Below are 46,053 nucleotides of genomic sequence, written 5' to 3' on the forward strand. Positions count from 1 at the left end.
CCGACCCGTCCCCTTCCTGATTTTTCCGGGGTGGCCACCCCGGAAAAATCAGTCCTTTGTCGCACGCAGCGACACGGAATGCATAAGACAAGCCTGTTTGAAAATGTGGGCCCTTGCGCGAGAGCGAAACGCAGTGAAGCGCCCGGCGTGTGTTTTTGAGCACCGAAGCGGAGCGGCCTTGTCGGCCGTGAGCATCGGAGCGCAGAAAACGCGCGTCGGATCGCCGCCAGCGCGCATTTTCAAACAGGCTCTGAGGGGCGCGGTATTCGCCGTGCACCCATGCATGCGACCGTGCCCTGGGGCCTTTATTCCATCGGCTGGATCTGTATGGTAATGGGCGTGGGAAGCCGTATACTGATTTTCAGTGGAATGTCGTGTCCTGTCTGTCGTGGTCACGAATGAAGGATTGGACCGATGGCCCTCAGCAGCATCTCTCCGGTAGCCGCGTATATCAGCGCCCAAAAGGATGAAGAGACCGCGGCCGCGAATTATGCGAAGGCCGACGCCACGACCAAAAACGAGGTGGCCGCGTTCGAGAAGGCTGCGCCCTCGATCACATCCGTCGATGGTCTTCTGAAGAACTATTCGGCGCTGCAGGTTGTACTCGGCGCCTATAATCTCAGCTCCATTTCCACAGAGACCGCGCTCATCAAGGACCTGCTGACGCAGGACCCGACATCGTCCACGTCGCTTGCCAAGAAATCCGCCAATGCGACATGGCTGGCCTTTGCCGACGCCTTCACGACGTGGGGCCAGAACGACGGGACGGCCAGCACGACGCCCTTTACGTCGGATACGATCAGTTCGATCGTCACGATGTTCCAGGAGCGCCAGTTCGAGAACAGCAGCAGCAATCAGGACAACGGGGTCGGCAACGCGCTCTATTTTACGCGCAAGATGAGCGGCGTCACCACACTGTCGCAGGTGATGTCGGACCCCACCCTGCTGAATGTCGTGGAGACGGTTTCCGGCTATAACCCCGATGAATTCGGGGCGCTGGACTATAGCCAGCAGGTCCGCCTGCTGCAGAACAAGGTTGATTTGAAGACTCTGTCGACCCCCCAGGAAATCCAGCAATATGCCGAGCGGTATCTCGCCATGCTGCAGATCAATCCTCAGACGCCGGACAAGCCGGCCAGCCTGATGGATCTGTTCGGAGGCGACACCAGCGACGAAGGGATCCTGGCGTTGTTCGACACGAGCAGTTCCTCGACATCGACGGGAAGCATCTACTCCGGGCTGTTCTAGGATACGGGTTGAGCGGGATGCCATGTACCGGCATGTCCGACCTGACGCCATGACCGCAGCATGTCATCCCCAACGATAAGCACGCAGGCCCCCCCGCCCTCGCCGTCCATCGGGGCCGCGTCCGCTCTGCCGGATATTCTGGCGGCGATCCGGCATGCCGTGGCCGAGCCGCGTCATGATGTCCCTGTCGGAATCCTTGAAGGGCGCGTGACCGGACTTTCCGGACTGTCCGTTTCCCTCAGCGGCCTGCGGGACTTCACCGGCGTGGGCGATCGCGTGACGATCTTCGGCCTGGACGGGCGTGAGACCGGGGCCGAGATTGTCGCCTTCCGCGACGACACGGCGATCGCCATGCCCTATGGCTCGCTGGAGGGCATCGGGTCGGGCTGCCGGGCCGTTTTCCATCTGTTCGACCAGACGCAGAGACGCCGCCGGGCCGGTGGAACGCTGAGCATCAACGGGTCCTGGCAGGGGCGCGTCGTCGATCCCATGGGCAGGCCCATGGACGGCAAAGGGCCATTGCCGCCCGACGGCACGCCGCAGAGGCTGCATGCGCCGCCGCCCGATGCGGCGCTCAGGGCGCGTCTTGGCCCGCGCATCGACCTGGGCGTGCGGGCGCTCAATCTGTTCACGACGTGCCGCGAGGGGCAGAGGCTTGGCCTGTTTGCCGGCTCCGGCGTCGGAAAATCCACCCTTCTGGGCATGCTCGCCCGCAATACGGACTGCGACGTGGCCGTGATTGCCCTGGTCGGAGAGCGAGGACGGGAGGTCAGGGAATTCGTCGAGGACGATCTGGGCCCCGAAGGGCTGGCCAAATCGGTCGTCGTCGTCGCCACATCCGACACGTCGCCGCTGATGCGCCGGGAAGCGGCCTACGCCGCCATGGCCGCCGCCGAATATTTCAGGGACCAGGGCAAGTCGGTCCTCATGCTCATGGACAGCGTCACCCGGTTCTGTCAGGCCCTGCGCGAGATTGGCCTGTCGTCCGGCGAGCCCCCCGCCACCCGCGGCTACCCGCCCAGCGTATTCGCCGAACTGCCCCGCCTGCTGGAGCGCGCCGGCCCGGGCCCCGTCGGCCCGAACGGCAAGGCCGGCCAGATCACGGCCATGTTCTCGGTCCTGGTCGAGGGCGATGACCACAACGAACCGATCGCCGATGCGGTGCGCGGCATTCTTGACGGACATGTCGTCCTGGAACGCCGGATCGCGGAGGCCGGCCGATACCCCGCCATCAATGTTCTGCGTTCCCTGTCGCGGACCGTTCCCGGGTGCAATTCCGCCGAGGAGAACATCCTCGTCCAGGAGGCGCGCGCCGACCTGGCAACGTGGGAGGAGATGCAGGACATGGTCCGCCTTGGGGCCTACCGATCTGGCAACGACCCGAAAGTCGACAAGGCGGTCCGTGTCGCACCGGCCATTGAAGACGTCCTGAAGCAGTCACGCGGCGAGAACGCCACGATTGCCGAAAGCTTTGATGCTCTGCGCGGCGTCCTCTCGTTGCATGAAACATCGTGACCGACAGCCGGACGCGAACGTTGCACGCCCTGATCCGCCTGCGGAAGACGGAAGTCGACCGCGCGCGCGCCGTGCTGGCCCAGGCGATGGCCGAGGAGCATGCGGCCGCGGCCGATGTGGCGCGGTGCCGCGCGGTGATAGAACGCGAGCAGCGCGAAGCATCCTGCGGACAGACGTCGCTGGATGATTTCCGCCTGTGGCTGCCCGCCGGCGAGGACGCCGTCAAACGCGCCGAGCAGGCCCTGCACGCCGCCCGTCAGGTATCCGACCAGGCACGCGAGACGCTGGTGCGGGCCAATGCGGTCCTGAAGGCGGCGCAGACGATCCTGGACAGGCGGCTGGAGGATGAAAGGGAGGCCCGCGGCCGCCGGGAGCAGGCCGAGATCGACGATCTGTCACGACGAAACAATATTGCCGCCGCATAGTCTTGCAACGGTCATTATTGATGCCGTCACCACGGATATCTATCTCTCGAAGACGGTCCGGCGGGTCCTGCTCACGTTTCGCCCTTGAGAAACTGGCATGCGCCCGCTATCGCTTTCTGGCAGGGGCGGAATGTGATCAGGCCGGATGCAACCCGATTATCCCTATGGCCATGAGCGATTAGGAAAGTGCATGCAACAGACACAGCAGCCGGATGCGAAGATATTTGTCGCCACGCCCTGCTTCGGTGGCGTGGTGACGCAGGAATATATGGAATCCGTCGTTGCGTGCGCGGGCGTGCTGCGGGTTCCCATGACGCTCTCGCTGCTCGGCGACGACGCGATGATAAGCCGGGCGCGTAATACCCTGCTGCACAAGTTCCTGACGTTGTCGGATGCCTCCCATATCCTTTTCATTGATGCCGACATCGGATTCCCGGCGGAAGCCCCCGCGCGGCTTCTGGCCGCCGGCAAGGATGTCATTGCGGGCATGTACCCGATCAAGGACCGGTTCTGGGACAAGACGACCCAGGAAAACGTGCTGCGCGGCGAAACGCAGGACAGCGCGTCCCTGCGCTATGTCGGGGAAACGGAGGCCATGCACCAGACATGGGAGAAAGGCCCCCTCATCAAGACCCATTTCGCAGGCACGGGGTTCATGATGATAAGCCGGCGGGCGATCGCCATGATGGCCAAGAGCTATCCCGAAACGGCGTATCGCCGGATTGACGCGGCAGGTGAGACGGGGGGCGAACATTACGCCCTGTTCGATGGAAGCATCGACCCCGACACCGGAACATTTCTGAGCGAGGATTTCACGTTCTGCCGCCGCTGGCGCGAAATCGGCGGCGAGGTCTGGCTGGACACGTCCATCTGCCTGACACATGCGGGACGTGCCACATTCCGCGGAAATCCGTCCTCTCGCGTCGGCACGGCACAATACAAGGGCGCGTGAGACCGCGGTAGCACCACATGGCGAAGAACGACAACCGCCCCATCATCATCCGGCGAGACGATACGGACACGGAAAGTCGCCACGGCGGAGCGTGGAAGATCGCCTATGGCGATTTCATGACGGCCCTGATGGCGTTCTTCCTTGTCATGTGGCTGCTCAACGCGACGACGGACGAGCAGCGCCAGGGCATCGCGCAGTTCTTCAACCCGATGGCCGAACAGGGCGCGCATCTGCAAGCGACGGACGCGATGCTTGACGCCCAGCCCTCGCCCTTGACGGGAGGGACGTCGGTCAGGCGTGTCCAGGACGGCGAGACGTCGGAAACGGAGCAGAACGAGAACCCCGAAGCGCAGGGTTTCCCCCGGATAGCGCCTCGGGGCGGATCTGCCGACGACATGGCGCCCGGCATCGCCACGGATCTCACGCCGTCGCCGCTGGCCATTGTTCCGATCGGCGGCCCCCAGAGCGGCGCGGCCAAGGGCGTGGGCTATATCGGTGCGAACAATACGACGGACGCGGCTGCGGAACAGGCAAGCATCGCGCAGATGGCCGCCGGCCTTCAGAAGGCGGTCGAACAGAGTCCTGTCCTCCGTGACGCGGCCTCCAACATGTCGGTCCGCGTCGAAAGGGACGACATCCGGATCGAGCTTCGGGACGCGAATAATTCTTCGATGTTCGACCCGGGGGCGGCCACGGCGAACCGTCTGGGCAACCAGATGCTGGCCGAGATAGGACGATGGCTGGCGCCCCTGCCCGAGCGCATATCCATTATCGGCTATACCGACGGGGCGCCCTATCGCACCGTCCAGAAAGGGAGCATGTCCAACTGGACCCTGTCCGCTCTCCGGGCCGATGACGCCAGGAAAATCCTCGTCCGGTCCGGCTACCCCGACCGCAATATCCTTGACGTTTCGGGCCACGCCGACAGGGATCTGGCCATTCCATCCGATCCGGCGGCGGCGGGGAACCGCAGGGTCGTGATTATCCTGCACAGGCGATATCCCAGCCCCACTGACCCCACCGCAGCCGCCCCGGCGGCGGCAGGCGCCGGCAGCGTCACGCCCGCCTCCCCCACTCCCTCCGATGGGACGGCCGGCCCTGGAACGCCAAAACAGATGGCGCCGAAACAGACAGCGCCGCATTAGACATGGACGGGCACGCAACGGCATGGATCATCCCGCGCGGCGCCGGATGATCTGGCGGGAAGGACCGAGAACTGCCGCAGATGGCGCTTTTGCTGCGCGGCACAAGTGGATGGAAGAGGAGACTGCTAAATGCTTTTCATCGGTGGGCTCGTCTTTGCGCTGCTCTGTGTCTTCGGCTCGTTCGTGGGCTCCGGGGGAGCTCTGGCGCCCCTGATCCGATCCATGCCCTTCGAACTGATCACGATCGTCGGGTCGGCGGTCGGGATATTCGTGATGGGGAATTCCAAGGAGGCGCTCAAGCAGACTCCCGGCTACCTGAGGCTGACGCTTACAGGCGCGCGCTATGACAAGGCCGCCTATTTCGAGCTGCTTGTCACGCTCTTCCGGTTCATGCGCCTTGCACAGGCCAAGGGCAACATGGCCCTTGAGGAACATATTGAGAACCCGAACGACAGCAGCATCTTCGCACTGGCCCCTGGCATCCGTGAAGATGCCGAGACCCGCAACATGATCTGCGACTACCTGCGGCTGGTCAGTCTCAATATGGGGGATGCCTATCAGCTGGACGAGGTGATGGCCCGTGAACTGAAGAAGAACCTTACGGAAAAACTGCACATCTCGGACTGTCTTCAGAGCATTGCGGATGCATTGCCCGCGCTGGGCATTGTGGCGGCCGTTCTTGGCGTCATCAAGACGATGGCCTCGATCAGCAAGCCCCCCGCGGTTCTGGGCGCGATGATCGGCGGAGCCCTTGTCGGTACGTTCCTTGGTGTGCTCTTGTCCTATGGCGTCGTGGCCCCTCTGGCGGGACGGATGCGTAATGTGGTAATACAGGACGGTCGTTATCAGGACATTATCAGAATTGTTCTGGTGGCGCATCTTCAGGGCAGTCCGCCCCAGGTCAGTGCGGAAATCGGGCGCAAGGATATCCCGCACGCTTTCATGCCGTCGTTTAGCGAGCTCGATGCCGCTCTGACAGAGTCATCGAACTCACCCGTGGGGGCCTGAACGGACGGCAGCCCGGCCAGGAGCTTGGAGTGTCTGATGGGTATTACGGTGGCGAGACCTTCGACCATTAAGAATCAGGCACCGACAACGCCGTTGTCGTCCCCGCTTCCTGCCGTGTCGCCGCAGAAGACTGCGGCGGCAACCCCCGCCTCGTCCGGCACCGCCCGGAAGCGGGGCGCCGGAGGCAGCGGAACCTTTGGCACGATCGTCAAGGACCTGACCGCGAAGCGGGACCATGAGGGACACGGCCGGGCAGCGTCCGCCGCGTCAAGCACGTCGGATCCCTCGGCGGCGGACAGCGCCGGCGCGCTGCCGGGCGCCGTGCCGTCGCAAGCCTCCCAGCAGACCGACACCATCTCCACCACATCGTCGGCACATGATGCGCGGAAGGTCGAGCAGCAGGCACGGAACACGCTGGCATGGCCGGCCATCGCCCTGATGCAGATGAGCCTGCCCGTGCAGGTCACGGCACCACAGGGACAGCCGCAGACGGGCAAAGCCGGCTCATCGGACGCTGGAAACCAGACGTCCGACACGACGTCAGGGGACACGCCGTCAAGCGCGTCCCTGTCCGGAACCGCCAGTTGGGGCGATATCGCAGCCGCCGCCGCTCTTTTTGTCTCACAACCATCCCCGGCCTTGCAGGGGAGCCAAGGCGAGGCATCGACGAATTCCGGCACTGGGAGAGCCGGCGCCGAGTTTTCCCAGGCCCCTGCCCCCTCCGCAGCCCTGCCACAGTTTCAGACGGCGTCGGCCTCGTTCGGTCCCATGGCGGTCAGCGCCGGGCCGGCGGCAGGCACTGCGGGCACGGGAACGGACACGCCGGGGTCGGCAACCAGGCCGGCTTCGTCCACCCCGCCACAGTTCCAGGCGGCGTCGGTCTCGTCCGGTCCCATGATTTCTTCAGGAAACGCCGCGGCATCCGGCGTCGGCGCAACATCCGACCAGGCGCCGCAGAATGCCGCCGGGGCCATGATCCCACCCGTTCAAGCGGTTGCGGGGCTGAGCACCGCATCGAATGGAGCTCAAACCATGCCGGCGGCAGCCGGCACGGTTTCTCCCCAGGTCCCGGCCCCCTCCAGAGCCACGCAGGCTGCGGGGCTGGTGGCCGACGCGGCAAGGGCAGGTACAGATGCGCGGCCGAGGGCGACCGGGCTGGCTTCGTCCCCGGCCCATTCCGGTTCCAGCGCATTTTCCGCCAGTGACCCATCCGGAGGCGCTGCGGCGTCCGTGTCGGCCTCTGACCCGGCGGGCGCCCAGACGACGCAGCAGGACATCGCCCAGGCCATGCCGCCCCAGCAGGATCAGGCGACCGCCGCCAGCAACGTCGCCATGGCGGCCTCCCGCCAGAGCGACAGGCCGACGTCGCTGGCCGCCTCTTCCGATCCGGCGGCGCCCTCGGGATACAGTGTCGCCCCGCCTCAGACAGGTGGGGTGGAGACTGTGGCGGCAACGAATCTCCAGAACGGGACGGCCGGAGATCCGAACGCCTCCGACCGTGGGCCGGAAGGCGACGGCCAGAAGGCAACGGCCGGGACCACGAACACGATCGGCCTTTCCATCGGGATACCCCAGCCCGGTTCGTTCTCCGTCGCACACGAGACGAAGGCCGCCGACGCGCATCCGGATCGGACCGGAAACCAAGGGGATGGCGACGTTGACATGGGGGGCGGCCAGGTTATCGCGTCCCCTTCCCTGTTACGCCAGGCCGGTGGCCCGACATCTGTTTCCATGACCGTTCTGACCGCCGATTCGACCCCCGTTCATGTTCGTCTTGAAGGGACGGACGGTGTCACGACGGGCGTTGTTCTTCAGAGTGCGGATGAAGCGACCGCCCGCCATCTGGCGAACAACAGGCATGAACTGGTCGCCGCACTGGACGCGACCGGCATGGAGACGCACAATCTGAAGATCGATGTCGTAAACGCCAGCAATAGTGGCGGAAATGCCAACGACCCAGGGGCGGGCGGGCAACCCGCCTATGACGGAAGTTTCTCCGGGGGGACGCTCGGCAATGGGGGCGGGCAGAATGGCAGACAACCGTCCGATGGCGGCCCCTGGCGCACCGGGGGGATTTCCGCAGGCCAGGGAAGCGGTGACATTGACGTAGGCGACGGGGCCAGAAGGCCTGGCCGGACATACGGCGGGCCTGGAATCAACATTACCGCATGACCTGGATGAAGGTCGTAGTGACAGGAAGGGAAAGAGGGAATGACCACGTCGGCCATCACCAATGAAAACGCGCTTCTCCGGGCGGCGGAGGCCTCTGCCAGGAGTTCGGCGAATTCATCCGTCAGCAGCAGTTCGAGCGCGGCGGCAAGCGGTTCGACGGCGGCGCTGACGTCGCTGGCCGACAACTACACCACCTTCCTGACCCTGCTGACGACGCAGCTGAAAAATCAGGACCCAAGCAGCCCCATGAGTTCCGACACCTTTACGCAGGAACTCGCGCAGTTTGCCGGGGTGGAGCAGCAGGTCCAGACAAACAAGAATCTCGCCTCCCTGATCTCGCTGAATGAGGGCAGCCAGCTGACGTCCGACGCCGGCCTTGTCGGCCAGACGGCAACCGCCAGCACGACGACGCTGCCCCTCCAGAATGGGTCCGCCTCGCTCAGCTTCAAAGGAAACTCGGGGCAAACGGTTGCCATCGCCGTGGCCAACTCGGCCGGCACGATCGTCAAGGACGTCGTTGCCTCGGCAAGCAACGGCACCAACACGTGGACCTGGGATGGAACGGACAATAACGGTAACCAGTTGTCGGATGGCGCCTACAGCGTCGCGGTCAAGACGATCAGCGGTTCCGGTACCACCTCCGATGTGCCGTTTACGATCAGCGGCACCATCACCGGTGTGGGGAAGGGTGCGTCCGACATGGAAGTGGAGATGGGCGACGCGCATATTCCGTTGTCCGACGTGACGAACGTCTCCAGCGCCAGCACCGGCGCCAGCTCAGGCAGCACGGGTTCATGACCGTTGCCCGCGCCGAGCCGCGCCGGGCCCCTTGTGATCGCTGAATGGCTAGGTTATGGACCCTTTGAATAATCGGCAGGAGTGCGCTTGCGGTCTCTCGGCTGACACCACCAGGGACAGGGTGCGGACACGATGATAAACGACATCACCACACGCGGTCTCGATGCAGTCAACGCCTACGGGTTGACGCAAAAGGCGATGCAGGCGTCCACCGACACGCAGGATACCGACGGGGGCACGCAATCCTCCGATGTCGTCTCCGGGTTCAGCGACGCCCTGCAGAACGCGCTCAAGGGTGCGATCACGCAGGGGAAGACAGCCGAGGCGCAGACCGCGGCCGGGCTGTCCGGCCAGGGCAACATGACGGACATCGCAACGTCGGTCGAAGAAGCCAAGCTGACCCTGCAAACCGTGACGACGATCAGGGACCGCATCGTTCAGGCCTATCAGGACGTCATGAGGATGTCGATCTAAGAGCGCCGACCGGACGTAGACAGGGCATTTCAGGAATTTGCGGGCGCTGCCCGAGGCTGCGGCCCGCGTACCACGCACCGGCGGGACAGTCGGGCTTTGCCCGACCCCACCCGTTCTCCATGATCGGGGGGGCCTGAGACTTGCGACCGAACAGCCATTCATTGCGCGGACTGGTATTATGCATCATTCGGTCGATATCCATGAGGTGCTGCGCCAGACCCTGATCGTGGCCGTGAAGATGGGGGCCCCGTCGCTGCTGGCGTCCCTGTGCGCCGGCGTGCTGGTCTCGGTGTTTCAGGCCATGACGCAGGTGAGCGAGGCGACGCTGTCCTTCGTGCCGAAGTTCGCCGCGGCCATGGCCGCCCTGCTGCTGACGGGGTCGTTCATGTATTCCACGCTGAATACGTATGCTCACCTCATTTTCGACCAGATGGTCATGGTTGGCGGCTCGTGAGCGCATGACGGGCCATCCGTCTGTCCTTGACGGATCGGTGGCCGTTCTCGCCGCCATGTTTCTGGTCGTCCTGTGTCGCGTCAGCGCCCTGGTCATGACGGCGCCCGGTCTGGGCGAGACCACGTCCCCGATGGTGGTCAGGGCCGGGATTGCCCTGTCCACCACCTTCGTTATCCTGCCGGTGGTGCAGGATCATCTCGCGGAGGTCTCCGGGGACGCCTTGCATATGCCGTCCCTGGCGGTGGCGATCGTCGCGGGCGAGCTTCTGTGCGGCGCATTCATCGGATGGCTGGCGCGGCTTATCGCGTTGGCGCTGAATATCGCCATGCAGATCATCGCCGTTTTCACCGGCCTGTCCAGCGTGCTCCAGCCGGATGCCGAACTGGGTGCGTCAAACACGGCGATCAGCAACATGGCGTCGTCGCTGATTCCGGTCATTTTTCTGTCGACCGGCCTTTATGTGCTGCCGCTGGCCGCCATCACGGGCTCGTACAGCCTGTTCCCGCCGGGGCATATGCCCATGGTCGGCGACATGGCGCGCAGTGTCACGGAGGCCACGTCGCAGGCTTTCGTCCTGGCGATGCAACTGGCCGCGCCGTTTGTCCTGGTCGGAACCTTATGGCCCGCGATGCTTGGCGTGCTGAACCGGCTTTTGCCGGCGATCCAGGTCTATTCCATCGCCATGCCGGCCCAGTTGCTGGGCGGGGTGCTGCTTCTGGCCATGCTCATCCAGGTGATGACAGGCGTCTGGCAGGAACGGGCGGGGGATCTTCTCGTCGGCCTGCCCGGGATAGGCGCCGGCACACCGCACCATTGAACGTCCGTTTGAAAACGGACTCTGAGGACCTGCGCGCATGGCTGACGAATCGACCGGCGAACGGAGCCAGGCCCCGACCGCCAAAAGGCTTCAGACCGCGCGTGAGGAAGGTAACGTCGCCCAGTCGCGCGAAGTGCAGATGCTTGTCGCGCTCGGCGCGTTCCTGCTCGTCTTCACCACCGTGACGGCCGTCACGTCGGGGCGCAGGTTCGTCGCGCATATGGGCGGCATCATGGGCCATTTCGACAGCATCCCACCGGATATGGCGTCGATTTATGGGGTGACCCTGCAAATGGGCCTTGAAGGAGCGTGGTTCGCGGCGCCGCTGGTGCTGGCCAGCATCGCCGCGACCATCATGTGCAGCCTGTTCCAGACGAGGCTTCTGTTCCGTCCGGAAGCTCTTATCCCCGATATCATGCGTCTGTCGCCCATAAAGGGTTTCCAACGCATCTTCAGCCTCAACAACATGATCGAGCTGCTCAAGAGCATCGTCAAATTCTCGGTGTTCGGCTTTCTTCTCTACGGCGTGGCGCAGGGAACGCTTGGCGTGGCGCCGGAGGCCGAGCGATGGACGATCACCCACCTCGCCTCGGAACTCGTGTCGTGGTTCGCCTATGCCACGCTGGTCGTCCTTGTCGTGCAGTGCGTCATCGCAGTTCTCGATACGCTGTGGACGCGCCACGACCGGATCCGCAAGCTGCGGATGAGCTTTCAGGACATCAAGGAAGAACATCGCCAGGCCGAGGGCGATCCAAAGGTGAAGGGACGGCTGCAGCAGATCCGCCGCAAGCGGTCGCGGCAACGCATGATCCAGGCCGCCAAGAGGGCTACGGTCATCGTCACCAACCCGACACATTATGCCGTGGCGCTGCTGTATGAGAACGGTTCGGGCGGCGCGCCACAGGTTGTCGCCAAAGGGGTCGACGAGCTGGCGGTACGCATCCGGCATGCCGCCGAGGACGCAAAGGTGCCCACGGTCTCGAACCCGCCCCTGGCTCGCGCCCTTTATACGCTTCCTCTGGATTCCGAGATCCCGCCCGAATATTTCCAGCCGGTCGCAGCCATCATCGCCTACGTGACGAAGCTCAAGACACCCGGCGCGCGCGCGCCGCAGCGGACATGACAGCCCGCCCCGGCACACTGCGCCCTTGCTGTCATGGGTTGGTATTACTCTGTTACATAGACAAATCATTGCCGCCCCACGAGGAATGCCTTGCATTTCATGGCGCGCATGCTAGTCAACAATAAAGTTAAGGCACAGGTGACGCGCTGGGGATGTTTCGGCCGCCATTCCATGCCCGTAAGGCCATCGGCTTATGTTCGCCTTCCCCTGAACGGTGAGGCAAGCGACATCGTGTGACGCATTGCGCCCATGATGGATGGTTTTTTCTGCCGGGTGGCGGACGGGCCAGACAGCAGCTCGCACGAGGCAGGGACGGCTTATGTCAGTTTTTAATGCCCTTTCCACGGCTGTCAGCGGCATCAACGCGCAGTCAACCGCGTTCACGAACCTCAGTAACAACATCGCCAACAGCCAGACGGTGGGTTACAAGGCCAACTCGACGGCGTTCCAGGACTTCGTGGCCGGATCGATGGCCGGTTCCTCGGCGTCTCAGGACGTTTCGGACTCGGTCAGCGCCGTCACCGTGCAGCATGTGAGCCAGCAGGGCACTGCCTCGGCCAGCACCGATGACCTGGCCATGGCGATCTCGGGCAGTGGTCTGTTCGACGTGTCGAAGGAGACCGGCGAGGCCACGTCCGGCACCACGCAGTTCGAAAACCGGCAGTACTACACACGAAACGGCGAGTTCTACGAGAACAAGGCCGGCTATCTGGTCAACACCAGCGGCTATTATCTTGATGGATACCAGGTCGACCCCACGACCGGCGCCCTTGGCACGTCCCTGACGCAGCTCAACATCGCCAACATCGCCTTCCGCCCGACGGAGACGACCACCCTGACGCTGTCAGCCGCCGTTGGAACATTGCCGAGCAGCACGTCCACGGGTCCCTACAGCCAGAGCTATACGACGGCGCCGGCCACGACGTATGACGCGAACGGCAATGCCTCCAAGGTTGCGCTGACCTGGACGCAGAGTTCAACAAACCCTCTGGTCTGGGACGTCAGCGCCTATGACGCGGAAGGCACCGGGAAGATTGCCTCGAACGATTTTCAGGTGACCTTCGACAGCAATGGCGCCCTGGCCTCGGTCACCGGCACCAGCGACGGCGCCCCCTACCAATCTTCGACCCTGAGCGGGGCATCCGTCGAGCCGACCATCACATCGACGAACTCCAACGGGATTTCGCAGAACATAACGCTCGACCTCGGCACGATCGGGGGGACCAGCGGCACCACGATGGCCGCCGCCACGGGCACCCCGAGCACGGCCCAGGCCTCGGGCCTGACGGCCGACACCACGGCCGACACGCTGACCATGGCGTCGACCGCCCTGGGGACCACGACCGGGTCGCAGCAGACGTACATGACGACGCCGACGGACGTGGGCGGAACACCCGTATCGGCCGTGTGGACCCAGACATCCGCCGCGCCTCCGACGTGGACGGTTCAGGCGGTCGATCCTTACGATACCTCCGCGACCTCGCCGGTCAGTTCCGCCCCTTACAGTGTCGTTTTCAACGCTGACGGCACGACAACCGTGACGGACATTTCGAACCCGGCATCGCCGGTAGCGGTTCCTGGTGGATTGGGCGCTCTGAGCGCCACCGTTAGCGGCACGACTTATGCCATGGATCTCAGCGGCGCTTCCCTGTCCGCGACCGCCCTGAGCACGGATTCCACGGCGCTGACCAGCGACAGCGTCGCCAGCGGCACATATCAGGGGGCCGAGATCCAGGATGACGGCTCGGTCATGGCCGTGTTCGACAATGGCGACACGCAGCTTATCGGCAAGGTCGCGCTCACCAACTTTGCCAACGTCGATGGGCTGAACGCCGTTGACGGCCAGGCCTATACGGCCACGGCGTCGTCCGGCACCGCGCGGACAGGTACCGTTGGCGAAAATGGGACGGGAAGCCTGTCGGTCGGCTATGTCGAATCCTCGACCACGGACCTGACCAGCGACCTGTCCGCGCTGATCGTCGCGCAGGAGGCTTATTCGGCCAATACAAAGGTCGTCACGACAGCCGATCAGTTGCTTCAGAGCACGATCGCGATGAAGCAATAATGATGATCCGGTCGGCCTGCCGATAGGGGCAGGCCGACCTTTTCGTATTCGACGGCGGGTTTCCTTCCCGAAGATTCGGGACCCGCGTGCGACGCGGCCGTTTTTCTCTGAACGATCATTCGGCGGACAATGCGGCCGCGAGGCGCCGCGCAACCTGCGTCAGACGCCTCTCCGCTTCGGTGGTTCCGCCTGCCGCTGCCTTAGAGATGGATGTCGGTGTCGAATTCCTGCTCACCGTCGCTCACAACCGCCTCCAGACCGGCGCGCACGTTTTCCGCGATCTCAATCAAGGGGGTGAGAGGCAAATCGGGCTCCAGCATGGCCTTGATCGCGTATCTCTGGGCCTGATTGGCCAGAGTGACGAACAGTTTGCGCTCATCGAGCGGGGTGACACCTGCATCCAGGGCATTCACCTTCATAATCATCGACCAGAGCCGCTGATGCCTCGCCAGAGCCTTCAGCCGGACAGTCGGATCGGTGCTCGCCGCGGCGGTCTCAAGTTCGTTGGCGAGCATTCTGAAACATGCTGCGTCGGCCTGCCTTCCTGTCAGGGAAGTGTCCGCGACGCTGCGGTAAGCCTTCATTGCGGGGTGAGTCATCATCGCACCGTCTGCCGTCCGTTACTCTTTACCGTCGGTTATGAAATTCTGGCATGTCACCACGAACCGTTTCTACACCTGCCCCGCGACCCTGACCATCCCGACCCGCCTTCGGCCGTCACTCCGGGATGCGTTCCCCCGTGACAAACCCGGCGCGGTTCATGGCTATTGCCGCGAAGGTTTCAAGGGCCCCTGCTCGGCCAGCCGCTGCGTGGGCGGGTTCCGCGACCACCAGGGCGATGCCCCGATATCGGCCGCCTGCTCCGCCTTGCCGTCGTCCGATGCATGGGTCGTGTGGAAACTCCGCACGCCAGCCAGGAATTGCGAAACCAGGTTCACACGTTCCGGCGTCATGTACCCCATGATGGCTGAAATCTTCCGGGGGCTCATCGTATTGGCGAGAGAGACCAGCACATGGATATCCATGATGTTGAAGACTGCAGCAGCCTCCTTGGCCGGCATATCCTCGTATATCCGCACCAGCCTGTCGGTCTCGGCCAGCATGATCTCGCGCTGCGCCGCCTGCTTTTCGGCAAGCTGCGCCATGGATGCGTCGAGATCACGCATTCTCTGATCCAGTGCGGCATTCGCCGCATTGAGGACCTGCCTCTGGTCCTCCAGGGTCTTCTGCGCGCTGTCGATGTCGGACCGGCGGGCCAGAATATCTTTGACAAGGTCCGCCTCGGCCTTGCTGACCTGGGGATTGGCATCCGGGCCGGCCGTTGCCGACGCCAATGTCGTTCCGGCGCAGGACATGCCCGGCTGGCACGCGCCTTCAGACGCAGGCGCCTTCCGCGCGGGCGCGGCGGGTGGGGTCGTCTTTACGGCTGCGCCGTTCTCATCGGATGTCAGGAGCGACATCCACCCCTGGGCATCGTTAAGGTTTTTGGTCGCTTCAGCGCCGACGGTCTGGATCGCGGAAGCCTGGCCGGACGGCTGGGTGGCGTCCGAACCCGTCCCGGCGGCCGGCCCTTCCGCTGCCTTGGCCTGAGGCATGATGGTTTGCTCGGTCGTGTCCGCGCCATCGTCCTTAAGATGGCCGGCAAGCGCGTGCATGTTCATCGCCAGCAGAAGCGTCATCAGGCTTGACGAGATAGGTACAAGTTTTCCGAATGACAGACGGGGTATTTGCATCACGACCTGGTCCACTCATGGTTTCCTGACGGCCGCCACAAGCAATGTCCCCGGCACGGGCCAAGGGCACGAATATTTATACAGTCCACAGGCTGCCCATCAGGCGTAGCCCTGCTGAACGCCGGTCCACGCTACTTATACCATCTGTGCCGGTTATGCCACCTGCCGCGGTCCGATGCCACAGCCTGCGGAACCCAGGGCACGACGTCATGTGCGCGTCGTCCATGAAGAACGGCTGGACAACCCCCGGCTGGTCCGGGCCAGCGGCCCCGCCGAACACATGATTGCCGCCCTTCATGCTGGTTCCCCTGGATTTTCCCTGCCTGACCATGCCCTTACCGGCTACCCGGCCTGGTCATTACCCCTGGATCGGCAACCTTCCCGTTACGTCCTGTATTGGTGGTCACTGCAAGCAGAAAATCGGACCTTGTGCAGAATACAGAATATTGATGGGGTGAAATGGTCGCGCGTGTCAAGCCGTGCGCGCGTTTTCGGGCTCTGGCTGAAGCTTCTCGCACCCGGCGCGCGTGAAGGTTTATTGCACCAGGTCCGCATTCCAATCATCGCCCGCATCGTTACGTTTCTTAAATATTTGGCCTATCGAAAGGACGCGGGACAGAGGCCAAAAAACACCTTGGCTAAGGCATGGTCATCCCATAATCTGCGGCGGTATAGTTCAGCCATGGCTTATGGCATGGCGGGCCTGACAGGGGTCGTAAAGCAGGAGGCCACGCTCTGGCGGTGCTTTCGCCGCCAGGTCCGTTTTGGCTTCTCCGCCGGGAAAATCCTTGCTTTTCCGGCTCTTTTTCTGACTTTGAAGGGCAATAAAAATGGCAGATACTTCGGCGGCCGCAGCGTTGGCGTCCAGCATGCGTGCAGCGACCACGAACATGACGCATGCGGCCTATCGCGCCGCGAAGCCGGAACATGCGGCAGCCGCCGGCATGAATATCGTGTCCAGGAATGGCGATGGCTCGACGTCGTCCACGCAGTTCGACGCGACGGGACAGATCGTTCCCTCGACGACGTCGCACAAGCAGAATTCCGCGACGGCGAGTTTCGTCAACCTGCTCGCCTGAGCGGCGCCAGCACGGGACATGCGCGGTTCTGTCGGAAGATTTCGCCGGAGCGCCAGGGCATTCCCCCTTCAGGATTGACGATACGTGCTTTTCAGCAGAGCCCCGCGCGTGAGACGTTGCGCCGCGCTTCCGGGCACCGCGCTTCCCGTTATGCTGCTGCTGTCATGCTCGGCCATTACTCCGGTCCTGGCCGGCAGGCGGCACCCTGCCCCCACGCCTGCCGCGGTCCCGGTCGCGGCACCGGTGCAGGGCGCGCCGCAGGATAACGATCCGACCGAAGCGGGACTGCCGAAAGGACTGCCGGCGTCGTGGAAGGCGACGGTTCTTGATGTTCCTGCCCCGCATTCGAAGGCGGGCACGGGGCCCGGCACCACCACCAACGGGAACGCCAAGGCCACGGCGGCGACCGGGCCACATCAGGCCGAACCCTCCAGCAATCGCGTTCTGATCCCATTGCCGCCGCACATGGGGATCGCAGGCTTCCAGAGTGGCGACAACTTCATCATCGTCGTCGACAATGCCGAGCCGATGGACACCAGCGCGTTGCGCGGCGACGGCATCTTCTCGACCCTCACCGTCAATACCCTGCCCGATGCCACCGTGATCCAGCTGCGTCTTCCGGACACCCGGCATCTCTACCTGTCGCAGCAGGCCGAAGGATGGGTGCTGGCAGACAAGCCCCCGCCCGAAGGCGACTACAACGACAGGCGCGTCATCAACCCGCGGCAGGGCGACAATGGTGGCATCCTCTACCCGATGCGCCGCCCCGGACGCGTGCTCTCGATCAACGACCCGACCTCTGGCGCGCGGCTTCTTGTGGGCACGTCGGCAAGTGACGACGGCGGTATCCTTTCGCTTCGAAACGGAGACGGGTACGACGTGTGGCCGACGACGGAAGGGGTTGTCGTCGCGGCCCGATCGCCGGACATCGGCCTGAAGGCGACGCCCGACGGCGCCCTTCTGACCTCGTCCGGCACATCGGTTCCCGACAGCGCGGCGGCGGTTTATGGCAGTGACGTCGACCTGAGCTGGCTGGGCCTGCGAAACCTTTCGGACAAGGCGCTTGCGGCGCGCTTCCATGATGCGGCCATCGCCGCCGCGGATTCGGAGCCGGCACAGCGCTTCGCGCGCCGCCTTGACGCCGCACGGGCCGCATTCGGCGCCGGAGCCTTCGTGGAAGCGCGCGGCATCCTGACCGTCGCCCTGCAGGATGACCCGGAAGAAGGGGCCCGGCCGGATGTCAGGTTCCTTCTCGCGGCGTCCGAATTTCTCAGCGGCGGCACCGAGGGCGCATCCCTGCTTGCCGGGCCATGGCCGGACGACCAGGCGCGTGCGACGCAGGTGTGGCGCGGTCTTTACCTTGCATCCGCCGGGGGGCACGACGCGGAGGCGGCATCCCTCCTCGCGCGGGATTTCGCGCGACTGAAGAACTATCCCGATACCGTGCGTAATACCGTTCTTCCGATCGCCGCCGAGGAGATCGGGCGCTACGGATCGCCGGAGGAGCTGTCCGCCCTGGATCGCATGCCGGCAGGCGCGCCCTACCTGCTGGCCTCCGCGTTCAGGGAATTACGGACGGGGAAGCACGACCGGGCGTATGCGGCGTTCCGGAAGCTGGTCGAGAATGCGAACCCGATCGTTTCCGAAAAGGCCCAGGAGCAGGTGACCTCGCTCGACCTTGCGGAGGGTCGCATAACCCCCGACGCGGCGGCCGAACAGTTCGGCTCCATGATTCCGGACGCGCGTCTGGCCGGCCGGGAAGCCGCCGTGCGTCTGCTGCAGGCCGATGCCTATGGGCGGATGGAAAAATGGAGCGACGCGCTGACCGCCATTGATCGGGCACGGGCCGCATCGTCCCTGGTATCCTCCGAAATGGTGGCGCCGCTTCTTTTCCAGACCCTGGCGGAGATTGCCGACGCAGGGGCAAAGGGAGTGGACCAGGGCAATTTGCTGCACGATGCGGCGCAGCTCAGGGCGCATCTGCCGGACCTGCCGCCCGGGCCGAAGAAGGGGGACATTCTGGTTCCCTATGGCAAGATGCTTCTTGCGCTCGGGCTGCCGGACGAAGCGGCACAGGCGTTCTCCGACGCGATCCCGATGCTTGATTCCCCGGTCGTCCGCGCGCTGGCGGGCGAGGAGCTTGCGAATGCCGATATCGCGCGGAATTTGCCGAAGGACGCGGTGGAGGCACTGGCAAGGACGAACGATCCCGGTCTTCCGGACGACCTGAAGGCCAACGAACGCAGGATATTGGCAAGGATCGCCCTGGCGACGGGCGATCAGACGGCCTCCCTTTCCCTGCTGCGGGGGGATACGAACATGGCCTCGCTGGACATGAGTGCGCGCATTCATGAAGGAAAGGACGAATGGGCCGCCGCGGTGCGCGATGTCCGCAGGATCGTGGAAGCCGAAATCCCGAAGAAAGGCCCGCTGACACAGGAACAGCAGGCTCTTGCGCTTCGTCTGGCGTCAGATGCCACGCAGGCGGGTGATCGGTCCACGCTGGACTGGATCGCCGGCCGGGTCGGGGACAGACAGATGGAACAGGGCAACGGGCGCGTATTCAGGCTGCTGACAAAGCGTCAGGAAATGACGTCCTCGATCATTTCGACTTCCCTGCCCGAATAAGGCCATCGCCGCCGGATTCGGCAGGCCTGGCCGGCCTATGGAATATAGGCGTTCGTCGGCGGGACCTTCTGGACCGGCATGTTCAGCCTGTTCGCGTTCTGGTCCTGCGTCAGGCCCGTCGGTCCCTGCGCGACCTCGCGGGCGACATTCGGCATCAGGTCGGGGCGGCTCCAGCAATCAACGCCATTCCAGCTCTGCGTGCAGTAGGGCTGCGGCGCCGGTGGCCTGGCCTGCGGCGCGCACCAGTCCTCGCCGGCCTGGATATAGCCGGCATTGCAGTCCAGTCCGGTCAGGCGGTGGGCGATATTGTCCGGGGCGCACCCGGTAACAGCCACGGCCAGGAGTAACGTAATCCTGCGCTTCATCATCATAGTTACCAGTTCGCGTCCTTCAGAGGCCTGGTTTGAACTGCGGCCTGCCGGGCGAAAGTGCCGCCGCGCGTCGGGTCGCCAACCGGGCGCGGTTCAAACCAGCCTCTCAGGATTTTGCACATGCGATGTCCGACAAGTCCAGCCGGCGGACACCCCCATGAACCGCGCCGGGCATGTCGGCCGTTATGCAACCGGATCAAGGAACGTCACGGTCGATGCGCCGCCTTCGACCAGTGTCCGGATCGCGTCGTTGAAGCGCCGGCCATGCGCCATGCCGATATGGGCCTCGAACGCGGCCGCATCGCGATAGGTCTCCTCGACATGAAAGAAAGCCGGGTCGCTTTCCAGGCGGTAGACGACGAAGCGCACGCAGCCGGGTTCGGCACGGACATCGCGCGCCAGGTCCCGCAGCAGGCCGGCAAGGTGCTCCGCCTGCCCCGGCAGCGCGCGCATGGTGGCATAGAGGGATTTCTGCATCCGGTTTCACTCCCCAGGTCATGAAGTTGGGCGTCCATGTTACCCTATCATGCCGCGGCACGTCTCAGGGCGCTGCTCCATTGGCACCAAGTTATATGGAAAAAGGAAGGTCGGGCGATGCCCGAACCCGGCAAGGGCCTCGGCCCTTGCATCCCATTCGTTTTATGAAGTCCTGGGTTTCCAAAGGGCGATGCCCTGAAACCAAGTCGTTTCATCCCTGATCGGGGTCCAGGGCCTCAGGCCCGTGTCATTGTTCGGGCAGGGCGCTGTTGTCGGTTTCCGGCGCGACCGTGAACAGCGCCAGCACCGCCAGCCCCAGTGCCGCGCCGGTGACGGCGAAGACCGGGGCCGTGCCACCGTGTTCGGCGATCAAACTGATGCCGAACGCACCGCCGATGGCCCCCAGGCGGCTGATCCCCGATGCCAGGCCCATCGCGGTCGCGCGGATGCGGGTGGGAAACAGTTCGGGCGTGTAGGCATACAGCCCCGCGACCGCCCCGTTCAGGCCGGCCGAAAGCCCCATGGCCCCCGCCAGCAGGCCGGCCACGCCATTCGCGCGGACCAGCAGCAGCGCCGACAGCGCGGCCAGCACCAGCGCGCCGATCATGACCCGCCGCCGTCCCAACGGGCCGTTCAGCCAAGCCGCGGCGAAATATCCGGGGATCTGCGCCGCGAAGATCAGCAGCGACAGGCCGAAACTGTCGGACAGGTTCAGCCCGCGTTTCAGCAACAGGCTCGGAATCCACGAAAAGAAACCGTAGAAGGAAAAGAACAGCCACGTCCACAGCCATACGCACAGCAGCACCCGCGAGCGCCACCGCGCCGACCACACGCCCGGACCGGCCGGCGGCGCCTCCTCCCCCACCCAGGACTGAGCCGGTGGAAGCGGATCCCGCCCCCCGCCACCGGCAAACGCCTGGATGACCAGACGCGCCTCGGCATGGCGGCCGCGGATTTCCAGCCAGCGCGGCGATTCCGGCAGCGCGCGCCGCCACCACAGCAGCAGCAGGATCGGCAGGCCCGTCATCACCGAGGCCATGCGCCAGCCCTGGGGCGCGGCCGAGACGATGAAGAAGCCCAGGCACGCGGCCAGGAAATAACCGAACGAGAAGAACCCGACCACCGCCCCGCACAATCGCCCGCGCAGGCGTGCCGGCAGGAATTCGGCGATATAAGGGATGATGACCACGGCCTCGGCCCCCGTGCCGATGCCACAGACCAGGCGCAGGGCGAAATAGGTCCGCCAGTCCTGGGCCAGGGCGCTGAGGCATGACGCCACGCAATACAGCGCCAGTGCCGACATCATGATGCGCCGGCGACCGATCCTGTCGGCCAGGAAGCCCGACAGGAACGAGCCGATCAGATAACCCTGCGACGTGCTGGAGGCGATCAGCCCTGCCTGTACCCCGGACAGATGCCAGGCCCCGCGCAGGACCGGCAGGAAAAACGCCAGGGACGATCCATCCAGACCGTCGAACAGATAGCCCAGCCCCCCGATCAGCAGCAGACGGACATGGGCGCGCGACAGGGGCAATGCATCGAGCATCGACGACATCCTCACCGGCATGTCGCCCCTGTCCGCCTGCCTGTCCATATCGTCCCCTGCCCGGTTGCCGCGTCGTTCGTCCGACCGAGTGTGGAACGATCCGTCGGCCTGATCCAGCGTTGCCGGATAGCGGCCCGGCGCGTGCCTTTACGACCGGGCCGGCGTCGGGGCGGCCAGCCGCCCCAGCGGCGCGAAGGTGACCAGATTGCCCAGCAGGATCAGGACCACACCGGTCGTCATGCCCGATGTCCATCGCGTGCCTTCATAGACGATGGAGATCGCCAGCGCGACGACGGGCGACAGGATGGTGGTATAGGCCGCGCGATCCGCGCCGATCCGATGCACCAGGTGCAGATAGGCCAGGAACGCCACCACCGATCCCGGAACCGCCAGGTACAGCAGCGCCCCGATCCATGCAGGGTCGGTCGAGCCGGCCAGCGACGACCCGCCCGCCAGGACCCGGACGGCCAGGAACAGGCATCCCCATACCATGCCGCGAAAGACCGCGTTCGGCAGGTCGACCCCCGACGCCACCGCCCGGCGGGACAGCATGTTGCCGCAGGAAAACAGGAACGTGCCCGTCAGCGCCAGGACCGTTCCGATGGGGGAAATACCGCCGACACCCGTCAGGCCGGTCAGGAACACGACGCCCAGGATCGCGATGCACCCGCCCAGCACGCTACGCAGGCCGGGGCGATGGCGGAAGAACACCCATTGGTTGAGCGTATTGAACAGGGTCGCCAGGCTGAAGATGACCGAGACGGTGCCGCTGGCCAGATAGGTCTCCGATCCGTAGATCGCCAGGAAATTACACGAAAACAGGCACGCCCCCATCGGCGCCAGCCAGCCATGAACCCGCAGCGGAACCCGCCGCCACCGCCCCGACAGGCGCAGCCACGCCCCCATCACCAGGGACGCCAGAAGAAAGCGCCAGAAAATGGCCGTCTGAGGCGTCGTCACGCCGACCTGGACATGGATGGCGAACCAGGTCGTGCCCCAGATCAGGACGACCGCGAAGAACAGCAAGGCAAGCATGACCGGACCTTTTCTGGACGGAACCTGATCCAGCCTGGCGGAAACGACCGGCCGGGGCCGGCGGGCGGCCTGTGCCTGATGCCCGCGACCTGACCCTTGCCTAATCGCGGCGGACATCCAGAAGCTGCCGCGCCTCGGCCGCCGGACAAGGGTAACTGAAGAAAAATCCCTGGATTTCGGAACAATTCACCTGTTTCAGGTAATCGAACTGCGCCTGCGTCTCCACCCCTTCGGCGGTCGCCACCACGCCCAGGCTGCCGCACAGGCCGGTGATCGCCCGGACGATCGCCCCGCCGTCGCCCATGCCGTTGCCCATGTCGCGAATGAAGCTGCGGTCGATCTTGATGCGCGTGAAAGGCAGGCTGTGCAGGAAACTGAGGGACGAATAGCCGGTCCCGAAATCGTCCAGCGCGATCTGTACGCCCATGTCGCGCAGCTGGTGCAGCACGCGGCCCGCATGGGGTACGTCGTCGATCATGGCGGTTTCGGTAATTTCCAGTTCCAGCCGCATCGCATCCAGCCCCGAACATGCCAGGGCCCGCTGCACGGTTTCGACCAGCCCGCCATGTCGGAACTGGGCCGCCGACACATTGACCGAGACGACCGTATCGCCCGGCCAGCCAACCGCCTCGCGACATGCGGCATCCAGCGTCCAGACGCCGATGTCGTACATCAGGCCCATGCTTTCCGCGGCCGGGATGAAATCACCGGGCGAGACCAGGCCACGCAGGGGATGCTGCCAGCGGATCAGGGCCTCGAAACCGACGATCCGGTTGGTCTTGAGATTCAGGAACGGTTGGTAATACAGGACGAATTCGTCCCGCTCCAGCGCAAGGCGCAGGTCGCGTTCCAGCTCCATGCGCCGGCGCCGCGCCTCGTCCATGTCCGGATCGTAGAAACGGATGCGGCTGGCGTCCCCATCCTTCGCGTGCTGGAGCGCAATGTCCGCGTTCCACAGCAGGGTGTCGCGATCGACGCCGTCGGCCGGGAAGCGCACGATGCCGATGCCGACGCCGACCGTGACCTCATGCCCCAGGACGGCAATCGGCCGCGTCAGGGCGGTTCGCAGGCGGCGCGCCAGGGCGTCGATGCCCGCATCGTCCTGTTCCGAATGCACGACGATCGCGAATTTGTTGCCGCGGAGATGCGCGCCCAGGTCGGACGATCCCAGGATCGCCCGGATGCGACCGGCGGCGATCCGCAGCAATTCGTCCCCGGCCGCGTGCCCCATCGTGTTGTTGACACGCTTGAACCCGAAAAGATCGAAATAGAAGACGGAAAACCGATTGTCCGGCCGCGCGCAATGGATCTGCAGATGCCGCTGCAAACCGTACAGGTTCGCAAGAGCCGTCACGGGATCATGCTGTTCGAGGTACGTCGCCCGGCTTTCCGCCTGCCGTCGGGCGGTCATGTCGTCGCAGGTCACGACGCGGCGGCCATCGGGCAGCACGAAGCATGACAGAAGGATCGAACGATCCTGGCGTCGGGTCTCGATCGTCCAGTCGCGCTGCCCCTCCAGCCCCTGCATGTCGGTCTGGTGCAGGACGATCGCGTCCCCCCCGTCGCCGGGGACGCCCACCAGTTCGGACAGCAACTGGTCGGACGACGTGCCGTATCGAAGATGGTCCTCCGACAGGCCGAGAACGGCGCCGAAGCGGGCATTGCAATAGACCAGCCCATGGTCGGCGCCGAACAGCGCAACCCCTTCGGATATTTTCCGCAGAATGATGTCCAGCGCCGTATCCGCCGGGCAGTGCAATCCGGTCGGCAGGTTCCGGATCGTCAGATCGCGGATGAAGGCCACGGCCCCGGCCGTCGGCCGGCCCTGGTCGTCGGTAAAGGCATGGACGACGACCTGCGCGCGGAAACGGCTGCCATCCTTGCGCCCGGCCGTGCCGGTTCGTTCGCCCCGTCCCCAGTCCCGCGCGGCCTCCAGCGCCTGCGACGGCACGCCTGTCCCGCCCTGGTCGGACGGAAAGAGATCGGAAAACGGCCGACCCAGGATATCGGCTGCCCGATAGCCCGAGATCCGCTCGGCGTCGGCGCTCCAGCCCGTGACGTGACCGGCATGATCGAGAAGACAGACGAAATAGTCAGGCAGGATGGGCCCCGCGGCAAGGCCGATCGGCACCGGGCAGAGGAACAGCGATGAATCCGTCAGGAACGCCATGTCCATCCACTCGATCCAGATTCTGGCCGCTTCGCCGCGAAGACATGCATGCCGACGAAAGAAACCAATAGTGTGCTTGCAGGATCGGAAACAGATCCGTCCTTACGAATCAGGACCGGGCCGTCACTTGCCCGCCACGCGCATGATGTCCCCCCAGGACGTCCGGACATATCCACCCCGTCATCGAAATTCCGCCGGGATGTCCGCATGCGACAGAAATACTCCGTAAACATTAAGGACAGCAGATCAACCAAGTCAATATGACATCGAAATATATGCCGCTCGCTGAAGCAGGCGGCAGGTCACGCGCGGGGATGCGACGACGGACGGCGATGCCGGACGATGATTCATGTCGGACAATCCATGACGAGGCGGCCCAGAAGACACAGGAGCGTTACAATAGGCGCAAGTGTCGGAAATTCAAGGCCTTCTATCCGATGCGACGCCCACCTGCTATGCGTCCGACCGTCCGACCCGCGCCGCTTTCCACGCGGCCTCCAGCGCATCGGGCATGGTGTCGTGAAACGCGCTCCATTGCGGTACGGCGTCGGGCAGGCCGACGGCGGCGCGCCAGCGCAGCACCGCGCCGGCATCCGCCACCTTTTCGATCCGGATGGCCCAGTCGGCTGGTATCCGCCCCAGCAGGCGGGCCAGACGTCTTTCGGGTGTCAGCGGCATCGCATAGTTATGGGACAAAGCACGGCCCTCCTGCACCGGTAGACTGGCCGATCCAGGAAACCGGAACAAGACGGCGCTGCCATGGCCGGTTGCGCCGCACGCTCGGATTGGCTTCAACGCTGTAACCGACGACCAACCCGAAGGCGCCCCATCTTGTCTCCCTTTCCCGCCCTGCTGCCCGACGAACCCGTCGACAGCGTCGCCCATCTGATCCAGACCGCGCTGACCCCGGTCTTCATGCTGTCGGGCATCGGCACGCTGCTGAACCTGTTCAACACGCGCCTGGCCCGCGTGTCCGACCATATCGAGAAAACGACCGAAAGCCTGGACGAAGCCAACAGCGCCACACAGCGCCGCCGCCTGCGCCAGCACCTGACGCACCTGCACCGCCGCACCCTGCTGCTGGACGCCGCCATCCTGCTGGGCGCGATCGGCGGGGCATCGGCCTGCGGCGCCGCGTTCGTCCTGTTCCTGGGCAGCCTGCGGGATTCCGCGGTCGCCTGGTGGCTGGTCCTGATGTTCGGTGTCGCGCTGACCTGCACGGTGGGCGCGCTGGGCATGTTCCTGTGCGACAGCCTGGCGGCCTGGCACGGATTGCGTATGACGACGTCCTGGACGCGGATGCCCAAGCCGAAAAGCTGACCGGCCCGCCGGCTTGCCCCACTAAAGGGCCAAGCCGAAACGAACCCGGTGAGGGCCGCCCTTGCCGGGTTCGGGCGGAGCCCGATCTTCCGCCACCCGTCCCGCCGACAAATGGGACGTTTTTGATCACATCAGCGTATGATTAAAAATAAATCACTATGATTAAAATATAATCATACTATGGGACCGCTCCTGATCCCGTGCCGGTGATCGCCCAAAATCGCATCACGATTCCCGGTGATATATTCCGCCGAGGAACCTCAGTAAACGACTGACTGTTCAGAGAATGAACAGAATATTCATGTGCCATTTACTATGCAATTTTCAGTCATCAGACCCTATGTTCTTTCCTGTTGCACAGGTCCGGGATTCGGTGTTGGTTCCCGCCCCAACACCAATCCATAGGATTTTAGATAATGCTTATTCATGAAATCGGTAATCTGGTCGCCAACTCGATGGGCGTCGCGTCGTTCCTGCCGCTGGTTGCCTTCCTGCCGATCGTCGCCGCCCTGGTGGTCGCCACCGCCGTGTCCGACCGCGTCGCCTGACACCGCGCCGGCCATCAGGCCCAGCCGCCCCGAGGGCACGCCCTACGGCGTGCCGTCCGCCGGATCGACGGCGTAGGCCGACAGCGCCAGGTCCCGCCGCACCACGCCCCGCTCGCGCAGGAAGGCCATGAACGTCCGGTAGCGCCGGCCGTTCAGCACGGACGGCTGCTTGCATACGCGCGGCAGGATCGCCGCCCACGCCGCGCGATTCAACGGCGTGTCCAGTTCCGGATGGTCGTGGACCGCCTGCGCCAGGATCGTGTCGGGGTGGTTCAGCAGGGTGTTCGTCCCCTCCTCCAGCGCCGCCATGAACCGGACGATCCGCGCGTCGTGCGCGTGGTCGCGCGCGGCGACGAAGATCAGTTCGTCATTCAGCGGCACCCCGTGCTCCTCGGGGTAGAAGGCGACCGGCGAGACGCCCTTCTGCTGCAGGTCGATCAGTTCGTAGGTCCGCGTCGCGCCGATCACGGCATCGACCGAATGCGACATCAGCGCCTGTTCGAGCTGGAAATTCACGTTGACCTGCCGCACGTCGGACAGCGACAGCCCCACCGACGCCAGCATCGTCGCCAGCACGGCGTCGTCCACCCCCGCCATCGAAATCCCGATCGTCCGCCCCTTCAGGTCGGCCAGCGAACGGATCCCCGGCGCCGCGATCAGGGTGTCGAGCGGCGTGTCGATCAGCGTGCCGACCCGCAGCAGCGGAATCCCCTGCTCCGCCAGCATACCCAGTTGCGTCTGGTAGGAAATCGCCAGATCCGCCTGTCCCGCCGCCACCAGCCGCGCCGGCGATCCGGGGTCGGCCGGGGCGATCAGCTTGACCTGCAGCCCGTGGCGACGGAATGCGCCACTGTACTCCGCCGCCAGCAGGGCCGCGTGATCGGCGTTGAGAAACCAGTCGAGGATGATCGTCACGGTTTCCGGCGCGCTGCCCGGCGCCTCCGCGCGTGCCGGCCCGGCCAGGACGATGGACAGCAGTGGCGCGATCGCAAGGCCTGCCAGCAGGCGCAGCAGCTTTTTCATCATGTCGGCTCCGGTCGGTGGAGAGGTCAGAACGCGCTGGAACCGGTCAGCATCACCGCAAAGCCGCCGCCGACATAATAGGTCGGGGCCTCGCCCGCGATCGTCGTGCCGTACCGGCCGGTGGTGTCGCGCGCATTGAAGGTCGGGTTGGCGACGCCGGACAGATAGTGGCTGTCGGTGATGTTGATGAAGTTCAGGCGGAATTCCGGATGACGCGCCACGCCGATCGACGACATCCGGTAGCCCAGCGTCAGGTTTCCAGTCGTATGGTCGGGCATGCGTTCGTCGTTCATGAAGGTCGCATATTGGTGGCCGACATATTTGACGCTGGCCATGCCGAAGAACGTGCCGTCGTCATAGGTCAGGCCGATCGCGGCCTGCAGCGACGGGCTGCGTACGGCCGTCCTGCCCTGGGTGGGCAGCACGTCGCCATCCACCGTCATGTCGTTGTCGATGGTGGCATGCAGGTATTCGCCGGACACGTACGGACTGAAATGATGCCAGGGCCGCAACCCGGCCTCGACATCGATGCCGCGCGAAGTCTGGCCGCCGGCATTGACGGTCGATCCGATCAGCGACCCGTTATGCGACACCACCGTCTGGATCTGCCGGTTGGTGAAATTGTAATTGAAGAAGGTGACGCTGCCGATCACCCGCTGGCCGGCATAACGGTAGCCGATTTCCTCGGAAATCGAATATTCGTTACGCAAATCATTATTGGCCGCATTGACCAGCGCCCCGCTGGTGGGGTCGTACGCGTCGTACAGCGACGATTCCGCCGGGGCGCGAAAATTCGTGCTGACGCTGGCGAAGATCTGATGCTGCGGATTGATCTGGAACCGCGCCCCCAGCCGAGGCAGCGGTTCGGCCACGTTCATGGTCGAGCGGTATTGCGGGCCCGGCAAATTGTTGGTGCCGTCGCGCGACAGCATGACCTCCTTGAACCCGGCCTCGACCGTCAGGCGCTGGTTCAGGAACGACATCGTGTCGCCCACGAACAGGGCGCTGACCTGCGAGATGGTGTGGTTGTCCCCGCCCAGAAGCTGCCGCCCGTCGGGCAGCAGGATCGTGCCATCGGCCGAATCCGCCCAGATATTTCCCGGATGGCCGTTGGCCGGCAGCGGCGAGAAGGGCTGGGTTTCGGTGTCGTCGGAATAATCGTACCAGTACCCCATCGTCAGGCGATGACGCCCCAGCCGCCAGTCCAGCGCCGAGGTGAAGCCGGCGCGATAGCTGGATTGGGTATAATCCGCCATCACCGTCGCCATGCCGCCCTGCGCGCCGGGAATGGACACGGCATACGGCAATGGCTCGGTTCCCTGCCAGTTGCCGGTGGTGGACAGCACGGCGCCGCCGGGGGCGTTGCCGTACCCCCACTGGGCATAGGGCGTCACCGACAGGTGCAGCGCGCGCGTCAGCGTGAAGCGTGAGGGCGCCGCGGCATAGAACAGGCGATACGGGTCCTGGTACAGCCGCCAGTAATCCGTGCCGGCGGCCGCGTTTCCGGGGTCGTAGGTGCTGGCGTAATTGTTCGGGCCGGAAACGCCATAGGCATGCCAGTCGGCCATGCCGATCTGGGGATAGTTGCTGGTCACGGCGTCGTTCCAGGTGCCCAGCACCGACACGCGGTTGCCGTCCCCCCACTCCTTCACCGCCTTGAAGTCGATATGCTGGCGCCGGTCGCGTCCCGAGCCGCGCCAGTTGCTGGTCTCGCCATGGGAATAGGACACGAAGGCGCGGATGCCGCTGTGCCCGATCTCGCCGGTGTCGATCCGGGCGAATTCCCGGTCGGTGTGATACGACCCGTAGGAGGCGTCGACCATCCCGCCGGCGTCGTGCGACGGGTCGCGGAACCGCAGGGACATCAGCCCGCCGGACGCATTCAGGACCGGGCTGTCCAGGTCGGCCGATCCCTGGGCCAGGGCGATTTCGTCATAATTCTCGTTATCGGCGAACTGGCCCGGATAGCCGGAATAATAGGCGATGTCGTTCAGCGGCATCCCTTCCAGCACATAGCCGATCGAGTCGCCGGACAGGCCGCGCACGTTCAGGTTGGTCTGGGCCGCGAACCCCAGCGGGTCGGAGGAACTGACATTCGCCCCCGGCAGCAGGGCCACCATGTCGAACGCGCTGGCGCTCGGCGCCTGCCGGGCGATGGCGTCCGCCGACAGGGTGCTGACCGACCGTGTCGCGGTTTCCGGCCGGATCAGCCCGCCGCCGGGCTGGTTGCCGATCCGCCCGTTCGCGGTGGCGAAGGTGCCGTCACCCGTCACCACGATCCGTTCGCCGGCCGGATGGCGGACCGGCGCGCCCGCCGGCGTAGCGGGGGCCGGGGTGGACGCCGCCACGGCCAGGGCCGGAATTTGGGACAGGACAAGCACGCCCGAGAGCGTGCGCGCATGTCTGTGCATGCGTTTCATGATCTTCTCCCTACGCTGGCATGACCCAGGTCAGGTACAACGGGTTTGATCTCAGCCCGCGTTTGCGGACACCCCGGTTTGTTGCGATAGATGATGGAAAGGCGCACGCCGCGTCAAGTTGCGGCGTCCGGACCTACGGCGGGACTTTCTTTTTGCGTGAGCCTCCGGATGCCGCCTTCAAACAGGCCGGCGGCCCCCCATATCCTGGCGATCGGGAGGCACTTTCCTCCCGGCGGGAGGGTCCCATGTTCAGGGGATTGAGCCGTTACGGGCACGGCGGCACATATCGCGCCCGGTCTTTCAGTATCTGGGATTTTGTCGGCATCCTGGCCCTCGCGGTCGCCTTCGGACTGTCGACCGCACTGATTTTCTTCAGTGGATGATTGTAGGTCGGGCTTTGCCCGAACCCACCAGGACCTGAGGCCCTGGACCCCATCATGGATAGAAACGACTGGGTTTCCAAAGGGCTAAGCCCTTGTCGAAGCAGCATCAGGGGGATGAAGGCGCGAACAGCCCGATATCAAGCCGCTTGCCGGTCGAATAGTTCAGGCCCGCCACGCGGCCGAATTCGACGGCGTCCAGCCCGTTCTGGCGCAGGCGGGCGCGAAAGGCGGGTTCGTCCCTGCGGTCCACCAGCGCCAGGCCGCAGGCCCGGTTGTCACGCAGCAGGTCGGCCGCCGCGACCGGGCCGACAAGGGCAGTGTTCTGGCCCACCAGGAACACCAGGCTGGGTTCCGAGAACGAGGGCGAGGCCACCACCGTGTCCGGACAGGGACGGTAATCGTCCACCAGCGCCGCCAGCCGCGGACTGAGCCAGATCGTCTGCAGTTTCGGGATCACGGTCAGGAACAGGCCGACATGGATGATGACGGCGGCGGCGATCGCGCTCATGACCGCGCGCAGCGCCTCGCCCCGCAACAGCAGCCACAGCGCCACCCCCATCAGCGGCAGGGCGCCGGCCGGCACGATCAGCGCCGCCGGGTCGATGACGTGCTCCAGCCGCCACAGCAGGGCCGGCCCCGCCAGGCAGAGCACCACCCCGACCGCGAACCAGAGGGTTCCGTAGGCCGCAAGCACGCCGCGTCCCCATCGGCTGGCCGGCCAGGACCAGCGATCCGGCATGGTCATGATCGCGGCGGCGGTCAGCAGGGCGATCGCCGGATAGGTCGGCAGGACGTAGTGCGGCAGCTTGGTCGCGATCGCCTCGAACACCAGCCAGTGCGGCACGATCCAGCACAGCAGGAACCGCACCGACGGCAGGCGTCGGCGGGTCCAGACGAACGGCAGCGCCATCGCCGCGAAAATCGAACCCGGCCAGAATGCGATGGCGAACACCGCCAGATGATAGCCCGGCGGCAGCCCGTGCGCCTGCTGGCCGCTGGCGACCTTGCCCAGGAAATTGGTCCCCACCGCGCGGGAAAAGAAATCGCCATGGCTGACGATGCCGATGGCGATGCACCAGGGCAGGACGATCGCCAGCATCAGCGCCCATCCCCAGGACGGCCGCAGCCGGCGCCACCACTCCGTCCGCCGCTCCACCAGCGCCAGCGCCAGCGGCGTGCCGAAGCCCGGAATCAGCACCACCGGCCCCTTGAGCATCAGCCCGGCCCCCAGCGCCGTCCAGTACAGCAGGGCGGCGGACAGCGGGGTCGGCCGGTCGCGTTCCCGGTCCAGATAGGCGCGCAGCAGCCCGGTTTCGGCCAGCAGGACCACCAGCAGCAAGGTGGTGTCGATCGTGGCCATCCGCCCTTCGGCCGTCATCAGGACCGAGACCGCCAGCAGCCCCGCCGCCAGCAGTCCGCTGGCCGGCCCGAACAACATGGCCCCGATCCATGCCGTCAGCACGACCGCGCCCGTCACCGCCAGCAGCGAGGGAATGCGATAGGCCCATGCCGCCTTCTGCCGCAGCGTGCCGGTGGCGGCGACCGATGCGGCCTCCAGCCAGTAGATCCCGGCGGGTTGCAGGTAGCGCGGCCGGTCCTGGAAGCGGACGTCGATGAAATTGCCGCTACGCAGCATCTGCGCGCTGGCTTCCATATAGCGGGGTTCGTCACGGTCCAGCGGCGGCAGGGTCGCCCGGCCGGGCAGGAAGATCAGGAACGCGCACAGCGCGAGCAGCACATAATGGCGCAAGGTCAGCCGCGTCATCCGGCACGCCTCCTCAGCGTTCGATGACGCGATGGGGCAGCCTCGTGCGGTTGTTCAGCCACATCACGCCCAGAAGGTCCCGGATGCCGACCAGCGCCCGGTTCAGGTTCGTGTATTTGGAATGCCCGTGCAGGCGGTTGCGATGCCGCACCGGCTGGCACACCAGGGGCACGCCATATCGTCCCATCAGCGAGGGCAGGAAGCGGTGCAGGCCCTCGAACTGCGGCAGACGCAGGAAATCGTCGCGCAGGAACAGCTTTATCGGTGCGCCGGTATCGGGGCAGCCGTCGCGCAGCAGGCGCCGGCGCAGGCCGTTGGCAAATCGCGTCGCCATCCGGCGCGACAGCGTGTCCCGGCGGCGCAGCCGTACGCCGACCACCAGGGGCGGCCGCCCGGTCGCGGCCATGGCCAGGGCCAGCATGCCGGCGATTTCGGTGGGGTCGTCCTGGCCGTCGCCGTCGATGGTGGCGATCCAGCGGCCGCGCGCGGCCTCGATGCCGGTACGCAGGGCCGCCGACTTGCCCAGGCGGCGATCATGGCACAGCACCCGCAGGCCGGTCAGGATGCCCTGCTGCCGGACCGCCAGCAGGGCGTCGACGGTCCCGTCGGTACTGCCGTCATCGACGAAGATGAATTCGCAATCCGGCAGGGCCTTGCTGGCCTCGGCCATTTCGACACAGACGGGATGGATATTGTCCGCCTCGTTCAGGACCGCCGCCACGATGGTGACGACGGGGGCCGGACGGGCCGAAGACGCGGGCGCGGTCAGAAACTGCGCCCCGTCAGGCGGCGTGACGGGTCAGGGCCGACGGCAGGTCGGCAATGGCCCGGTCAATGATCGCCTCGCCGGCCGCGGCGGGCAGGGCGACGGCCAGGGCGTCGCGCGTCGCCTGCATGGCAACGTCGATCGCCGCCAGCCGGACCTCGCGCACCGCGCTGCGTTCGGAGGCCGTGATGCGGTCGCGGGCCATCTGCTCGCGCCGGCGGGCGACGGCGTCGGCTTCCTTGCGGGCTTCCTCGGCGATGCGCGCCGCCTCGGCCAGCGAATGCTCAACCAGGGCACGGGCCTCGGCCAGGGCGAGCTCACGCTCGCGCGTGGCGTCCTCGAGCATCTGCTCGGCCTCGCGGCGCAGGCGCGCGGCTTCGTCCAGATCGGCGCGGATACGCGCCGCCCGGCCGTCCAGCGCAGTGACCAGCGGCGCCCAGACCTTCTTCCCGAACAGGACGAAGAACAGAACGAATGCGACGGCCGACCAGAAACGGGGTTCGTGCAGCATGGTCTTGGACCTGTTCCTAATACGCCCCGGTCAGAAACCGTGGGCCGTCGCGGCGTCGTTCACCCGGCCGGCGAGCACGTCGCCCGGAACCGAGATGCCCGACACCTGATGAACCAGAACCTGCGCCGTCTCGTCGGCGATCTGACGCAGGGATCCCAGGGCCTGGGCGCGGGCGGCGGCGACGCGCGCCTCGGCCTGGCGGATATCCTCCGCCAGACGGGCGTTCATCTCCTGCGTCTGGCGCAGGGCGGCCAGACGGGCGTCCTCGACCACCTTCTCGACATTGGCCTGCGCCTCGGCCATCGCCGAGCGGCGGGCCTGGTGCAGGTCATTGACCGCGGTGTCGGCATGGGCCTTGGCGCGGTGGGCGATATCCAGATCGTTCTCGATCGTCAGGCGACGGGTGGCGAGAACCTTCTCGACCTTCGGCAGGGCCGAACGACTGAGAAGCAGATACAGCACCAGAAAGATGACGCCACCCCAGATCACCTGACCGGTGACCAGGGGATTGGCGAAGTCAAGCTGCGGCATGCCCACGGCGCGCGCGCCCGGCGCGACCATGGCCATCAGCGGCAGGGCCAGCGCGGACGACATCGCAAGCGACGCCGCCTTTCGGGTGATCGACACCGCGGAACGTGCCACGTCGGCCTCCGATACTCAGACGAACAGGATCAGGAAGGCGATCAGCAGGGCATACAGGGCCACGGCTTCCGTCAGGGCGAAGCCCAGCATGCCCAGGCCGAACACGTGCGGACGCGCGGCGGGGTTGCGGGCAATGCTGCTGACCAGCGTGGAGAAGATGTTACCCAGGCCGATGCCGACGCCGGCGAGGGCGATAACGGCGATACCGGCACCAATTTCCCGGGCTGCAGCGATGTCCATAGCGAGGCTTTCCTTGTTTGTTCAGGCGTTCAGGTGAGGCTGGGGATAGGCCGCGATCAGTGTGCGACCGCCTCCCGCAGGTAGATGCAGGTGAGGATCGCGAACACATAGGCCTGGAGCGCACCCACCAGCAATTCGAGCGCCATCAGCGCGATATTGATGACCACCGGTCCGACGGCGAGCACATCGCCGACCAGCCCGAGCCCGGCCAGCATGATCGTGAAGGCGGCGAACATCTCCAGCATCACATGGCCTGCCACCATGTTGGCGAACAGTCGGATCGACAGGCTGACGGGACGGGAGAGGAACGAGAGGATCTCGATCGGCACCAGCAGCGGCGCCAGGGCGACCGGCGCGCCGGCGGGCATGAAATGCGCGAAGAACTTCGCGCCCTGCGCCTTGAGCGAGACGATGACCGAGAGGACGAACACCAGCAGCGCAAGCGCGAGCGTGACGGCGACATGGCTGGTGAACGCGAAGGAAAAGGGCAGCAGGCCGAGATAGTTGCCGGCCAGGATGAAGAAGAACAGGGTAAAGACGAACGGGAAGAAGGCGCGGCCTTCCGGGCCGATCGTGTCCACGGCCATGTTGTAGATGAAATCGTAGCAGATTTCCGCCGCGGCCTGCAGGCGGCCCGGCACGACGGCGGCGGGACGCATGCCGACATACAGGAACGCCAGCACCAGGATGGATGCGACGATCATCATGACCGGCGACTGGCTGAAGTGCAGGGACTGCCCAAGCCCACCCAGCATGGGGTGGAGTTCGAACTGACCGAGTGCGTCGATGGTGGATCCGGCCGCCAACTTCGTCTTCCCTATACCGTTCCGGCCCCTGTCACGGGCCCGGCTTGTCCCCCGGCGTGTCGTCGGGCCTGACCAGACGCCAGACATTCAGCACGCCCGCAGCGCCGCCCAGGAACGTGAACAGGATCAGGAACGCCGGGCGCGTGCCCAGCCACCGGTCCAATCCCCACCCGAGCGCGACACCGACCACCAGGGCCGATACCATTTCGGTGCCGGCCCGGAGGACAACCCCCAGGTCGGACATGTCGCCCCCCGCCGCCTTCGGCTGCGTCGCCCGGTCCGGCCTTTGCCGGTCCATGGCCTGTCGCAACCTGCGGTCGAAGGACTCCCGGGAGTCGTCCGGATCCTTACCCAATTTTCACACCTCCAGACGGGTGCAGGCGCTAGCTAACGAGGTGGCAATAAGCTGTCAAGCGAACGCTGGCGTTTCCTGCCGAGGAAAACAGCCATCTTTTCCAATGAGCCGTCCGTGCCGTCGGCGTTGGCATGGATCGGACAACCGGCCGGCCAGCCGATCCGCGCCTGCGGTCCGCCGCCGGCCATGCAGACATTACAGATCTGACACGCAGAACGCGCATATAATATCATCTGCGGCGGCAATGCCATAGCCGGCAGGACAGGCCGGGCGTTGCCCGAGCCCCGATCACGGCCGGGATGTGGCGCCCGGGATCTCGTCATAGGCGGCGCTGCCGGGAAAGGCGCCCGCCGCCGGCGCGTCGGACGGCGCGACGCGGATGGTCTGGCCGGGCGCGGGGCCGATGTCACGCGCGTCGATCGCCCGCCCCAGCGCGCCGGTGCTGCCATTGCCTACGGCATGCAGCGGGCGTCCCGGCTGAAGCCACGCCGCCAGGCGGGTGGCCTCGGCCGGCGTCAGATATATGACGCTGTAATCCTGCATCACCGCGCCGGTCAGCTGGCCATGCAGGGAATAAAGCGGCGTCCGCACGGTGCCGCTCACCACGATGTCCGGCCCGCTGGTCGGCGTGGGCAGCCTGACCGAGGTCGCGCCCGCGTCCTCGACCCGCCGGCCGCGCGGACTGGTCACCGCATAGGCGCGGACGATCGGCAGGTCGCGGCCCTTCAGCCCGCTGACGGAAATCCGCTCGCCCGGCTTCACGATGCTGGCGATGGCGAGGCCGAGTTCGTGCGAGCACAGGACCTGGGTCCCATCGGTCAGCATCAGCCCGTCGACATCGCCCGCCGGGGTCGGCAGGTACTGGGCGACGACGCCCGTCGTCACCGGCAGCGGCGCGAAATCATAGGCCGACACCGGATGGCTTTCCTGCACCGCCATCGGCGCCACCGGCGCGGCCGTGCGGGCGGATGCCCCGGCGGACACGAACAGCCCGGTGGCCGCCAGCAGGCAGGAGGCCGGAAGGAAGGGAAAACGCCGGAAAATACCCATGCCAGTGCTCGTCTGTCTGTCGTCTTGCGTCCGTCCCGGCGGGGAACGCGGCCGGACGGGCCAGTGAAATGGATCCCGCCCCGCGCCACAATCCCCGCCGCCGGGGGATCAGTGCCGGAAGTGACGCATACCTGTGAACACCATGGCGATGCCCGCGCGGTCGGCGGCGGCGATGACCTCGTCATCGCGGATCGATCCGCCGGGCTGGATCACCGCCGTGGCGCCGGCCGCGATCGCGGCTTCCAGCCCGTCGGCGAAGGGGAAGAACGCATCGGACGCCACCACGCTGCCGGTCGTCAGCGGCTGGTCCAGGCCGGCGGCCTTCGCGGCCTCGGCCCCCTTGACCGCCGCGATCCGGGCGGAGTCCACGCGGCTCATCTGCCCGGCGCCGATCCCGGCGGTGGCCTGCCCCTTGGCGTAGACGATGGCGTTCGACTTCACATGCTTGCCGACGCGGAAGGCGAAGATCAGGTCCGCCATCTCGGCCGCGGTCGGCGCGCGCGCCGTCACGATCTTCAGGTCGGCGGGCGCGATCCGCCCGTTGTCGCGCGTCTGGGCCAGGAAGCCGCCGGCGACCGAACGGATGGTGACGCCGCCCGCGGCCGGGTCGGGCATCGCGCCCGTCAGCAGCAGGCGCAGGTTCTTCTTCTTCGCCAGGATGGCGCAGGCCTCGTCGGTCGCGTCGGGGGCCACGATGACCTCGGTGAAGATCGCGGCGATGCGCGACGCGGCCTCGGCATCCAGGGTGCGGTTCAGCGCCACGATCCCGCCGAAGGCCGAAACCGGGTCGCAGCGCAGCGCCAGGTCCCATGCCGCCGCCAGCGTGTCGGCCGTGGCGACGCCGCAGGGGTTGGCGTGCTTGACGATGACAACCGCCGGCCCGTCGAATTCGGCCACAGCCTCGAACGCCGCGTCGGTGTCGTTCAGGTTGTTGTAGGACAGGGACTTGCCCTGCACCTGGCGGGCGGTGGCGACGCCGGGGCGCGTGCTGCCGTCGGCATAGAAGGCGGCGTGCTGATGCGGGTTCTCGCCATAGCGCAGGCTCTCGCGCCGCAGGCCGGCCACGCTCAGGCGGTCGGGCAGGATGTCGCCGCGCTGGGCCGCGAACCAGGCCGCGATGGCGGAATCATACGCGGCGGTACGGGCGTAGGCCGCACCCGCCAGCGCGCGCCGCGCCACCAGCGTGGTGCCGCCGGCGGCCAGGGCGTCGATGATCGCGCCATATTGCGCCGGGTCGGTCAGCACCACGACATGGTCGTGGTTCTTGGCCGCCGCGCGGATCAGGGCCGGCCCGCCGATATCGATGTTCTCGATGCAGTCCTCTTCCCCCGCGCCGGAGGCCACCGTGGCCTCGAACGGGTAGAGGTTCACCGCGACCAGGTCGATCGGCGCGATCTTGTGCTGGTCCATCTGTTCCAGGTGGGCCGGCAGGTCGCGGCGGCCGAGGATGCCGCCATGGATCTGCGGCACCAGGGTCTTGACCCGGCCGTCGAGGATTTCGGGGAAGCCGGTATGGTCCGAGACCTCGGTCACCGGCAGGCCGGCATCGCGCAGCGCCTTGGCCGACCCGCCGGTCGACAGGATCTCCGCCCCATGGGCGATCAGGGCGCGGGCGAGGTCGAGCAACCCCGTCTTGTCGGAGACGGAAATCAGGGCGCGCCGGACCGGCACGGGCGTCTGGGTCATCGGGGGGCGACCTTTCACGGGTGGATGGACAGGAAAGCCCGCGTCCTTATCCAACCCTGGCCAAGGGGGCAACAATCCTGTGCGCCGGAATGGTCGGCCCTGTCCCGAGAACAAGGGCGGTCAAGGCGGCCGAAGCCGGAACCGCCGGATATCGGTTGCGCGCGTTCCGCGGTGGGCCGTGCGACAGGACTGAAGGGGCCGATACGCCGGGCATTCCTACGCATACACGCAGGCCCGAATGGCGTCCGCCATCCCCGCCATGCGCGCCAGGGCCACGCCGTCCAGCGAGGCGACCTCGCGCACCGACAGGCTGCTGGTCAGGAATACGCCCTCGGCGTGGCGCAGGTCGTCCAGGTCCAGCGGCGCCTCGTCCAGCATCCCCGCCGCCAGCAGGACCGCGCGCGCGATGCCCGGCAGCGCACCCTCGGCCACCGGCGGTGTCACCAGACGCCCCTGCCGATGGATGACGATGGTGCTGGCCGAGGCCTCGGCCACGCGTCCGGCCAGGTTCAGCATCAGGGCTTCGTCGCCGCCCTGCCGTGCGGCCTCCAGCCGTGCGAGGACATTCGGGAGGTAATTCAGGCTCTTGATCCGCGAGAGCGGCGAGGCCTCATCCCGCCGGACCTGCGTGCTGACGATCATGTTCGCGGGCGGCAGCGGGGCGGAAGGGGGCGGGGCGGCCGTGACCAGCAGGGTCGGCGACGGCTGGACCGGCGGCATGACCCCGCGCGGGCCGCAGCCGCGCGTGAGCGTCAGGCGCAGCGATCCGTCCATCATGTCGTTGTGGCGCACCACCCGGCGCAGCACGTCCTCGATCCGGTCCAGGTCCGGCTGGGGGAACATCAGGATCTCGGCCCCCTGGCGCAGCCGATCCAGATGCCGGGCAAGGTGGCCGATGCGACCCTGCGCCACGCGCATCGTCTCGAACACGCCGTCGCCCAGGGTCAGGCCCCGATCACCTGGGGCGATGCACGCCGCGTCGGCCGAAACCAGCCCATCATTCAGCCACAGCCACGTCATGATCCGGCTGTCCCGTCGAACAAAGACAACAGCGGTGCGATCTTGAGGCACATTTCCGCATATTCCCGATCCGGATCGGACAGGATGGTGATCCCGCCCCCCGCCGCGGCCTCGATCCCGTCCGGGGTCGTCGCCAGGGCGCGGATGATGACCGAACTGTCCATCGCGCCGTCGGTTCCGATGCGAAAGACCGCGCCACAATAGGCGTGCCGGGCCGAGGCTTCCAGCGCGTCGATGATCCGCATCGCCTGGTGCTTGGGCGCGCCGGTGACCGAGCCCGGCGGCAGGGTGGCGCGCAGCACATCGAAGGCATCCCGCCCGGGGGCCAGCACCGCCCGCACCTCGGACACCAGATGGTGGACATGGGCGAACCGTTCGACCGTCAGCAATTCGGGGACATGGACGCTGCCGATCCGCGCCACCCGGCCCAGATCGTTTCGCATCAGGTCCACGATCATCACGTTTTCGGCCCGTTCCTTGTCGTCCGCCGCCAGTTCGGCGCACAGGGCCGCGTCCTCCCCGGCGGTGGCGCCGCGTGGCCGGGTGCCCTTGATCGGCCGCGTCCGCAGGGCGCCGTCCGCCCCCAGATGCACGAACCGTTCGGGCGACGCCGACAGCAGGCCGAAATGCGGCCCGCAGGCCAGCCACGCCCCGAACGGCGCGGGCGAGGCCCGGCGCAGCGCGCGATAGATGTCGATGTCCGCCAGGCCCCCGGGACGGGCGGCGCGCATCCGCCCGGTGATATTGACCTGGAAGATGTCGCCGGCGGCGATCCGTTCCACCGCCAGGGCCACCGCCGCGACGTAATGGTCGGGCGTCTGGTCGGGGACGAAGCGCAGGTACGGCAGGGGCGCCGGCGGCGGCGCGGCCGCGATCGCCCGCCACTCCGCCGTGGCACGGGCGAACAGGGGGGCGGGTTCGGCGCGGATGGTCGCCAGATGAACCCGCCGCGCCATGCGGTCGAACAGCAGGGCGTGATCGTAATAGCCCGCCGCCAGGTCCGGACAGGCCGGATCGGGGGCATGGCGGGTCGCCACCCCTTCCAGGCGCTGCCCCACCGCATAGCCCGCGAAGCCGATCAGCCCGCCCGCGAACGGCCAGTCGCCGGCCGGGATGTGCGGCGGCAGCAGGCCGCGCAGGACCGCCAGCGGGTCGATGTCCTCCCTCGCCCCCCGACCTGCGACCGGCACGCCGTCCAGGCGACAGACCCCGCCGCGCCATTCGACCACATGGATCGGCCGGCGGCACAGGATGGTCCAGCGCGCGCGCGGGCCGACCTCCCCGCCGCTGTCCAGGCAGGCCAGCCACGGTTCGTCCCGCCAGGACCACAGCACATCGTCCGGGTCGCGCCAGGGCAGTTCGACCGCGCGAACCCCCGACATCACACGCCGGCGGCGAAGGCGTCGATCAGGGCGGTCACTTCCTCGACACCCGATACCTGCATCACGCAGTGGGCCAGGCGCCGGCAATCCTCGAAGGACAGGGCGCGCACCACCCGCTTGACGCGCGGCACCGCCGACGCGGTCATCGAGAACGACCGCAGGCCCAGCCCGACCAGCAGCGGCACCACCCGCGGATCGCCCGCGATCTCGCCACAGACCGAAATCGGCCGATATTGCCGCAGCGCGGCCTCGGTCACCGTCTGGATCAGGCGCAGCACGGCGGGATGCAGCGGGTGATACAGCGATGCGACCTCGGCCGAGGCCCGGTCCGCCGCCAGGGTGTACATCGTCAGGTCGTTGGTGCCGATGGCCAGGAATTCGGCCTCCTGCGCCAGGGAATCGCCCATGATCGCAGCGGCGGGCGTTTCCGCCATGATCCCCAGCGGCGGCAGGGTATCGCCCAGCTTCACGCCCCGGCGGCGCAGGCGGCGGGCGACGCGATGATAGATTTCGCGCGCCTCGCGGATCTCGTGCACCGAGGTCACCATCGGCAGCATGACGCGGACCGGGCCGGCCACCGAGGCCTTCAGGATGGCGGCGAACTGCGTCTCGAGGATCGCGGGGTGGCGCAGCAGCAGGCGCAGCCCCCTTACCCCCAGCGCGGGGTTGAGATTGTCGCCCATGTCCGACAGGCCGGCGCGGGTCAGGGCCTCGCTCTGCTTCTCGCCCCCCCAGTCGACGACGCGGATGGTGGTGGTGTCGCCGGCCATCGCCGCGATCACCTCGGCATAGACCGCTTCCTGTCCGTCCTCGTCGGGCATCGTCTCGGCGTTGATGAACAGGAATTCGGTCCGCAGCAGCCCGATGCCCGACGCGCCGGATTGTGCGATCAGCGGCAGTTCGGCGGGCAGTTCCAGGTTGGCCTGCAACTGCAGCTTCTCGCCGCTGGACAATTTCGCGGGCAGGCGCCGCAGGCGGCCCAGCGCCTGGCGTTCGCGCGCGTAATCGGCCACGCCGCGACGGGCGGCCGCCAGCGTGTCCTCGCCGGGGTCGATCACCACCGTGCCGGCACTGCCATCGACCACCATCGTGGCGCCGTCGCGCACCCGCGCCATCAGCCCGTGGGCGGCCAGCACGGCGGGGATGCCCAGCGCCCGCAGCATGATGGCGGTATGGTCGGTCGACCCGCCTTCCTCGGTCACCACCGCGACGATGCGCGACGGGTCGATCAGGGCGGCGTCGGCGGGACGGAGCTGTTCGGTCACCAGCACCGCGCCCACGGGCAGCGCGTTGAAGGACCGGAAGGGCATATGGCCCAGATTGCGGACCAGCCGGCGCCCGATCTCGCGGAACTCGCCGGCGCGGCGCTGGGCGGCGGCGGCGTCATCGCCAGCCGGGGCCGGGTCGCCGGGGTCGCCCAGCATGGCCCGCGCCAGGGCCTCGGTCTCCTGCCGGACGGCGGCCTCGGCCAGCAGCCCGTCCCGGGCGATGCGCTGGCGGATGCCGCGTTGCAGCCGCGACGGCCCCAGCATCCGGCGATAGACCTCCAGCAGCGATCCGATTTCGATCTGGCTGTCCTCGGGCAGCAGGGCCAGCCGGTCGCGCAGGCGTTCGACCTGCCGGACCGAGCGTTCGATCGCGTCGGTCAGGCGGGCCAGTTCGTGGTCGGGGTCGTCGGCGCGCGCGGCCTCGTCGATATCGGGCGCGGGGCCTTCGACGGCCATCGCCGCCGGGCCGATGGCCACGCCGTGAGAGGTCGCGTCCCCCCCCAGCCGGTATTCCGCCGGCGCTCCGGCCCCACGGTCGGCGGCACGCGCGCGCCGGCCGCGCCCTTCGGCGGGGGCGCCGGGAACGCCGGCGGGACTGCCGTCAGTCGTCTTCATGGAAGCCGGCCTCGACCAGGGCCACAAGGGCCTCGACCGCCGCGTGGGCATCCCATCCCGTGGCCAGCAGCATGATCGACTCCCCCCGGCCCGCGCCCAGCATCATCAGCCCCATGATCGAACGGGCCGAGACGCTCTGGTCGGCGCGCGCGACCTCGACATTCGCGTCGAACTGCTCGGCCACCGTGACCAGCTTCGCCGCCGCGCGCGCATGCAGGCCACGGCGGTTGACCATGGTCACGGTGACGGACAGAACTTCGGGGTCCTGGGGATCGAGCCCGGCCGTGGACATGCCCCGATCAGCCGGCGGCGACCCGCCGCGGCGCGGCACGGTACGCGGCCTGGGGCGGCACCTCCGCCGGGCGGTCGCCGTACAGGCAGCTACGTGCGCCGCCCAGGCATTGCGGCGGCAGGTGCGAGGCGGTGGAGATGTATTTGCGCCCAGCGCCCTCGGCCAGGTCGGCGCATTCGGCCAGCGTATGGCCGTTGCGGATCTGCGCCAGCTTCACCAGCATCGGCACGTTGACGCCGGCCAGGACCTCGACCCGCCCGTCTTCCAGGGTGGAAATCGCCAGGTTGGACGGCGTGCTGCCGAACATGTCGGTCAGCAGCAGGACACCGTCGCCGGTATCGACGCCGGCGATCGCCGCCTGCAGATCCCCGCGACGCAGCACCGGGTCGTCCTCGGCCTCGATATTCAGGGTGGACATCTGGCGCTGCGGCCCCACCACATGTTCCATCGCGCGTCTCAGGGTCTCCCCCAGCTCGCCATGGGTGACGAGAACCATACCGATCATGAAGAATATCGTCCTTCCACGACGTCCGTCGCGTGTTCCTTCGGCCGGCTGGCCCATCGCCAGCTGCAGCGTCCCTGTCGGGCGAGCTCGCGGTGCATGACGATGACCGGCCATGCTCCCCGTTCATCCGCCATAGCCGATTGCACATCGGGCGGGCCAGAGGCCTTTTCAATATGGGGAGCAGATTCCCGCCGGTCACGCTCGGCAAGCCGTCCGGCCAGGGCTTCGACCAGGGTCACCGACCGGTGCCGCCCGCCCGAGCAGCCGATGGCGATGGTGGCGTATTTCTTCCCCTCGCGCACGAAGCGCGGCAGCACCAGGTCCAGCATCCTGTCGATCTGGTCCAGGAAGCGGGGATAATCGGGATCGGCCTCGACATAGGCCGCGACCGGGGCGTCCAGACCCGTCATGCTGGACAGGGCGGGGTCGTAGTACGGATTACGCAGGAAGCGGGCGTCGAAGACCATGTCGGCCTCGCGCGGCAGGCCGGCGGGAAAGGCGAAGGACATCAGGGCGACGGTCAGCCCCTCGGCCATGCGGCCGCCCCACTGGCCGAAGCGCGTTTCGACGATCTGGCGCAGTTCCGGCGGCGGCAGGTCTGAAGTGTCGATCACCACGTCCGCCGCCGCCCGCAGCCGGGCGGTCAGCGCGATCTCGGCCTCGATGCCTTCCTTGACCGTGCCGCGCATCGCCAGCGGATGGCGGCGGCGCGTCGCGGTGTAGCGGCGCAGCAGGACGCTTTCCTCGGCGGTCGCATAGATCAGTTCGGCCTGCAGTTCCGGATTGACGCGCAGCCGCGCCAGCGCCGCCAGCACCGCCGCGGCGTCGAACCCCCGGGTGCGGGAGTCCACGCCGATCGCCACCGGCTGTTCGGCGCGGGTCACGATCTCGTCCAGCATGCCCAGCGGCGGGTTGTCGATCACCTCGTGCCCCAGATCCTCGAGGATACGCAGAATCGAGGATTTGCCTGCCCCGGACAGGCCGGTGACCAGCAGGATGCGACGTGGCGCCGGTACTCCGTCATGTGAAGAATCCGTCACGGGAAATCCTGGCTGGACAACGGGCCGAACCGTTCGGAAACCGAAAACGGTCGTCGCGCCGCACATGGATAGGCAGTCGACGCCCCTGCATCTGACACCGAACGGGCGGGCATGGAAAGAACCGCACGCATCACATCTGTTGAGACGTTAACATTTTGCAACGCCCATCCAGGCAGTCAAGGGCCAGATTGACCCGCGCCACGGCCGACGGCAAGGCGGGATCGATCCGGATTTCGGGCAGGCCCGTCGCCGCGTCCCGCCCCGGCGCCGGCAGGCGGTCGGGCCATTGCCCCGGCCCGACCAGGCGCACCACCAGCACGGCGCGGGCACGGGCCAGGAACGGCATCCGCGCGATCCCCATGCCGCGGACTTCGATCAGTCCCGCCAGGCGCGCCGGGGCCGAGGCCCATCCATCCACCATGTCCACCCGGTCGTCGGCGACCAGGTCGTAGCCCGCATCCACCAGCCGCAGCAGCAGGTCGGACTTCCCCGCCCCCGACGGCCCCGTCAGCAGGACACCATCCCCATCCCGCGCGGCGCAGCTTGCATGAAGCTGCATCCCGCCCAGACCGCCCCGATTCATTTTCACCCTCCCCGCTTGTCCCGCCCTGGCGACGACCGACATGATCGTTGCCGATATGGCCGCAGGGGCACACGCTGGGCCGGAAGGGCATTTCACCGTTTGAAATTCATCGGAAACGGAATATGACGATTCCGTTATTTTTGCGATAGGCAAAGGAGCGTCCGCACGACATGACGGGACAGGACATCCATGTTCACCATCTGACGGGGATCGGCCGGGCAACCGGCCAGGGCAGCCCCGGCCTGGTCGAGCAATGCCGCCTGGCCCTGGATCACGGTGCGGCGGTCCTGGCGCGCAGCGGCCATGCGATGGAGGACGTGACGCGCGTTGTCTTCCTGCTGAGCAACACCGACGGCTTCGCCGCATGCTTTCCGCACCTGCGCGAGGCGTTCGGATCGGGCCGCCCGGCCACGACCCTGCGTCTGGTCCCCGGTTTCGACGACCCGGAAGTCCTGATCGAGATCGAACTGGTGGTGGGCCAGCCCGACGCCTGAGAGTATCCGTTGTGATCAAGCGGCTTTTGGCGTCCAGAGGCGGTTGTCCCGCAACAGCGCGTTGGCGAGAACGATGAGTTTTCGCATGATGGCGGTAATGGCGA

Annotated in this window: 45 protein-coding genes and 1 riboswitch; of the genes, 18 read left to right on the forward strand and 27 right to left on the reverse strand. The window is 66.4% G+C overall.

Features of this window, described 5'->3' with window-relative positions:
• Positions 1-414 precede the first annotated feature (414 nt).
• The 13 genes from HLH21_RS15415 to HLH21_RS15475 all read left to right on the forward strand — a co-directional run bounded on the left by HLH21_RS15415 (position 415) and on the right by HLH21_RS15475 (position 14,196).
• The gene (locus HLH21_RS15415) at positions 415-1,248 is read left to right on the forward strand and encodes a DUF1217 domain-containing protein (protein WP_182944646.1); all 834 of its coding nucleotides are present in this window, start codon (positions 415-417) and stop codon (positions 1,246-1,248) included.
• Positions 1,249-1,395: 147 nt separating this feature from the next.
• Positions 1,396-2,763: a flagellar protein export ATPase FliI gene (fliI, locus tag HLH21_RS15420; protein ID WP_264811709.1), complete on the forward strand. Its 1,368-nt coding sequence runs from the start codon at positions 1,396-1,398 to the stop codon at positions 2,761-2,763.
• Positions 2,760-3,188, forward strand: a complete 429-nt coding sequence (locus HLH21_RS15425; RefSeq protein ID WP_182944648.1) for a flagellar FliJ family protein — start codon at positions 2,760-2,762, stop codon at positions 3,186-3,188. The genes fliI and HLH21_RS15425 overlap by 4 nt, the downstream gene beginning before the upstream one ends.
• A gap of 190 nt (positions 3,189-3,378) precedes the next feature.
• Positions 3,379-4,140, forward strand: a complete 762-nt coding sequence (locus HLH21_RS15430) for a hypothetical protein (protein ID WP_182944649.1) — start codon at positions 3,379-3,381, stop codon at positions 4,138-4,140.
• A gap of 17 nt (positions 4,141-4,157) precedes the next feature.
• Complete coding sequence (locus HLH21_RS15435) at positions 4,158-5,285, forward strand: flagellar motor protein MotB (protein ID WP_182944650.1); 1,128 nt, start codon at positions 4,158-4,160, stop codon at positions 5,283-5,285.
• A 129-nt stretch (positions 5,286-5,414) separates the two neighbouring features.
• Entirely contained in the window at positions 5,415-6,293 is an 879-nt protein-coding gene (gene motA, locus HLH21_RS15440; RefSeq protein ID WP_182944651.1) for a flagellar motor stator protein MotA, read from the forward strand.
• Between the two features lie 36 nt (positions 6,294-6,329).
• On the forward strand, positions 6,330-8,465 hold the full coding sequence (locus tag HLH21_RS15445) for a hypothetical protein (protein WP_182944652.1): 2,136 nt from the start codon (positions 6,330-6,332) through the stop codon (positions 8,463-8,465).
• Between the two features lie 39 nt (positions 8,466-8,504).
• Entirely contained in the window at positions 8,505-9,263 is a 759-nt protein-coding gene (locus tag HLH21_RS15450; protein ID WP_182944653.1) for a flagellar hook assembly protein FlgD, read from the forward strand.
• Between the two features lie 132 nt (positions 9,264-9,395).
• The gene (locus tag HLH21_RS15455; protein ID WP_182944654.1) at positions 9,396-9,737 is read left to right on the forward strand and encodes a flagellar hook-basal body complex protein FliE; all 342 of its coding nucleotides are present in this window, start codon (positions 9,396-9,398) and stop codon (positions 9,735-9,737) included.
• A 178-nt stretch (positions 9,738-9,915) separates the two neighbouring features.
• A complete protein-coding gene (locus tag HLH21_RS15460) occupies positions 9,916-10,191 on the forward strand; it encodes a flagellar biosynthetic protein FliQ (RefSeq protein WP_182944655.1) in 276 nt (91 codons plus the stop codon).
• A gap of 4 nt (positions 10,192-10,195) precedes the next feature.
• Complete coding sequence (locus tag HLH21_RS15465) at positions 10,196-11,008, forward strand: flagellar biosynthetic protein FliR (RefSeq protein WP_182944656.1); 813 nt, start codon at positions 10,196-10,198, stop codon at positions 11,006-11,008.
• Positions 11,009-11,045: 37 nt separating this feature from the next.
• Complete coding sequence (locus tag HLH21_RS15470; RefSeq protein WP_182944657.1) at positions 11,046-12,131, forward strand: EscU/YscU/HrcU family type III secretion system export apparatus switch protein; 1,086 nt, start codon at positions 11,046-11,048, stop codon at positions 12,129-12,131.
• 319 nt (positions 12,132-12,450) lie between these two features.
• The gene (locus HLH21_RS15475; RefSeq protein WP_182944658.1) at positions 12,451-14,196 is read left to right on the forward strand and encodes a flagellar hook-basal body complex protein; all 1,746 of its coding nucleotides are present in this window, start codon (positions 12,451-12,453) and stop codon (positions 14,194-14,196) included.
• A gap of 200 nt (positions 14,197-14,396) precedes the next feature.
• Here the strand turns inward: HLH21_RS15475 and HLH21_RS15480 are convergent, their stop codons facing one another.
• The 3 genes from HLH21_RS15480 to HLH21_RS15490 form a co-directional block, all read right to left on the reverse strand.
• Positions 14,397-14,798 carry a flagellar biosynthesis regulator FlaF gene (locus HLH21_RS15480; protein ID WP_182944659.1) on the reverse strand — a complete coding sequence of 134 codons (402 nt, stop codon included), beginning with the start codon at positions 14,796-14,798 and terminating at the stop codon, positions 14,397-14,399.
• Positions 14,799-14,960: 162 nt separating this feature from the next.
• A complete protein-coding gene (locus tag HLH21_RS15485; RefSeq protein WP_264811706.1) occupies positions 14,961-15,944 on the reverse strand; it encodes a MotE family protein in 984 nt (327 codons plus the stop codon).
• 661 nt (positions 15,945-16,605) lie between these two features.
• Positions 16,606-16,800 (reverse strand): hypothetical protein, encoded by a 195-nt coding sequence (locus HLH21_RS15490; RefSeq protein ID WP_182944660.1) that lies wholly within the window; start codon positions 16,798-16,800, stop codon positions 16,606-16,608.
• Here HLH21_RS15490 and HLH21_RS15495 point away from each other — a divergent pair.
• A complete protein-coding gene (locus HLH21_RS15495; protein WP_182944661.1) occupies positions 16,799-17,008 on the forward strand; it encodes a hypothetical protein in 210 nt (69 codons plus the stop codon). The two genes, HLH21_RS15490 and HLH21_RS15495, sit on opposite strands and share 2 nt — an antisense overlap.
• Before the next feature lie 84 nt (positions 17,009-17,092).
• A complete protein-coding gene (locus HLH21_RS15500) occupies positions 17,093-19,636 on the forward strand; it encodes a tetratricopeptide repeat protein (protein ID WP_264811707.1) in 2,544 nt (847 codons plus the stop codon).
• Positions 19,637-19,671: 35 nt separating this feature from the next.
• Here HLH21_RS15500 and HLH21_RS15505 read toward each other — a convergent pair whose 3' ends face one another.
• From HLH21_RS15505 to HLH21_RS15530, 6 genes are all read right to left on the reverse strand, one after another.
• On the reverse strand, positions 19,672-20,001 hold the full coding sequence (locus tag HLH21_RS15505; RefSeq protein ID WP_246379859.1) for a hypothetical protein: 330 nt from the start codon (positions 19,999-20,001) through the stop codon (positions 19,672-19,674).
• Between the two features lie 189 nt (positions 20,002-20,190).
• On the reverse strand, positions 20,191-20,484 hold the full coding sequence (locus HLH21_RS15510; RefSeq protein WP_182944663.1) for a putative quinol monooxygenase: 294 nt from the start codon (positions 20,482-20,484) through the stop codon (positions 20,191-20,193).
• Positions 20,485-20,731: 247 nt separating this feature from the next.
• Entirely contained in the window at positions 20,732-22,051 is a 1,320-nt protein-coding gene (locus HLH21_RS15515) for an MFS transporter (protein ID WP_182944664.1), read from the reverse strand.
• A 126-nt stretch (positions 22,052-22,177) separates the two neighbouring features.
• Entirely contained in the window at positions 22,178-23,065 is an 888-nt protein-coding gene (locus HLH21_RS15520) for a DMT family transporter (protein WP_182944665.1), read from the reverse strand.
• A gap of 100 nt (positions 23,066-23,165) precedes the next feature.
• Complete coding sequence (locus HLH21_RS15525) at positions 23,166-25,241, reverse strand: putative bifunctional diguanylate cyclase/phosphodiesterase (protein ID WP_246379860.1); 2,076 nt, start codon at positions 25,239-25,241, stop codon at positions 23,166-23,168.
• Positions 25,242-25,688: 447 nt separating this feature from the next.
• A complete protein-coding gene (locus tag HLH21_RS15530) occupies positions 25,689-25,931 on the reverse strand; it encodes a hypothetical protein (RefSeq protein ID WP_182944666.1) in 243 nt (80 codons plus the stop codon).
• Between the two features lie 135 nt (positions 25,932-26,066).
• Between HLH21_RS15530 and HLH21_RS15535 the strand changes: the two genes are divergently transcribed.
• Complete coding sequence (locus HLH21_RS15535; protein ID WP_246379861.1) at positions 26,067-26,555, forward strand: DUF2721 domain-containing protein; 489 nt, start codon at positions 26,067-26,069, stop codon at positions 26,553-26,555.
• 416 nt (positions 26,556-26,971) lie between these two features.
• A complete protein-coding gene (locus tag HLH21_RS17205; protein ID WP_264811643.1) occupies positions 26,972-27,103 on the forward strand; it encodes a hypothetical protein in 132 nt (43 codons plus the stop codon).
• Positions 27,104-27,145: 42 nt separating this feature from the next.
• On the opposite strand, the gene HLH21_RS15540 is transcribed toward HLH21_RS17205, so the two are convergent.
• The 18 genes from HLH21_RS15540 to HLH21_RS15625 form a co-directional block, all read right to left on the reverse strand.
• Positions 27,146-28,126 (reverse strand): ABC transporter substrate-binding protein, encoded by a 981-nt coding sequence (locus HLH21_RS15540; protein ID WP_182944686.1) that lies wholly within the window; start codon positions 28,124-28,126, stop codon positions 27,146-27,148.
• Positions 28,127-28,152: 26 nt separating this feature from the next.
• The gene (locus tag HLH21_RS15545; protein ID WP_182944668.1) at positions 28,153-30,546 is read right to left on the reverse strand and encodes a TonB-dependent receptor; all 2,394 of its coding nucleotides are present in this window, start codon (positions 30,544-30,546) and stop codon (positions 28,153-28,155) included.
• Positions 30,537-30,632, reverse strand: a riboswitch (TPP riboswitch). Its footprint overlaps the gene before it by 10 nt.
• Positions 30,633-31,035: 403 nt before the next feature.
• Complete coding sequence (locus tag HLH21_RS15550) at positions 31,036-32,694, reverse strand: ArnT family glycosyltransferase (RefSeq protein WP_182944669.1); 1,659 nt, start codon at positions 32,692-32,694, stop codon at positions 31,036-31,038.
• A gap of 13 nt (positions 32,695-32,707) precedes the next feature.
• The gene (locus HLH21_RS15555) at positions 32,708-33,463 is read right to left on the reverse strand and encodes a glycosyltransferase family 2 protein (protein WP_182944687.1); all 756 of its coding nucleotides are present in this window, start codon (positions 33,461-33,463) and stop codon (positions 32,708-32,710) included.
• Positions 33,464-33,476: 13 nt separating this feature from the next.
• Positions 33,477-33,971 carry a F0F1 ATP synthase subunit B family protein gene (locus tag HLH21_RS15560; RefSeq protein ID WP_182944670.1) on the reverse strand — a complete coding sequence of 165 codons (495 nt, stop codon included), beginning with the start codon at positions 33,969-33,971 and terminating at the stop codon, positions 33,477-33,479.
• A gap of 30 nt (positions 33,972-34,001) precedes the next feature.
• Positions 34,002-34,613 (reverse strand): F0F1 ATP synthase subunit B family protein, encoded by a 612-nt coding sequence (locus HLH21_RS15565; RefSeq protein ID WP_182944671.1) that lies wholly within the window; start codon positions 34,611-34,613, stop codon positions 34,002-34,004.
• A 15-nt stretch (positions 34,614-34,628) separates the two neighbouring features.
• Positions 34,629-34,853, reverse strand: coding sequence for an ATP synthase subunit C family protein (locus tag HLH21_RS15570; RefSeq protein ID WP_012224283.1), 225 nt, complete (start codon positions 34,851-34,853; stop codon positions 34,629-34,631).
• Between the two features lie 56 nt (positions 34,854-34,909).
• The gene (locus HLH21_RS15575) at positions 34,910-35,659 is read right to left on the reverse strand and encodes a F0F1 ATP synthase subunit A (RefSeq protein ID WP_182944672.1); all 750 of its coding nucleotides are present in this window, start codon (positions 35,657-35,659) and stop codon (positions 34,910-34,912) included.
• A gap of 31 nt (positions 35,660-35,690) precedes the next feature.
• Positions 35,691-36,014, reverse strand: a complete 324-nt coding sequence (locus tag HLH21_RS15580; protein WP_182944673.1) for an AtpZ/AtpI family protein — start codon at positions 36,012-36,014, stop codon at positions 35,691-35,693.
• 288 nt (positions 36,015-36,302) lie between these two features.
• Complete coding sequence (locus tag HLH21_RS15585; RefSeq protein ID WP_182944674.1) at positions 36,303-37,064, reverse strand: hypothetical protein; 762 nt, start codon at positions 37,062-37,064, stop codon at positions 36,303-36,305.
• A gap of 108 nt (positions 37,065-37,172) precedes the next feature.
• Positions 37,173-38,750, reverse strand: a complete 1,578-nt coding sequence (gene purH / locus HLH21_RS15590; protein ID WP_182944675.1) for a bifunctional phosphoribosylaminoimidazolecarboxamide formyltransferase/IMP cyclohydrolase — start codon at positions 38,748-38,750, stop codon at positions 37,173-37,175.
• A gap of 216 nt (positions 38,751-38,966) precedes the next feature.
• The gene (locus HLH21_RS15595) at positions 38,967-39,770 is read right to left on the reverse strand and encodes an aminotransferase class IV (protein WP_182944676.1); all 804 of its coding nucleotides are present in this window, start codon (positions 39,768-39,770) and stop codon (positions 38,967-38,969) included.
• Complete coding sequence (locus tag HLH21_RS15600) at positions 39,767-41,152, reverse strand: anthranilate synthase component I family protein (RefSeq protein WP_182944677.1); 1,386 nt, start codon at positions 41,150-41,152, stop codon at positions 39,767-39,769. Before HLH21_RS15600 ends, HLH21_RS15595 begins: the two co-directional genes overlap by 4 nt.
• Positions 41,152-43,035, reverse strand: a complete 1,884-nt coding sequence (ptsP, locus tag HLH21_RS15605; RefSeq protein WP_182944678.1) for a phosphoenolpyruvate--protein phosphotransferase — start codon at positions 43,033-43,035, stop codon at positions 41,152-41,154. The genes HLH21_RS15600 and ptsP overlap by 1 nt, the downstream gene beginning before the upstream one ends.
• The gene (locus tag HLH21_RS15610; protein WP_182944679.1) at positions 43,022-43,327 is read right to left on the reverse strand and encodes an HPr family phosphocarrier protein; all 306 of its coding nucleotides are present in this window, start codon (positions 43,325-43,327) and stop codon (positions 43,022-43,024) included. The genes ptsP and HLH21_RS15610 overlap by 14 nt, the downstream gene beginning before the upstream one ends.
• Before the next feature lie 7 nt (positions 43,328-43,334).
• Positions 43,335-43,832 carry a PTS sugar transporter subunit IIA gene (locus HLH21_RS15615; RefSeq protein WP_182944680.1) on the reverse strand — a complete coding sequence of 166 codons (498 nt, stop codon included), beginning with the start codon at positions 43,830-43,832 and terminating at the stop codon, positions 43,335-43,337.
• Complete coding sequence (rapZ, locus tag HLH21_RS15620) at positions 43,829-44,872, reverse strand: RNase adapter RapZ (RefSeq protein ID WP_264811641.1); 1,044 nt, start codon at positions 44,870-44,872, stop codon at positions 43,829-43,831. The genes HLH21_RS15615 and rapZ overlap by 4 nt, the downstream gene beginning before the upstream one ends.
• A 130-nt stretch (positions 44,873-45,002) precedes the next feature.
• On the reverse strand, positions 45,003-45,455 hold the full coding sequence (locus HLH21_RS15625) for an HPr kinase/phosphorylase (protein ID WP_373319567.1): 453 nt from the start codon (positions 45,453-45,455) through the stop codon (positions 45,003-45,005).
• A 170-nt stretch (positions 45,456-45,625) separates the two neighbouring features.
• On the opposite strand from HLH21_RS15625, the gene HLH21_RS15630 reads away from it, so the two are divergent.
• On the forward strand, positions 45,626-45,949 hold the full coding sequence (locus HLH21_RS15630; protein ID WP_182944682.1) for a Rid family hydrolase: 324 nt from the start codon (positions 45,626-45,628) through the stop codon (positions 45,947-45,949).
• The last annotated feature ends 104 nt before the right edge of the window (positions 45,950-46,053 follow it).

It is taken from the genome of Gluconacetobacter johannae, assembly GCF_014174305.1.
Lineage (GTDB): Bacteria > Pseudomonadota > Alphaproteobacteria > Acetobacterales > Acetobacteraceae > Gluconacetobacter > Gluconacetobacter johannae.

Excerpts from the sequence above, each read along its gene's own strand:
- HLH21_RS15450 (WP_182944653.1), top strand. The coding sequence starts at position 8,505 with ATGACCACGTCGGCCATCACCAATGAAAACGCGCTTCTCCGGGCGGCG.
- HLH21_RS15540 (WP_182944686.1), bottom strand. The coding sequence starts at position 28,126 with ATGAAAAAGCTGCTGCGCCTGCTGGCAGGCCTTGCGATCGCGCCACTG.
- HLH21_RS15545 (WP_182944668.1), bottom strand. The coding sequence starts at position 30,546 with ATGAAACGCATGCACAGACATGCGCGCACGCTCTCGGGCGTGCTTGTC.
- purH (WP_182944675.1), bottom strand. The coding sequence starts at position 38,750 with ATGACCCAGACGCCCGTGCCGGTCCGGCGCGCCCTGATTTCCGTCTCC.
- HLH21_RS15515 (WP_182944664.1), bottom strand. The coding sequence starts at position 22,051 with ATGCCGGTGAGGATGTCGTCGATGCTCGATGCATTGCCCCTGTCGCGC.
- HLH21_RS15465 (WP_182944656.1), top strand. The coding sequence starts at position 10,196 with ATGACGGGCCATCCGTCTGTCCTTGACGGATCGGTGGCCGTTCTCGCC.
- HLH21_RS15600 (WP_182944677.1), bottom strand. The coding sequence starts at position 41,152 with ATGTCGGGGGTTCGCGCGGTCGAACTGCCCTGGCGCGACCCGGACGAT.
- HLH21_RS15505 (WP_246379859.1), bottom strand. The coding sequence starts at position 20,001 with ATGAAGCGCAGGATTACGTTACTCCTGGCCGTGGCTGTTACCGGGTGC.
- HLH21_RS15595 (WP_182944676.1), bottom strand. The coding sequence starts at position 39,770 with ATGACGTGGCTGTGGCTGAATGATGGGCTGGTTTCGGCCGACGCGGCG.
- HLH21_RS15510 (WP_182944663.1), bottom strand. The coding sequence starts at position 20,484 with ATGCAGAAATCCCTCTATGCCACCATGCGCGCGCTGCCGGGGCAGGCG.
- HLH21_RS15490 (WP_182944660.1), bottom strand. The coding sequence starts at position 16,800 with ATGCTGGACGCCAACGCTGCGGCCGCCGAAGTATCTGCCATTTTTATT.
- HLH21_RS17205 (WP_264811643.1), top strand. The coding sequence starts at position 26,972 with ATGCTTATTCATGAAATCGGTAATCTGGTCGCCAACTCGATGGGCGTC.
- HLH21_RS15560 (WP_182944670.1), bottom strand. The coding sequence starts at position 33,971 with ATGCTGCACGAACCCCGTTTCTGGTCGGCCGTCGCATTCGTTCTGTTC.
- HLH21_RS15415 (WP_182944646.1), top strand. The coding sequence starts at position 415 with ATGGCCCTCAGCAGCATCTCTCCGGTAGCCGCGTATATCAGCGCCCAA.
- HLH21_RS15455 (WP_182944654.1), top strand. The coding sequence starts at position 9,396 with ATGATAAACGACATCACCACACGCGGTCTCGATGCAGTCAACGCCTAC.
- HLH21_RS15435 (WP_182944650.1), top strand. The coding sequence starts at position 4,158 with ATGGCGAAGAACGACAACCGCCCCATCATCATCCGGCGAGACGATACG.
- HLH21_RS15630 (WP_182944682.1), top strand. The coding sequence starts at position 45,626 with ATGACGGGACAGGACATCCATGTTCACCATCTGACGGGGATCGGCCGG.
- HLH21_RS15610 (WP_182944679.1), bottom strand. The coding sequence starts at position 43,327 with ATGTCCACGGCCGGGCTCGATCCCCAGGACCCCGAAGTTCTGTCCGTC.
- HLH21_RS15445 (WP_182944652.1), top strand. The coding sequence starts at position 6,330 with ATGGGTATTACGGTGGCGAGACCTTCGACCATTAAGAATCAGGCACCG.
- HLH21_RS15430 (WP_182944649.1), top strand. The coding sequence starts at position 3,379 with ATGCAACAGACACAGCAGCCGGATGCGAAGATATTTGTCGCCACGCCC.
- HLH21_RS15625 (WP_373319567.1), bottom strand. The coding sequence starts at position 45,455 with ATGAATCGGGGCGGTCTGGGCGGGATGCAGCTTCATGCAAGCTGCGCC.
- ptsP (WP_182944678.1), bottom strand. The coding sequence starts at position 43,035 with ATGAAGACGACTGACGGCAGTCCCGCCGGCGTTCCCGGCGCCCCCGCC.
- HLH21_RS15475 (WP_182944658.1), top strand. The coding sequence starts at position 12,451 with ATGTCAGTTTTTAATGCCCTTTCCACGGCTGTCAGCGGCATCAACGCG.
- HLH21_RS15460 (WP_182944655.1), top strand. The coding sequence starts at position 9,916 with ATGCATCATTCGGTCGATATCCATGAGGTGCTGCGCCAGACCCTGATC.
- HLH21_RS15495 (WP_182944661.1), top strand. The coding sequence starts at position 16,799 with ATGCGTGCAGCGACCACGAACATGACGCATGCGGCCTATCGCGCCGCG.
- HLH21_RS15525 (WP_246379860.1), bottom strand. The coding sequence starts at position 25,241 with ATGGACATGGCGTTCCTGACGGATTCATCGCTGTTCCTCTGCCCGGTG.
- HLH21_RS15550 (WP_182944669.1), bottom strand. The coding sequence starts at position 32,694 with ATGACGCGGCTGACCTTGCGCCATTATGTGCTGCTCGCGCTGTGCGCG.
- HLH21_RS15585 (WP_182944674.1), bottom strand. The coding sequence starts at position 37,064 with ATGGGTATTTTCCGGCGTTTTCCCTTCCTTCCGGCCTCCTGCCTGCTG.
- HLH21_RS15480 (WP_182944659.1), bottom strand. The coding sequence starts at position 14,798 with ATGATGACTCACCCCGCAATGAAGGCTTACCGCAGCGTCGCGGACACT.
- motA (WP_182944651.1), top strand. The coding sequence starts at position 5,415 with ATGCTTTTCATCGGTGGGCTCGTCTTTGCGCTGCTCTGTGTCTTCGGC.
- HLH21_RS15470 (WP_182944657.1), top strand. The coding sequence starts at position 11,046 with ATGGCTGACGAATCGACCGGCGAACGGAGCCAGGCCCCGACCGCCAAA.
- HLH21_RS15520 (WP_182944665.1), bottom strand. The coding sequence starts at position 23,065 with ATGCTTGCCTTGCTGTTCTTCGCGGTCGTCCTGATCTGGGGCACGACC.
- HLH21_RS15570 (WP_012224283.1), bottom strand. The coding sequence starts at position 34,853 with ATGGACATCGCTGCAGCCCGGGAAATTGGTGCCGGTATCGCCGTTATC.
- HLH21_RS15615 (WP_182944680.1), bottom strand. The coding sequence starts at position 43,832 with ATGATCGGTATGGTTCTCGTCACCCATGGCGAGCTGGGGGAGACCCTG.